Raw genomic sequence first — 56746 nt, 5'->3', positions numbered from 1 at the left:
CAGGCAGAACCGTACACCGGGCAGCGTGCGTTGCCCGGTGTACTGCTCGGTGCGGGTGAACGGCTCCAGGATGCGGCTCGGCGAGCAGTGACCACCAAGCTCGGGCTACCCGATGACGCGATTCTGGCGAGCGGACAGTTGGCAGTGTTCGACGAACCTCATCGAGACCCGCGTGGTCCGACACTGTCGGTAACCATGTGGGCCGTTATCACCTCCGAAGATGTGCCTATGGGTGACATCACTCCGGAATGGGTGAGCTGGGATAACCCGGGTGATCTTGCCTTCGATCACAACCGAATAGTGGCGGATACCCGGCCGATCCTTGCGGACTCTCTGTTGTGGCGCGATGAGGTCTTCACTCGGGCACTGACCGGTGCGTCGTTTCCGGCGTCCTATGCGTTGGCCGTCGCCGAGGAGCTTTCCGGCGCCCGTCCGGACCCTGGCAATCTCAACCGCACACTCAAATCCTTACCCGGACTGGAACGTACCGACGAGCGGGTGCGGGTCAGTACAACGGGTCGCCCGTCTGTTGTGTGGCAGTGGAGCGCGGACACCTAGAAGTTTCCGCGCATCGCCTGTTCACGCTCGATCGCCTCGAACAGTGCCTTGAAGTTGCCCAAGCCGAAACCGAGTGAGCCGTGGCGTTCGATGAGTTCGAAGAACACGGTGGGTCGGTCGCCGACCGGTTTGGTGAAAATCTGCAAGAGGTAGCCGTCCTCGTCTCGATCGACGAGGATGCCTCGTTTCTGTAGTTCGTCGATGGGGACTCGCACCTTCCCGATTCGGGCCCGCAGCTCGGGATCTTCGTAGTACGACGCCGGTGTCGACAGGAACTCGATTCCTTCGGCAACCAGTGCGTCGACGGCGGCCAGGATGTCGGCAGTGGCGAGTGCCAGATGTTGGGCGCCCGGGCCTTGGTAGAACTCCAGGTACTCGTCGATCTGTGATCGCTTCTTCGCGATGGCGGGTTCGTTGAGCGGAAACTTGACGCGATGGTCGCCGCTGGAGACCACTTTGCTCATCAGCGCGGAGTAGTCGGTTGCGATGTCCCCACCGACGAACTCCGCCATATTGGTGAAGCCCATGACGCGGCGGTAGAAGTCGACCCACTCGTCCATCTTCCCGAGTTCCACATTCCCGACCACGTGATCGAGAGCTTGGAAGATGTGCTCGGGTGCACCCTGACGGGCAACGAATGACGATGTGCGACTGACATATCCGGGCAGATACGGTCCGTGGTATCCGGACCTGTCGACAAGCGTGTGTCGCGTGTCGCCGTACGTCGCGATGGTGGCGAGGCGGACGCTGCCGTGATCATCGGCAATGTCGTGCGGTTCGGCAATGACCTGCGCGCCCTGCGTAATTGCGTGCGCTGTGGCTTTGTCGACATCGGGGACGTTCAAGGTGATGTCGCGGATACCGTCGCCGTGTACGCGATGGTGCTCGATCAATTCGCTCGCCGGGTCCACAGCTCCCTTGACGATGAATCGCACTGCGCCGCTTTCGAGTACAAACGCATGGTGGTCGCGGTTACCGGTGGATGGACCCGAGTAGGCCACCAATGTCATGCCGAAGGCGGACTGATAGAAGTGGGAAGTCTGGGTGGCGTTGCCGACGATCCACTCGAGTCCGTCCCACCCGTGGACCGGAAAGGGATCCGAAGCGTCGTCGTATTCGACCAGTCCCACCAGTTGGCGTAGTTGCTCGAGATCGAGTCCGGCCAGTCGTTCCTCGTCGGTGATGCTGTGTTCGATGGTCATCTCGTGTCCTCCCAGCGGTGTCGATGCATGTAGCTAAGTCCGGCGCGATGCAGCTAGTCAACGGGCGTGCTTCCTGCTAGCCGTTTCGACGGAATACCGCTAGATGGGTGTGGTTTTCCAGTCGCTGTGTATAGGTTGGAAGCCATGGTGGAATCGGTACGCAGTGCAGTGTCGATCGACGGTCTGGACCTGGCGCTGCTCGAAGCGATGCACACGCATCCGCGGGCGGGGGCACTCGAACTGTCGAGGGTGACCAGGGTAGCTCGGGCCACTGTGCAGGCCAGACTGCGCCGGCTCGAGGACGGCGGAATCATCGCCGGCTACGAGCCCCATATCGACCTGGCTGCAGCAGGTTTCGGCGTGCAGGCATTTGTGACCCTGGAGATTGCCCAAGGTGCGCTCGACACCGTCACGGTCAAACTCGAAGCCATACCCGGTGTGATCGAAGCGTTTGCGACCACGGGAGCCGGTGACGTTCTGTGTCGAGTCGCCGCAGCGTCGCATCAAGGTTTGCAGCAGACCCTGCTCGACCTCAATCGTTCGGGAGTGGCCACGCGCTCCACCAGCGTGATGGTTCTGTCGGTGGTTGTGCCGTTCCGGGCGTTGCCGTTGCTCGAGACCCTGGAGACTCGCAGCTCTGCCAAGGCGCCCGCGTATCGGGCGTGACTATTTCCCTGGTCAGCGCAGGTGCTCGCGGCGGGCCATCGTGCTGCGCAACCCTTCGGCGGCTGCACGCAGGACGGTTACCTGGCTTTCGGGCTTGAACCGAGTGGTGGGGCCGGTGACGCTGATAGCTGCCACCAGTTTGTCGTTGCTTCCGAATACCGGCGCGGCCACACACGTGAGGCCCGGCGCTGATTCTTCGCGTTCGAAGGCGACACCGGTTTCGAAGACCCGATCCAGCTGATTGCTCAGGATGCCTGGCGCGACGATCGTGTGCGGGGTGCGCCGGGTCATCGGTGCCGCGAGCACTTCGCGGCGAAACTCCGGATCCGAGTACGCCAGCAAAGCCTTGCCGATTGCCGTGCAGTACAGCGGAATTCGTCCACCGGTGCGCGAGGGGGAGTTGGCTTGGCGATGCCCACCGATCTTGGCGATGTACACGACGTCATGACCGTCGCGCACACCGAGATGCACAGTTTCATGGGTTCGCTCGTACAGGTCTTGCAGGAACGGCATCGCCATTTCCAGGAGGCTGCGCTCGAGCGAGGCGAGCATGCCGAGTTCGAACAGGCCGCCGCTCAGGCGGTAGCCGCCCTCGACGCGGTCGAGTAACCGGTTCGCGACCAGTTCACCGGCGAGGCGGTGCACTGTCGCCTTGTGCAATCCGGTCCGCGCGACAAGTGTCGCGAGGGGCACGGCGTGGTCGTCGGGGCGGAAGGCGCGCAAGATCGTCACGGCTTTACCGAGCACGGTGTCGAGGTTTGCGGCACCAGTCATTCGTCAATCGTATCGGTGAGTGAGACATCAGCCTGGCGTAGTGGGGTACAAGCCTGGAAAGTAGGGGTCATGAGCCAGCCCTCGAATTCCAGTACAGCGAGCGAGACCGACATCGCCGCTGCCGCGGATCGCCTCGCGACCGCCGCCGCAACCGGCGTGCCCTGCGCACCCGTGCGGGATCTGATCGGAAGTGAAGACCTCGTTGCCGCATACGCCGTGCAGCGCCGCGTCGACGAAATCCGTCGCAATGCCGGTGCCGTCGTTGTGGGCCGCAAGATCGGCCTGACCTCGGTGGCAGTCCAGCAGCAACTCGGCGTCGATCAGCCCGACCTCGGTGTTCTGTACGCCGATATGGACTTCACCGGCAGCGAGTCGATCCCGATGGACCGCCTGATCCAGCCCAAGGTCGAGGCCGAGGTTGCTTTCGTACTCGGTGCTGACCTCGTCGACGGACCGCTGGACAACGCCCAGGTTCGCGACGCGATCGAATACTCCGTCGCGGCGATCGAGATCTGCGACAGCCGCATCGAGTCCTGGGACATCAAGTTCGGTGACACCGTGGCCGATAACGCGTCGTCCGGCGTGTACGTCCTCGGCACCGAGCGTCACACCCTCGCCGAGGTTGAACCTGCTGACGTTGTCATGTCGATGAGCGTCGACGGCACCGAGGTGTCCACCGGCGTCGGAACCGCCTGCTTGGGCGATCCCATCGAGGCAGTTGTCTGGCTCGCCCGCACGGCCCGCGAACTCGGTCAGCCGTTGACTGCAGGTCAGGTCATTCTCTCCGGCGCTCTCGGCCCCATGGCGCCGGTTGTAGCGGGAAATGTCGTCACCGTGAACGTATCCGGACTCGGTTCGGTCACCACAAGTTTTTCCACTAAAGGGGACATCGCATGAGCAAGGTCAAGGTCGCGATCATCGGATCGGGCAACATCGGCACCGATCTGATGATCAAGGTGCTGCGTAATTCCGACTACCTCGAGATGGGTGCCATGGTCGGCATCGATCCCGCGTCGGACGGTTTGGCTCGCGCGGCGCGCCTGAACGTGCCGATCACCGCCGAAGGCGTCGAGGGCCTCGTCGGTCTGCCGAACTTCGACGAGATCGAGATCGTCTTCGACGCAACGTCGGCAAAGGCGCACGTCGCCAACAACGCACGCCTGGCACCGCTCGGCAAGCGCATGATCGACCTGACACCTGCCGCGATCGGCCCGTACGTCGTGCCGGCCGTCAACGCGGACGAGCACCTGGACGCACCTAACGTCAACATGGTGACGTGTGGTGGCCAGGCCACGATCCCGATGGTTGCCGCTGTTTCTCGGGTCGTCCCGGTGGCGTACGCGGAGATCGTCGCGTCCATTGCCTCCAAGTCGGCCGGTCCCGGAACGCGCGCCAACATCGACGAGTTCACCGAGACCACATCCGAGGCGATCGTGGCAGTCGGCGGCGCTCGCCGCGGCAAGGCCATCATCATCCTCAATCCGGCTGAGCCGCCGCTGATCATGCGCGACACCGTCTTCTGCCTCGTCGACGCCCCGGACCCGGCTGTTCACGAGGAGATCCGTGCGTCGATCGAGAAGATGGTCGGCGACGTCTCCGCCTACGTCCCGGGCTACCGCCTCAAGCAGGAAGTCCAGATCACCGAGATCCCGGCCGACCAGCCGGTCGAGACGTTGCTCGTCGACGGCAATCGCCCCACCCACCAGGTGTCGGTATTCCTCGAGGTCGAGGGTGCTGCACACTACCTGCCCGCGTACGCCGGCAACCTCGACATCATGACGTCCGCCGGAATGCAGATCGCGGAGCGCATCGCCCAGCAGAAGGAAGCAACCAAGTGAGCAACCGCAAGATCTTCGTCCAGGACGTCACCCTTCGTGACGGCATGCACGCTGTCCGCCACCGCATTTCGCCCACCGACGTCAAGCGGATCGTCACCGCTCTCGACGCTGCCGGCGTCGACGCGATCGAAGTTGCACACGGCGACGGTCTCGCCGGCGGCTCGCTCAACTACGGTCCCGGCTCGAACACCGACTGGGAATGGATCGAAGCAGCGGCCGAGGTGCTCGAGCACGCTCGCCTCACCACGCTGCTGCTTCCGGGTGTCGGCACGATCAGTGAACTCAAGCATGCCTACGACCTGGGCGTTCGCTCGGTTCGCGTTGCCACACACTGCACCGAGGCCGACGTCTCCGCGCAGCACATCGAGACCGCCCGCGAGATCGGCATGGACGTCTCCGGCTTCCTGATGATGAGCCACATGGCGCCTGCCGAAGAACTGGCGAAGCAGGCCAAGTTGATGGAGTCGTACGGCGCGCACTGCGTCTACGTCACCGACTCGGGTGGACGTCTGGTGATGAACGACGTCGCCGACCGTGTTCGCGCGTACCGCGACATCCTCGACGAGGGCACCGAAATCGGTATCCACGCGCATGAGAACCTGTCGCTCTCGGTTGCCAATTCCGTTGTGGCAGTGCAGAACGGCGTCACCCGCGTCGATGCATCGCTCGCCGGTCACGGTGCCGGTGCCGGTAACTGCCCCCTCGAGGCATTCATCGCCGTCGCCAACATCGAGGAGTGGGAGCACGGCTGCGACCTGTTCGCATTGCAGGATGCTGCCGACGACATCGTCCGTCCGCTGCAGGACCGGCCCGTTCGCGTCGACCGTGAAACCCTCACGCTCGGCTACGCAGGTGTCTACTCGAGCTTCCTGCGCCACGCGGAGACCGCGTCGGAGCGCTACGGCATCGACGTCCGCACGTTGCTGCTCGAAGCCGGCCAGCGTCGTCTGGTGGGCGGTCAGGAAGACATGATCGTCGACATCGCGCTCACCCTCGCTGCAGAACGTGACCGCGCATCCGCCTGACACTCACTAGCTGTCAAGCCAAAGGCGCTGCTGTCGATTCCGACGGCAGCGCCTTTGCGGTTTTCTGCCGTCCGGGTGCCCAGAATCCGAGGATGACCGCAGAGACCCAGATGATCACGGCCAAGGTCAGTGCAGCTTGGTTCATGCCTTCGATGAAGGCTTCACGGGCGAAGTCCGCCAGTTGATCGCCTTGTGAGCCCGCGCTTTCCGCGATGTGCAGGGCCGCGGCCAAGGAACCCGAGACCGGTTCCTTGGCCGGCTCGGGCAGCATATCCACAGCAGGTTGAACATGCCGAGCGTACGTCGTGGCCAGGATGCTGCCCGCAAGCGCAACACCTATCGCAGAACCGATTTCACGGGTGACGTCATTGATCGCCGACGCGACGCCCTGTTTGGCATCCGGTGTATTGGACACGATTGCAGCGGTAGCGGGTGTGGTGCACAGTCCCAACCCGATGGCCGCGACGATCAGGGGAATGCACACGTCGACGTAGCTCGATCCCAACTCCAACCGGGTCACGAGTGCGATTCCTGTGCCGAGAAGCGCAATTCCCACCGAGGTGAGAATTCGGAGTCCGACGAGCGGGATCAGCAGCGGCGACACGACGGACAGAGCCATGACGGGGACGGCCATCGGAAGAAGTGCGAGTGCTGATTGAAGTGGCGAGTAATCGAGCACGAGTTGCAGGTACTGCACAAGCATGAAGAACATTCCGAATGTGGCGAGGAACTGAAGTACGAGTGATGTTGCGCTACTACCGAATGCGCGGTTGGCAAACAGTCCGACATCGAGAAGTGGATGGGCCGAACGCAATTCCACGAAGCTGAATACAACTCCCGTGGCGATTCCGCCGATCAGAAGCGCAAGAACCACAGGGTTCAGCCACCCGCGGACGGGTGCTTCGATCATGCCGAGGACAAAAAGGCCGATCGCCGTGGCAATCAGTGCAGTGCCCAGAAAATCGAGTGGAGTTGTCTCCTCGTCCTTCGAGGACGCGATGGTGAACGAGGCCACCAGGATTAGTCCCGAGACGACGGCGAGGCTGATGAATATCGAATGCCACGACCACTTTTCGATCAGGAAACCGGATATGACAAGTCCGGCGATGGCGCCCGAGCCGGCCACGCCGGACCACACGCCGACGGCTCGACTGCGTTGGGTAGCCGGAAAACCGGCCGTGAGCAGTGAGAGTGTCGCAGGCATGACAAATGCGGCACCCACTCCGAGACGACGCGGGAGGCGATGATCCACGACGGTTCGTCGATGAAGACGGGGATCGCGCTGCCTGCTGCAAAGACGACCAACCCGAACATCAGCAGTTCGCGTCGGCCGTAGCGGTCACCGAGTGCTCCGGCGGCCAGCAGCAGGCAGGCGAGCACGAGTGTGTAGCCGTCGACGATCCAGGTGAGCTGAGTTTGGGTGGCGCCGGTGTCCCGGGCGATGTCGGGGAGTGCGGTGTTGAGTGCGGCCATGGCTGCGACCACCAATGCCACCGCGCAGCACGAGACGGTCAGCATCCAGATCTGCCGCGGCGTCCAGGTGCTCTGTTCGATCTCCGTCTTACTGGTCACGAAGCCTCCCATAGAAACGAGACCATCAGTATCGTTGGGAGAATGCTAGTTCCACAACCCCAGGTTGGGTATAACTGTGGTTGTGACAACGGTTCGCTCTGATCGGCAGGCAGCAGACGAGGATCCGCGCAAACTGCGATCCCGGACTCGATTGCTCGATGCTGCAACAACACTTCTTGCCGAAGGCGGAGTCGACGCGGTGACGATCGACGCCGTCACCAAGCTCGCGAATGTTGCTCGCGCGACGTTGTATCGGCACTTCGACAGCGGCACCGAGCTGGTGGCTGCTGCCTTTGCGCGGCTACTGCCGTCCGTACCGGCACTATCAGGAGAGGGCGATCTGCGAGCGCAGCTGCTCGAGCTTCTCACCAATCAAGCCAAGGCCATCGAGAGCGCCCCCGTGCAGGTCACAGCAATGTGCTGGCTCGGCTTGGGGCCGGATCTGACGGGCTACTCGAGCGCGGCCGCGTTGACCGAGCGCCAACCGGAGATGCGGTCGCTGCGGCAGATGATCATCGAGCAGTACCGGGACGCGTTCGACCGAGTCCTGCGCACGCCCGAGGCCATCGAGGAATTGGGGGAGTACGACTACGACGTTGCGCTCGCGCAGTTGGTCGGTCCGTTGGTGCTCACGAAGTTGGCAACCCTCACCCCGTTGGGGGAATCGGCGTGTGCGCAGATAGTCGACGATTTCCTCGCTGCCCGGCGTGCGTGAGCCGGATTGCCGTGGTTCGAGATTACGGTTCGAGATTGCGTCGTAGTACGTACTGCTCGAGGCGGTCGATGCCCCGCACGCGTCGCGGCCGGAGGTGTCGGAGCTTGAAATTGGCGTCGTCACTCACTGCGGCGGCCAATTCCGAATCGATCAGTACCGTTCCGGGGCGCGCGGAACTGGTAAGCCTGGCAGCTTTGTTGACCACCGACCCGTACAGATCGCCGAAACGCACGAGCGTGGGACCCATGGCAAGACCCACGCGCAGTTGTGGATCGTCGTGGTCGGCGAGCACGGCGCTTTGAATCTGCAAGGCGATTTCGGCAGCGTGGCGGGGGCTTTCCACAGCGAACATCACCTCGTCACCGACAGTTTTGACGACCCACCCGAAATTTCGGCCGATGATTTCGGTTGACGCGGATTCGAAGCGCTCGAGCAAATCGTTCAGCTCGGTGGGATCGAGGCCCCGAGTCAGTGAGGTGTATCCGACGATGTCGGCAAAACCGACGATCAAGATCCGGCTGGAGAATTCTTCTCCGGGATTTCCGACGTTCCGTCCCGTCGACGAAGCGATGTGCCTCTTCCATACGTAGGTCTGGAGCGATTCGACAGCGGGGATGATCTCGGCGCCGAGTCGCAGAATTTGCTTCCGGATCGCCTCGGGATCGTCATCCGCGGACTCCGTCAATTGATCGACGATGTGAGTGCCGATGATCGACACCTGCCATTCGGCGAGACGCGACATCGATTGGCCCAGCGCGCGCGCCGCAGCGACTTCGCTACTGCGCGAGATGATTCCACGATCGACCATGGTGATGATGCCCTGCAACGCATCGGCGTCCTGTTGGGTGAACATGACGGCGTCCGGGTCGTCGTCGACGGCAAATCCCATCGCGACCCACAGACGATCTGCGCGCTCGCGGGAAACACCCGCGAATTCGGCGATCTGAGACTGTGTGTAACAACGAGGACCGCCGAGGAGGAACTCTTCGACGTCGGACTGAATGCGACTGAAGGTAGGGGCGTCGAACCCACTTCGCGACAGTGACGCGGATGGTTCGGTGCCCTCGTCGATCGGTGCTGACTCCGAACTGCTCACTGTGCTCCTTGCGTCCCATGTGCTGTGTTGTCGACACTATCTTTCACGTGCTGCCTGCCGAACAGTACTGAATTCGGCGAACCTGAGCGGCGCTGCGCGGGAACACGTCGGTGGCCTGTGCAAGAGTTGCCCCGAGAAAAGCTCTACCGACACTCTCGAAAGGATTTGCGCATGCCACCCCGTAGACGTTCCGGCGCTACCGCATCAACGCCGGATCACCTCACTGCGGAAAATTTGGCAGCTCTCGCCACGGCAGTCGCCGAAGGCAAACGCGCCACCGTATACCTGCGCGAGGCAACTCCCAGCCTCGGCATCGACGCAGGCACTTCCGCGAAGGTGGTGTCGGTGGACGGAAATACCGTGCTGATCCGCCCCAAGGGCGTGAACGACGAATTGCCCTTCGAGGCAGAGGAATTGCGAATCAATCGCGTCGCGTCGACGCCCCCCAAGCCGGCGCCCCGCCCTAAACCAGTTGTGGAGTCCGAACCGCTCATGGAACCACTCGTCGAAACTCGGCCGAAGCCCCGAACCGTACCGGCAGCAGCCGCTCCGGCCCCTGCGCCCGTTGCGGCTCCCGCGCCTCGTCCGGCGGTCAAGCGTGCCAAGAAACTACCGCCAGGAGTCAGCGTCACCATCCATGCCGGCGCCGACAACGACTGGAGCGTCACCGTCACTTTGGGAGCCAAGCGGCCGGGCAAAGCGGTCCCGGTGGCACCCGATGCAGTTGAGCGCGCAATCCGCGAACTGGGTGAACCGACGGCCATCGAAGCTGTCGAATCGATCATCGTGGAGGCGCGCGACGCAGCGGCCGCCAGAGTGGACGAGCTCAGCCGTCAACTCGAAGAAGCACGCAAGATGCTCGAAGCGCTGGGGACCAACGAGTAACTCTCCTGCGTAGGTGCCGAGTATCCGGGGTATGCGATTTGTGCAGCGGGGACTATCTCGGCGGGGAGTGTGTGATGTTGCAGAGAATCATTTCCGTTTTGGCGGCGGTCGTAATTGCACTGGGACTCGGGTTGGTGGTCACAGGGACGGCCGTTGCCGCGGCAACACCCCTCGGCGGGGGCAGCGGCATCATCATCAGCGACGAGACGATATGTACGTTGACAACGATCGGGCGTGACAACGGCGGTCGGCTGGTGGGGATCACTGCAGGTCACTGTGGCGGACCTGGTTCGACGGTTGTTCCGGAGGATGACGAGGGAGCCGGGGTCGTCGGCACCTTCGTCGAGTCCAATTCGGAGCTCGACTACGCCATCATCGAGTTCAATCCGGCAAAAGTGACGCCCGTGCGGACCGTTGACAGTGCCACCATCACGTCAATCGGCCAGCCGGCGAGCTTCCCGGCCATCGCCTGCAAAGAAGGTCGGACAACGGGGCAGACGTGCGGCGTCGTGTGGGGAAATCTGAGCGCCGACGCCCAAACCTGGACGCAGGTGTGTGTTGATCACGGCGATTCCGGAGCCCCTGTCACCGTCGGAACCACATTGGTGGCGATGGTGAACGCCTACCTGTACGTGCCGTGTCTGGGGCCGGAACTCGGCACCAACATGTCCTCGATCATCGCGGATATCAATTCCGATGGAGGCGTCGGTGCCGGGTTCCAGCCGATCTAGATCGGTGCGCTGTCTGGCATCAGCGCGCTATCTGTTCGGGTTCAGCCGCACACTGCTCCGCCTGACGCTGATCCCACCAGCTTGGTGTACTTCGCCAGCACACCGCGTGTGTAGCGCGGAGGAAGTGGCTCCCAACCTTCTTTGCGGGCAAGCAGTTCCGAGTCGTCGACAAGCAGTTCCAACAGTCCGGTACTGACATCGAGCCGGATCTGATCGCCGTCACGAACAAACGCGATGGGACCGCCGTCCACCGCCTCGGGCGCGACGTGCCCGACGCACAGGCCGGTCGTTCCGCCGGAGAATCGTCCGTCGGTCAGCAGCAGGACGTCTTTGCCCAGGCCGGCGCCCTTGATAGCGCCCGTAATGGCCAGCATCTCGCGCATTCCGGGGCCGCCCTTGGGACCTTCGTACCGGATCACCACAACATCGCCGGCAGTAATTGTGCCGTCCTCGAGAGCGTCCATAGCGGCGCGTTCGCGTTCGAAAACTCGTGCAGTACCGGTGAATACGTCGGATTCGAAGCCGGCTGACTTGACGACTGCGCCGCCGGGAGCCAACGAGCCCTTGAGGATCGTGATACCGCCGGTCGGATGAATGGGCTTGTTCATCGCCCGTAGAACCTTGCCGTCCGGATCAGGCGGGGTGATGTGCGCCAGATTCTCCGCCACGGTCTTGCCGGTAACGGTCAGGCAATCGCCGTGCATGAGACCGGCGTCGAGCAACGCCTTCATGATGACGGGAACTCCGCCGATGCGGTCGACGTCGGTCATGACGTGTTTTCCGAAAGGCTTCACGTCGGCGAGGTGCGGAACCTTGGCTCCGACACGAGCAAAATCGTCGAGTGTCAGAGGGACATACGCTTCGTGAGCGATCGCGAGGAGATGGAGCACCGCATTGGTGGAACCACCAAATGCCATGACAACCGCTATCGCGTTCTCGAATGCTTCCTTGGTGAGGATGTCGCGGGTGGTGATTCCCCGACGGAGGAGTTCGACGACGGCTTTGCCGCTCTCGCGGGCGAATCCGTCGCGTCGCCGGTCGGGCGCAGGCGGCGACGCGCTGCCGGGAAGGGACATGCCCATGGCCTCCGCAGCACTGGCCATGGTGTTTGCCGTGTACATACCGCCGCACGCACCCTCGCCGGGGCAGATGGCGCGCTCGATGGTGTCGACGTCTTCGCGGCTCATCAGCCCGCGGGCACACGCTCCCACGGCTTCGAAGGCGTCGATGACGGTGACTTCGCGTTCAGTGCCGTCGGACAGCTTTGCGACGCCAGGCAACGTGGAACCGGCGTAGAGGAACACGCTGGCGAGGTCGAGGCGAGCGGCCGCCATCAACATGCCGGGCAGTGATTTGTCGCAGCCGGCGAGGAGGACGGAACCGTCGAGGCGCTCGGCCTGCATGACCGTTTCCACGCTGTCCGCGATGACTTCACGGGAGACGAGGGAGAAGTGCATACCCTCGTGACCCATCGAAATGCCGTCGGACACGGAGATTGTGCCGAATTCGAGGGGGAACCCACCGCCCTCCCGGACACCTTCCTTGACGGCTTTGGCAAGGCGGTCGAGGGACAGGTTGCACGGGGTGATCTCGTTCCAGGAGGACGCGACGCCGATCTGGGACTTGACCCAGTCGTCGTCACCCATTCCTACTGCTCGCAACATGCCTCGCGCTGCGGTCTTTTCCAGTCCGTCGGTGACGTCACGACTTCTGGGCTTGATGTCGGGTTCGGTCATTTGCCAAGCATAGGCTCCACCTGTGCGCCTTTCTGGTAGCCGGCACTACCGAAAAGGCGCACAGGCGAAGCCTGGGTGAACATTCCGAAGCTCTCTTGAACATCTGTTCAGATGCAGATTCACTCCTAGCGTGCACACGAATGCCTTTGATCGAATAACCAGACGTGGCCTCCTGCAGAGTTCGGCAGCACTTGCCGGTGCGGTGGGCCTCGGTGTCGCCTCGGCGAACCGTGCGAGTGCCGCGGTGCCTGCCGGCTTCAACCACGGCGTTGCGTCCGGGGACCCACTGCCGGACGCCGTCATCATCTGGACGCGCATCACGCCAACGGCCGACGCGACCCCGGGTTCGGGGATCGGGCCGGCAGTGACGCTGAACTGGCACGTCGCGACCGATGAGGGGTTCGCGACTGTCGTGGCGTCGGGAAGTGTTGTGGCTTCGGCAGGTTCGGATCACACTGCCAAAGTTGATGTGACGGGACTCGATTCCTCCACGACGTACTGGTACCGATTCACCACCGGTTCGGTAGTTTCGCCCGTCGGCCGCACACGCACCGCTCCGTCGAATTCGGCAGATCTCGAACGGATGCGCTTCGGTGTTGTCTCCTGTTCCAACTGGGAGGCCGGGTATTTCGGTGCCTACCGCCATCTCGGGTTCCGGGAGGATCTCGATGCGATCATCCACTTGGGCGATTACATCTACGAATACGGTCAGGGGGAATACGGGTCGAGAAATGGATCGGTACGGCTGCACGAACCGGCACACGAGATCATTTCCCTGGCCGACTACCGAATCCGGCACGCGCAGTACAAGACCGACCCGGACCTTGCGGCTCTGCATCTGAAACTGCCGTTCATCACCACGTGGGACGATCACGAATCGGCGGACAATGCGTTCCGGGACGGCGCCGAAAACCACACTTCCGGTGTCGAAGGCGATTGGGCGGATCGAAAGGCCAACTCGGCCAAGGCCTATTTCGAGTGGATGCCGGTTCGGCCCTCTGGCAGTGGTTCGAGCGTTCAACTGTACCGGCGGTTCCGCTTCGGGAACCTGGCAGAAATCTCGATGCTGGATTTGCGCACGTACCGCGACGAGCAGCCCACATTGCGTCAGGTCGACGACCCGAATCGCACCATTACCGGACGCGCGCAAATGGATTGGCTCACCAGCGGCATCGTCAGCTCGCCGGCGCAATGGAAGATCGTCGGCAATCCCGTCATGATCACCCCATGTGTGTTTCCGCCGCTCGAACCGGCTACTACCGCGGCGCTGACCGAACTGGTGGGAATCCCGCTGGCCGGGTTCCCGTACAACACCGATCAGTGGGACGGCTACACCGCCGACCGCACACGACTGTTCGACGCCATCACGTCGAACAACGTTGACAACACAGTCTTTATCACCGGTGACATTCACACGTCGTGGGCGTGTGACCTGCCCACTAACGCCGCCAACTATCCGGGTGGACCGACCGTCGGAGCTGAGTTCGTTGTTCCGTCGGTGACCTCTCCCAACATCGACGACATGTTGAAAGTGCCGCCGCGCACCGCATCCGTTGCGGCAGAAGAAGCGTTCAAGGCGGTCAATCGCCACGTTCGGTACGTCGAATTGGATTCGCACGGATACGGCGTATTCGACATCGCCCGCGACGGTACCCAGATGGATTGGTATTTCGTCGACAACGTCACCGATCCACAGAGCAACGCCCACTACGCAACCAGCTACCGCCTGCCTGCCGGTGCCGGTGCCAGGGTAGCTCCGTCCTTCAGTCCGCTCGACCCGAACTCGTACCGACCAGGAGTCAACCAGTGAGCCTCGAACTCTCCCGCCGCAACGTCTTGATCGGCGGAAGTGTGCTTGCCGGAACAGCTTTGCTCGGTGCGCCCGCGCACGCGGGTGTGCCTACCGGTGGCGGTCTGCCCGATGTCGACGTCTACGTCGTCGTTGTCGACGGTATGCGCCCGGACGAACTGCGAGCAGATCTCACTCCGATGCTGACAGGTCTGGCTGCCGGCGGCGTTCACTACCCGAATGCCAGCGCGATCAACATCGCGGAGACGCTTCCCAACCACACGGCGATGATGACGGGTGTGTACCCCGTGCGTTCGGGTGTGCCGGCCAATTCCGTCTACGACCCGGCGATCGGCAAGAAGCGCGACCTCGATCAGGCATCGGATCTGCAGACGTCGACGGTCCTCGACCGCGTGCGCACCGAACTCGGATTGACCACTGCGAGTGTGCTGTCCAAGCAATACCTGCACGGGCTGTTCGGTGATCGCGCATCCGTCGTCTGGGATCCGCAACCGCTGCTTCCCGGCACCGAGCACGCCCCGGACAACTTCACGATCGACGCGTTGATCCGGATCGTCGGCGAGAACTCACCGCGCTTGTCGTTCACCAACCTCGGCGACGTGGACCGTGTTGGTCACCTTGATCTTTCGGGACCGTCGATTCGGATCGCGCGTACCGCCGCACTGCAGAACACCGACAATCAGGTACGACGCTTTGTCGATTTCCTTCACAGCACCGGACGGTGGAATCGGAGCGTCCTCATCGTGCTGGCCGATCACTCGATGGACTGGTCGGAGCCAACGCGCCTTATCGGGCTGGATCGTCCGCTCAACGCAGATCCGTTGTTGGCCGGGAAGATCCGCATCGCGCAGAACGGTGGCGCCGATTTGATCTACTTCGTAGGACCGGATCAGGAACGTGCAGAGGCTGTTCGACGTATTCAGGAAATTGTCTCCGCCGTCGACGGCGTCGAATCGAGCCATCTGCCGGCGGAATTCAATCTCGGTGACAATGCCGGCGATGTTGTTGCGTTCTGCGCACAGGGGTGGCGGTTCAGTGATCCGACACCGCTGTCCAACCCGATCCCTGGCAATCACGGCCACTCCGTGACACTGCCGATTCCGTTCTTCCTCAGTGGTGGGCATCCTGGCCTCGACGGCGGCCGCCGCGTCGACACCTCCGTGCGCACGATCGACGTGGCGCCGACAGTGGCGGCACTCCTGGGTCTTCCGGCACCGGCTGGCGGGTGGGACGGTGCCGCTCGCACGGCGGGTGTCGCGGTAGGTGTCTAGCGGCGGTCAGTAGCATGACGAGGTGACGATCAACCGCAGTCGCAAAGCCCGATACGCGCGCAAACGCAAGCGCCGGATGGACAGCACGACACACGACCTCAGCACCGAGCAGTGGGCCGCGCTCAGATCCTCGTGGGGTGGGTGCGCCTACTGCGGCGCGCAAGACGTACCGCTGCAACGTGATTGTGTTCTCGCGATCTCGCGCGGTGGCCGTTACACGCTCGACAACATTGCGCCGGCCTGCGCGTCGTGCAACGCCAGCAAATGCAACAGCGAAGTCACACTCTGGTTGCGTCGCAAAGGGTACGACGAGAAGTCGTTCCTACTCCGTCACGCCGAGATCGGTATCGATCTGAGAGGGCGTTTCTCGGAGGCAGATCTCCTTTAGCGCGTCTCCTTCAGCGCGGATCACGGCCGGTCAGTGCCATCAACTTGTCCTGCAGAGGCGAGTCCTCGGGAATCTCGACCGGGGCGGCAAACAAACCGCTTTCGGCCAGCATGTCGCGTTGACCGTCGAGATCGGACCAGACGGCTTCGACGAGCGTCGGGTCCAATCGGTCGTCCGCACCAACTGCCCGTGCCAGATCCCACGCGTGAATGGTGACGTCAGACGTCTGCTGACGCAGATACGGCTCCATGTTCACCGTGCCGTAGGACAGATGAACCTGCGTATCGAGATTTGTCGATTTCCAGGCGTTGATCGCGGCTTCGGAGTACTTCTGCCATTCGGTCCACAGGTCGTCACCAACCGGAACGATGTCCGGCGTCGCTTCGCCCACGGTGAGCCCGGACAGCAGCGGAGGCACCCACTGTTGTTCCTCGATCACATGACGAACCAGGTGTTCCACCTGCCAGTCGGAATCGGGGGTAGGCACATTCCAGTCCTCGACCTGAGCGAGTCGCGAACCGAATTCGCGGTGGGCAGTGAGCACGAGTTCGAGCCAGTCAAATTCCACACTGGAGGGTAACCCGATCTTGGCGGGCTCAATCGTTGTTTTCGATCTCAATCGTTGTTTTCGATTTTGCTGTCGGAGGTGATGGCTAGTCTTCACGAGTATGAGCGAAGTAGTGTCTCCGGCCGCGGCGCGTCGCATCGCGCTTGCAGCTCAAGGGTTTGGAAAAGCGCATCCTGCAGCCGTGACACGACGCAATCTGATCGGGGTGATGGACCGCTTGCAGGTGCTCCAGATCGATTCGGTCAACGTATTCGAGCGCAGTCATTATCTGCCGATCTATGCACGAATGGGTGCGTACGACAAGTCGAGACTCGACCAGCTCGCCTTTGCACCAGGATCGGGATACCTCGAATACTGGGGCCACGAGGCGACATTCCTGCCCGTCGACATGTGGCCGCTGTTCCGTTGGCGAATGGATCAGTTTCGGGCCAAGGCCCTCGCAGACAAGAACGGATGGGCGTCCGATCGGCTCGACTTTCTCGAGTGGTTGCGCAGCGAATTGCGGGACAACGGGCCGATGGCGGCGAGCGAGGTCGAGCACGACGCGAACACGCGGCGCGGACCCTGGTGGGGGTGGTCCGACGTGAAGGTCGGCCTGGAGACCCTGTTCCGGTGGGGCGAGGTGGTATCGGCAGGTCGAGCGGGGTTCGAACGTCGCTACGCACTCGCCGAGAACATACTGCCGCCGGCGATACTCGACGCCAGGGTGGAGCGGCCGGACGCGATCCGTGAGCTTGTGCTGCGCGGAGTGCGGGCACACGGACTGGGCACTCTCGACGATATCGCCGACTACTTTCGACTCCCCAGCGCCGAGACACGAGTTGCACTGCGAGAGCTCGAAGACGCCGGCAGCGTGCGCCCCGCCTCCGTCGAAGGTTGGGAGCGTCGAGGAAAGCCGCGAGAGGTATGGATCGATCCTCAGGCTAAACGGCCAAGGGCAATTCGGGCCGACGCTCTGTTGTCTCCCTTCGATCCGGTCGTATGGGCGCGTGATCGAGCGTTGCGGCTCTTCGACTTTCACTACCGGATCGAGATCTACACTCCCGCCCACAAGCGGGTCCACGGTTACTATGTCCTGCCGGTGCTGATCGACGACAAGATTTGTGCGCGAGTCGATCTCAAGAATGACCGTCAGAACCGTCAACTGCTCGTGCGCTCCGCCTGGGCAGAACCCGACGCCGACGCAGATACTGCACCGCGCCTGGCGGCGCTGCTCCGGCGAACCGCACTCTGGCAGGGCTGCGAGACCGTCGTGGTGGAGAACAAGGGAACGATGGCGGCGGAGTTGGCGGACGCGATGAGAGCTGTGCCGGACGCAGCCTTAACGCACTGAGTGCGCCTCCCCTGATATCGGGGGAGACGCACTCGGTGATTGCTACGTGATTCAGCGAAGAGCAGCCAGCGCGTCGATCCGCTTGACGGCGTCTTCCATGATGCTGTCGATCAGTTCCTTGCAGCTCGGCAGATCGTTGATCATGCCGACAACCTGACCCGACGCCAGCACACCGGCTTCGGTGTTACCTTCCACCAGACCGGCTTTGAGCAACATCGGGGTGTTGGCAGCCATGATGATCTGCATGATGGTGCGGTCGCCGGATCGCTTCATCGCGATTCCGTCCTTGGCGAGGGTTGACCACTTCATGCCGGTCATAGCCTTGAACTTCATGGCGTTCTTGGCGGCAGCGATCAAACCGGTTGCGTAGCTGGAACCTTCGAGGCTGTTGACCAGGTCGGTGTTGAGCACACGGTGCGGCATGCCGTCGACCTTGCGTGAAACGGTCGTATCCGTCAGTCCGCGCTTGAGGTATTCCTGCTTGACGGAATCCGGTACCGAGGAATCGCTCGTAAGCAGGAAACGGGTGCCCATCGCCACGCCGGCAGCGCCGTACGCGAGTGCAGCCGTCAGGCCGCGGCCGTCGAAGAAACCACCACCGGCGATAACCGGAATGTCGACGGCGTCGAGGACCGAGGGGAGCAGAAGGGTTGTTGCCACACCGCCGGTGTGACCGCCACCCTCGCCGCCCTGGACGACGACGGCGTCCGCGCCCCAGGACGCAACCTTCACGGCATGCTTTGCAGCACCGATGGACGGAACGACAACAATGCCGTTGTCCTTGAGCTTGGAGATCAGATCCTTCTTGGGAGCCAAGGCAAAAGACGCAACCTTGACACCTTCGCGGATGAGCAGATCGATACGCTGCTTCGCGTCGGTGGCGTCGGCGCGCATGTTGACGCCGAAGGGCTTGTTCGTGAGCTGCTTCGTCTTCTTGATCGCGTGCTCGAGCTCGTCGTACGTCATCGTGGCCGAAGCCAGGATGCCCAGACCACCGGCGTTAGCCGTCGCCGACGTGAGAGCGGGACCGGAAACCCAGCCCATGCCTGTCTGCACGATCGGGTAGTCCACGCCGACCAGTTCGGTCAGCGCAGTCTTGAGGGTGGGGGTCATGCCGAGACCTCACGGTCCCGCAGGTTGCGCGGGTCGAGGGTCTCGCGAATGAGGTGGAGCTCTTCTACTGTGGGTTCGCGGGTGACGCCTGCCTCGGCGAGTCCGGCAACCTCGAACGAGGTGTTCTCGGCAACCTCTTCGGCCGTGACGCCGGGGTGAAGGCTCAACGCGCGGAAGGTGTTTCCCGGTCCACCGAAGTCGAAGACACCGAGATTGGTGACAACGCGGGGGATGTTGAGGTACTTGTATGCCGGGTTCTCGGGATCGATCTGGTCGTAGCCGACGCCGCACACCACGTCGACCTTGTCGACGAACACTCGCTTGGAGTGCTTGGGGACGAAGTAGCTCGTGGCGTGGTTGATCGTGTTACCCGGAGCGCCGCGCACACCGAACATCTGACGCGACGGCTGCTGAAGCGGGCCGAAAGCGGAGAGGTTCTGGTTACCGTGGCGGTCGAGCTGGTTTGCGCCCATGACCACGTGGCGACGACCGGAAGCGACCACGTCGAACACCTTGCGGAACGGCATCCATCCTTCGATGGGGCCCTTCGTTCCCACTGCCGGGGTGTCCTCGAGGATGAGGGCTTCGCCGTCGGTGATCAGGAGATCGGGTTCGGTGGTCAGGCGGGCAAGGCGAGCGCCGATGGTCGATGACGTCGACATCGGGCTGGCCATGATTTCACCTGCGCCGGAGAAGATTTCGGCGCAAGCCAGGACTACGTACTCTGCGCGGGTGACGGTGGATTCGCTCATGACGCCTGCTCCTCTGCAAACTTCTTTACTGCGGCCTGGTAATCCTCTTCGCTGCCGGAGAGGAAGGTGTCGACAAATGCCTGCCACGACTCGGGGGTCTTTGCGGCTTCGGCGTAGTGACGCTGGAACTTCTCGTCGCGGCCGTAGCTCTCGCCGGCAAGGGTGAAGTGCGCGCCGTTCGGGGCCTCGACGACACCGTCGACCATCATGCGGTTGATCAGAAGATTCTGCAGCGGAACGGATTTGACCAGTTCCTCGGTTTCGACGATGCGTTCCACCGAGACGTAACGCTTCTCCGCTGCCATGCAGTACAGGTCGTCGAAGTACGGGTCGACGCCGTTGTACGCGGCATTGCCGTGCTTGTCACCGAGGTTGAGGTGAACGAACGACGCGTCGAGGTTGAGCGCGGGCATCGCGATCAGGGTCTCGGAGCGGCCGTCGGCCTCGGGGTACGGGGAGGTGACGGTCTTGAGTTCGTCGCCCCAGAAGTTACGGACATCGGATCCCAGGCCTGCGCGGATCGGCAGGAAGGGGAGACGGGCAGCTGCAGCTTCGAGGCCGCACTTGACCATTCCCTCGTCCATTTCGCGGGACTCGATCTCACCGTTGGTGCGTGCCTTGGCAAACCACGGGTCGTAGAACGGAGCCGAGTCCAGGGACACGAAGCCGTAGTACGCCTTCTTGACCTTGCCGGCCGAGCACAGCAGGCCGAGATCCGGTCCGCCGTACGTGACGACCGTGAGGTCTTTGATGTCCGAACGCAGGATCGCGCGAACAAAAGCCATCGGCTTACGGCGAGATCCCCAGCCGCCCAATCCGATGGTCATTCCGGAGCGAAGCTCGCCGACAACCTCGTCGAGCGACATTGTCTTGTCACGCTTAGCCATGATGTCTCAGCCTTCCTTCTGGGTTGCGTTCTCACGCGGCTTGCCGGTTGCGACGAACTCGTCGCGATGCTCGTCGGACACACCGAGCAGGTTGAGCTCGAAGGTGTATCCCTGCTCGAGGCGGTAGCTGGTCTTGACGTCGACGGGGTCGATGCCGTTGATGGCTTCCTTCGCGCACCGGATGATGCGGGTGTCCTTGGCGGCGATCTTGGCGGCGATCTCGCGGGCGCAATCGTCGAGCTTCTCGCGCGGGACGACGTCGTAGACGCTGCCGAACTGCTTGAGTGTGTGGGCGTCGACGCTCTGCGCCGTGTAGTACAGCGTGCGCATCATGTGCTGCGGTACCAGGCGGGCGAGGTGGGTGGCTGCGCCGAGTGCGCCGCGGTCGACCTCAGGGAGGGAGAAGATCGCGTCGTCGGACGCGACGATGACGTCAGCGTTGCCGACCAGACCGATGCCGCCGCCGACGCAGAATCCGTTGACTGCCACTACGACCGGAACGGCGCAGTCGTACACCGCGGCAAAAGCAGCAGCGCAACCGCGGTTGGCAGCAACCAGAGCGTCGTAGCCGTCGGTGGCCTGCATCTCCTTGATGTCGACGCCGGCGTTGAATCCGCGGCCTTCGGCTCGCAGGATCACGACGTGGGTATTGAGGTCCTTACCTGCGGCGAGGATCGCGTCGGCGAGATCGAACCAACCCTGCGAGGGGATTGCATTGACCGGTGCGTAGTCGATGGTGACCGTGGTGATGCCGGTCCCGTCGGAGGAGGTGCTGATGCCCATAGCGGGTTTCCTTACGTCTGTGTACCAAACCAAGCGATTGCTTGGTAAGTTAGCACACAAGCGGAGCCGACAAGCCCGAGCAGAGTGCAATAGGAGATAAAAATGAGTGGATTGGTCGATGGACGCGTAGTCATCATCACCGGGGCAGGTCGCGGTATCGGACGCGCGCACGCACTGGCATTCGCGGCAGAGGGCGCCAAGGTTGTCGTCAACGACATCGGCGCAGGCGCGGACGGCTCCGCAACCGGCGAGAGCCCGGCCGAGCAGGTAGTCGCCGAAATCATCGCAGCCGGCGGCGAGGCCGTCGTCAACGGTGACGACGTCGCAGACTGGGCGGGTGCGGAAAACCTCATCAAGACCGCCATCGACAACTTCGGTCGCCTCGACGTGCTCGTCAACAACGCCGGCTTCCTGCGTGATCGCATGCTCGTCGGCATGAGCGAAGCCGAATGGGACGCCGTCACCCGCGTCCACCTCAAGGGTCACTTCGCGCCCCTGCGCCACGCCGCTGCCTACTGGCGCGCCGAGGCCAAGGCAGGCAACCCGATCGACGCACGCATCATCAACACCAGTTCGGGCGCCGGACTGCAGGGCTCCATCGGCCAGGGCAACTACGCCGCAGCCAAGGCCGGCATCGCCGAGATGACCATCCAGGCAGCAGCAGAGTTCAAGAATTACGGCGTCAGCGTCAACGCAATCGCGCCGTCCGCGCGTACCCGCATGACGGTCGGTGCCGGCGGCGCCATGGCCGAGATGATGGCAGCTCCGGAAGAGGGCTTCGACGCCATGGCTCCGGAGAACGTCTCACCGCTCGTCGTGTGGCTCGGTAGCGCAGAGTCCAAGGACGTCACGGGACGCGTCTTCGAGATCGAGGGCGGCAAGATCACCGTCGCAGAAGGATGGCGTCACGGACCGAGCGAAGACAAGGGTGATCGCTGGGATCCGAAGGAAATCGGACCCGTTGTGGCATCGCTGTTGGAGAAGGCCGAGACCCCGACGCCGGTGTACGGAGCTTGATCACATACTGATTCTGAAGGATTTCGCTCGCTCGGCGAGCGAAATCCTTCAGGATCGGGTCACCAGATCTTTACGCGCTTTTCGGGCTCCAAATACAGTGCATCACCGGGCTTGACGTCGAACTCCTCGTGAAAGACATCGAGGTTGCGGACGACGCCGTTGCAGCGGAACTCCGGCGGTGAATGCGGGTCGACGGCGAGTCGACGCAGTGCCTCGGCCTCGCGCGCCTTGGTCCGCCACACCTGAGCCCAGCCGAAGAATACGCGCTGCAAACCGGTGAGACCGTCGATAACGGGCGGTTCGGTGCCTTCGGTCGCGATCTTGTACGCCGCGATCGCGATGGACAGCCCACCCAGATCGCCGATGTTCTCGCCGATCGTGAACTCGCCGTTGACATGATGACCCGGCAGTTCCTTGGGTTCGAATTCGTTGTACTGCTCGATCAAAGCTTTTGTGCGCTTGCCGAATTCGGTGCGATCGTCGTCGGTCCACCAGTCGACCATGTTGCCGTCGCCGTCGTACTTGGCGCCCTGATCGTCGAAACCGTGCCCGATCTCGTGACCGATAACAGCACCGATTCCGCCGTAGTTGGCGGCGTCGTCAGCGGCGGCGTCGAAGAACGGCGGCTGCAAAATAGCTGCGGGGAAAACGATTTCGTTCATACCCGGGTTGTAGTACGCGTTAACCGTCTGAGGGGTCATGAACCACTCGTCGCGGTCGACGGGGCCGCCCAGCTTTGCGAGGTCGCGGTCGTATTCCGCGGCGTATCCGCGGCGGTAGTTGCCGACGACGTCGGTGGCCGAGATCTCGAGACCCGAGTAGTCACGCCACTTGTCGGGGTAGCCGATCTTGGGAGTGAACTTGTCCAGCTTGGCCAGTGCGGCCTTGCGAGTATCCGGGCTCATCCACTCGAGTTCGGAGATGTTGCGGCGGTAGGCTTCCTGCAGATTGCCGACCAGCTCCAGCATGCGTACTTTGGCTTCGGCCGGGAAATGGCGCTCCACGTACAGCTTGCCGACGGCCTCGCCGAGCAGGTCTTGGACCAGGCCGACGCCACGCTTCCAGCGCTCACGGTTCTCCTCGGTGCCCGAGAGTGCGGTGCCGTAGAACGCGAAGTTCTCGTCCACCAACGAGGAATGCAGGTACGGAGCGCGCGCATGGATGACTTTCCAGGCAGCCCATGCCTTCCAGTCGTCGAGTTCTTCCGACGCCCACAGTGCGGTGAAGGTGTGCAGGAATCCGGGCTGGCGAACCACGATTTCCGAGAACTTCTCGGACGTCGTTCCCAAGCCGGACAGCCAAGCAGCCCAATCCAATCCGGGGTTCTGCTCGGTGAGCTCCTCGAATTCGACGAGGTTGTAGCTCAACTCGGCGTCACGACGCTTCACGACGTCCCAGTGCCCGGCCGCGATCTTCTTCTCGAGGTCGAATACCCGCTGCGCCTCGTAGCCGAGTCCGGCGAGGTTGAACATCTTCTCGACGTGGGCGACGAACTTGTCGCGAATTTCGGCGTAGTTGTCTTCGCGGTAGTACGACTCGTCGGGAAGGCTGATACCCGACTGACTGAAGTGAATGAGGTAGCGCTCGGAGTTCTTGGCATCGGTGTCGACGTAGTGCGCGATGGCGCCGCCGACACCCGTGCGCTGATGGCGTCCGATCACGGTAGCCAGCGAAGAACGATCGGCCGCGTCCGCAATTGCGTCGAGTTCGTCGTCGATCGGGGTGAGACCGGCAGCTTCGATAGCGTCGGCATCCATGAAACTCGAGTACAGATCGCCGATGCGTTGGGCATCGGTACCGGACTCCGGTGACGACGCGGAAGCCTCGGTGATGATGGTCTGCACATCTTCCTCGGCCTTGTCGTACAGCGTGCGGAAAGCGCCGTCGACTGCGCGGTCTGCGGGAATCTCGTATTCGGCGAGCCATTTCCCGTTGACATGGACGAACAGGTCGTCCTGCGCGCGGGTCTCGCTGTCTAGGTGGGTGAGGTCGATGCCTGAGCGATGAGCCGTGGTCATTTCTCCATCCTTACACGATCACCACAATCCGCTCAGTCGTTATCGTGAGCCGTTCAGTGCCCGAGCGATCTGCGTCACCACAAGTTCGGGTGTGAGCGTCAGTTGATGCCAACTGAACCGCCCGCTTCCGGTGATCGGGGTCAGGCGTCGATACCCAGATTGATGACGGCGAGGTATGACCCGTCCGACTGCTTTTCGACGGTCATCATGCCGGTGTCGGAGAAGATGCTGTCGTTGGAATTGTTGGTGTTGTTCTCACGGCCCGTGTGCTCGCTGTACGGGCTGACGGAATACACCTCGTCGAGAAGGGTCTCCTCGAAGAAGGTCTGCGTGGTGAGGACAGTCTTCTTGTCGATGTGAACCTTGACGTGGATGTGCGTGGTGCGGCCCATGTACCAGCCCGGGAAAATGGTGGTGAACTGCGCGATGCCGTTTGCGTCCGTGGTCTGGGCGCCGCGCAGGTAGGTGCCGTCGTCGGTGGTGGTGGCTTCGCTGTCACCGACGCTGTACGAGCCGTCGGAAGTTTCGCCCGATCCGCCCATCGAACCCATGCCTCCGCCCATACCGCCGCCGGGTGCGCCCGACGGCGGCTGACCCATTCCGCCTGCCGGGGGTTCGCCCATGCCACCGGACGGAGGAGTTCCACCGCCGCCGCCACCGTTTGCGCTCAGTGAGCCGGACTCGAAGCCGGAGTACACGCCGCCTGCGTCGCAGTGCCAGATTTCGACGACGGCGTTGCTGACGGCGCCGATGGTGCCGTCGGCGTTGCAAATGCTGTTGTCCTGCACCCGCAGTGCGACCTGGAGGGTTGTGCCTGGTCGATCTTCGCGGATGTCACTGCGGATGGAGTCGACGTCGAACCAGTACGGGCCCTGAGTTTCTTCCTCGCTCATGACGCACTGTGGTGCCTTGGCGAGCAGCGCGGTGACAGCGTCGCCGGAGGTAGCCGAGGCAGCAGCGGCGCCGGTGCCGGCGGTGGTCGTGGAGGCCGCAGCGGTGGACGTCGTGGTCGAGCTGCCGCTGTTGCCGGAACATGCGGCGATGAGTCCGCCGAGGCTGATGGTGCCGCCGAGTGCCAGTGCTCGCCTGCGACTCACTCGTTGCCGACTGGCTTCGATGTCTTTGTTCACGCGTCTACCTCCATTGATCTGGGCTGTTGAATCAATGGTGGACGAGCGGTCTGGCGCGGGGCTGGTTATCAGCTGTGAACTTGCTGGGAGATCATCTGGACGCTCGAGGTGGCGCGGATGTAGACCTGACCGGTGTTGTCCACGATGCGCGATTCGATGAGTGCGAGCCTACGTCCGGCGCGGATCACGCTGGCTTCGGCGCGCATGACGGGACCACCGATGGCCGGTGAGCGCAGGAAGTCGATCTTGTGGTCGAGGACGCGGTAATCCTGTTCGGCGGTAGTCAGGGTTTGCGCGGCGAGCCCGGTGATGGCGTCGGTGGCGGAGATGAGTACACCGCCCTGTACTGCGCCGAGTGGGTTGGCCATCCATTCGACCGGCGCGAGTTCGCCGACGACAGCGCCTGGCGTCACCTCGGTCAGCGTGAGGTCGAGGAGTCCGGCGAGCGGTCCACGCTTGATAGTTCCGGCCAGGATTCCTTCGACGACGTCGGAACCGCTCAGTCCACTCAGGTCACTGATTTCTTCGGGAACCGGCACATCGAGGGCAGGGCCGGCGATGTAGTCGTCGGGTGCAACGACGGGTGGCCGCGAGACAATCATGGCGCGCCCGGCCATCACTGCCAGAAGTGTGCTGTCGTCACTGCGTAGTTGTCCGGACGCCAGTCCGACTCCGTCGTCGAGGTGCACGAGTGCACCGGTGGCTCCGACTGTTCCCGTCGACGGGATATCGGCGGCCGCACTGACCGTGACCTGTGCGAGCACCGACTGGTGACCCGAAGTGAGCCCCGAGTACACAGCCCCACCCATGGCGCCGTCGATCATGACGCCGAGCGATCCGAGCACTGTGCGTCCGCGGTGGTCGTGGAAGCGGTCCCCGATTGTCTGCGCGAAGCTGAGATCGCCAGGAGTGATCGCTACTGCGCGTACATCCATCAAGGTGTTGAGGGGATCAAGTTTGACGGTGGGCGCGGAGTTGTCGATGCTCATGTATCGAGTATCGCCCGTACCGGAGATGGGACCGGTCGCCGGGTCTCAGCCACCGATACGTGCGTGCATTTCCCAGACCAGCACTTCGGCACCGGTTTCGGAGGTGACGAGTTGTCCGCCGGAGTCGCTCATGCGGACGGCATCACCTTCGTAGAGGGTGCCGGTGCCCTCCATGTCTGCGGTTCCTTCGGCCACGAAAACGTGGAGGAACGGGGCGTTCGGCAGGGTCACACTTGTGCCGGGGAGAATCCGCGCCACATGCAGTGCCGCGTACTTGTTGTTGATGCGGATGGCCGAATGATCTTTGTAGCGATCCATTCCGGAGGCGACGGGTATGAGTCCGCCGCGTAGGAGTTCGTCGTCGATTTCGAGTTGTTCGTATCCGGGAGTCAGTCCACCCTCGTCGGGCGCAACCCACATCTGGATGAAGTGCACCGGATCGGAGTGCTGTTGGCCGCCCAGACGCCACGAGTCGTTCTTCTCGCTGTGCATGATCCCGGTGCCTGCGCTCATCCGTTGCGCGAGTCCGGGATAGATGACACCGGAGTGCCCGATGGAGTCTTGGTGAACGAGCGAACCGCGCAACACCCAGGTAACGATTTCCATGTCCTTGTGCGGATGGGTGTCGAATCCGGTACCCGCGAGCACGGTGTCGTCGTTGTTGACGAGGAGCAGGCCGTGGTGGGTGTTGTCGGGGTCGTAGTGCTGCCCGAACGAGAAGGAATGCTTCGAATCAAGCCAGGAGATGCGGGATTTCAGGCGATCACCGCTGCGGTGGACGTCGATGTGCGGGGTTGTGAGCGCCGACATGGCGTTCCTCCTTTGGGGCCGAATGCCTTCAGCGTACGAGATGGGGCCGCAGTCCGGCGTGCATCTCCCAGATCAGAACTTCTGCGGGTGCCACGGCGGTGACTCGATGTCCGCCGGTTTCTTTGAGTCGCAACGAATCTCCGGTCGAGAGAGTGTCGACGCCCTCGACTGTGACGGAGCCCTGCGGGATGTAGGCGTGAACATACGGGGCGTCCGGCAGGGTTATCGTCTGGCCGATGTCGAGGCGTGCAACGTGCAGCGCCGCAAACTTGTTGTGAAGCGTGATCGCGCTGTGATCGCGATGCGCGGGCATTCCCGACGCCAAGGTGATCAGGCCACCGGCGTCGAGTTCGGTATTGACGTCGAGTTCCTGATAGCTCGGAGTGATCCCGGATTCGTCTGGCGGAATCCACATTTGGACGACGTGGACCGGTTCTGTGTGGCGGGTACCGTCGGCGCGCCGGGTGTCGTTGCGCTCGGAATGCAGTATCCCGGTTCCGGCGCTCATTCGTTGCGCGAGGCCGCGATGAATTTCGCCGGTGTGCCCAGCTGAATCCTGGTGGACCAGGGAACCGCTGAGCACCCACGTCACGATTTCGGTGTCGAGGTGTTGATGGGTGTCGAAACCGGAGCCGGCTTCGACGATGTCGTCGTTGTTGACCAGAAGTAGTCCGTGCGCGTAAGCGGCGTGGTCGAAGTTTCCGGCGAAGGGGAAGCTGTGACGCGACGTGAGCCAGCCGTAGTTCAGGTGCGCACGTTCATGCGCACGCTGAACTACTACCGATGTCATGTCAGCTCAGAGTTTCGTGGGCTGCCGGGATGGAACCGAGGCGTCCGGCCTGGAAGTCCTCGAACGCCTGCATGACCTCGGACTTCGTGTTCATGACAAACGGTCCGGCCATGGCGATGGGCTCGCGGATCGGCTTGCCGCCGAGGATGAAGACCTCGAGGGATTCGGTCCGTGAATCCTGGCGATCGGATGCGGCGATGGTGATGGAGTCGCCGCGTCCGTACACGGCGGTCTGGCCTGCGCGGATCGGCCGACGCTCTGCGCCGACGGTTCCCTCACCGGCAAGAACATAGGCGATGGCGTTGAACTCGGGGTTCCACGGCAAGGTGACGCTGGCGCCAGGTGCGATGGTCGTGTGGGACAACGCGATGGGCGTGTACGTCGATCCCGGTCCGGCGTGGCCGGCGATCTCGCCTGCGATGACGCGTACCAATGCGCCGCCGTCGTGCGACGAGAGCAGAGCGACCTTGTTTCCGGTGATGTCCTGGTACCGCGGCGCTGCCATCTTGTTGTCTCGGGGGAGGTTCACCCACAGTTGGACGCCGTGGAAGAGGCCGCCGCTGACAACGAGGTGCTCCGGGGGAGTCTCGATGTGGAGGATGCCGCCACCTGCGGTCATCCACTGGGTGTCACCGCCGCCGATAATGCCGCCGCCGCCGTTGGAGTCCTGGTGCTCCATGATGCCGTCGATCATGTAGGTGACGGTTTCGAAGCCGCGGTGCGGGTGCCAGGGCGTGCCCTTGGGTTCTCCGGGGGCGTAGTTGACCTCACCCATCTGGTCCATGTGGATGAACGGGTCGAGTGCGGAGAGATCGATGCCCGCGAATGCGCGGTGTACGGGGAAGCCTTCGCCTTCGTAGCCGACGGGAGCGGTGGTGATGCTCTTGACGGGACGGCTGACTGCGGACGCTGCAGGCTCGTCGAGCCGGGGCAGGGCCAAAATGTTCTCGACTGTCACAGCAGGCATGTCGTAACTCCTTGCACTCAGGTAGTTGATTGTTCAACTATCTCATGCTGACTCAACAATGTCGAGCCTGCGATATTCCCGAGGCTCGACATTGTGGCGATCAGCGCAACAAGCTTCCCAGTTTTTGTGCGGCGGCGATAACCTCCGCGCCGAGTGCGTCTTGGTCCTCGGCGTGGAAAGCGGAGATTCCGATACTGGTGATGGCGTCGCCGCGGCGTCCGGGAACTGCCGCCGAAATGCCGTGGACGGAAGGGGTGATCTCGCCGATCGTCGACGCGTAACCGCGCGCACGGGCAATGCGCACTTCGTCTCGTTCACCGTCGACGGGTGGGAGTGAGGCCAGCATGGACAGGCCGGCGGAGCCGCGGTCGATCGGATCGACCTGGCCGGGACGGAAGGCGACGTGCATTCGGGCGCTGCGTGGCTCGACGACCATCAGTGCGCGAACTTCGGTCTCGCTCTCGCGGACCACGAGGTGGGCCGTGGCTTCGGTGGCGTCGGCAAGTTCTTCGAGGATCGGGCGGGCGAGGGTTCGTAAATCCTGCTCCACCGGTTCGGCGAGGGTGACCAGTCCTGCGCCGAGTGTGACGCGTTTGAAAGTGTCCTTGCGGCACAAGTGATGTGCCTCGAGAGTCCGGATGAGTCGGTGCGCGACCGTGCGGTGAACTCCGATGCCGTCGGCGATGTCTGTGACCGACAACCCGTGCGGATAGGAGGTGAGGAGCTCCAGAATCTCGAGTCCGTGATGGAGAGTTTTCGACATGCCGGAGTCCACTTGAACTGGACTTATTCGGGGTCGATGGTCATCACTGAGTTCGCGCATCGAGTTCGCTCCTTGACGTTTGTGAGGTGGGCCACCTACGCTTTGTTCATATCGCACGGCCTGTGCGATTATCGCACACATTCGACAGGTGGGCAACCCTTCAGGGGAGTCCAGCGCAGTGTTTTCCGGAGAGAACATCCTCATGACTGACTACCGCGGAGTGGCGGCCGGCGACGTTGCCGCAATCCACCAGTTGTATGCATTGCAGAGTCATCTCATCGACTCCGGGCGTCAACGGGATTGGGCGGCAACATTTACGACTGACGGTGAGTTCCATTCGCCCAGCTATCCGGAACCGGTAGTCGGTTCTTCGGATCTCGAAGCTTTTGCCGGCCGGTTCTACTCCGGAGCCGAAGCGGCGGACGAGGTTCATCGGCACGTGATCACCAACTTGTTGGTGGAAACGGCAGTCGAAGCCGAGTTGACGGTGCGCGGCTATCTGCAGATCGTCGCGACCAAGCGCGGTGGGGACACGCGATTGGTTCGGATGACAACGATCACGGATCGAGTGATTCGAGTCGGTGACGAGTGGAAGATCGCCCGCCGCATCGTGTCCCGCGACGACGCGCCACGCAATCCCTAACCGTCTTTCACGTTTGTGCACAACAGAATTCAGTAGGAGACCAAATATCATGACCTTTAACGCCGATCAGACGAACCCGGGCCGCACCGTTGCCACGCAAATGTCGGCGGTGTACCCGGAGTTGGCAGGCAAGGTTGCCGTAGTGACCGGCGCTGCCCAGGGAATGGGTGCGACGTTCGCGGAAGGTCTGGCGTCACGCGGAGTCAACGTAGTCGGTGCAGACATCAACGAAGAGCAGATGCTGGAAACTGCCCTGACAATCAATGCTGCACTGAGCGCAAACTCCTTGGCGGACAAGCCCGGCCGTGTGATCGGTGCCCGCGTCGACGTCACCAAGCCCGACGATCACGAGACGCTGGCCAAGCTGGCACTCGCGGAGTTCGGACAGGTCGACTTCTGGATCAACAACGCCGGTATCTTCCCGTTTGCGCTGGCCGAGGAGATCACACCCGAGCAGATCGGTGCGACGTTGAGCGTCAACGTCGAAGGCGTCCTGTACGGCGCTCAGGCCGCCGCTCGCCACATGAAGCCCGGTGGTGCCATCGTGAACATGTCCTCGGTGTCCGCTCTGCGCGTCCGTAAGGGCCGTGGTGCGTATTGCACGTCGAAGGCAGCCGTCGCGCACCTCACCGAATCTCTCGCAGTCGAATTCGGCGACAAGGGACTTCGTGTCAACTCCATAGCGCCCGGGTACATCGACACCGCCATGACCAAATGGGTCCAGGAAGATCCGGCCGCACTGGCCAAGGCTCTCGACGCTGTTCCGCTGCACCGGTTGGGTTCCCCGGAAGAGGTCTTCGGCCCGGTGCTGTTCCTGCTCTCGGACAGCGCGCGTTACGTCACCGGTCACAGCATTGCCGTCGACGGCGGTTCGCGACATGTCTGATCGCACGAATTATCCTGGTGTCGTTCTGGTTACGGGTGGTGCCGGGGGTATGGGAGCACACCACTCGCGCACGCTGGCGGCTCGTGGTTCCCACGTGTGCATCGCGGATGTGGCGGATTCCTCCGCTCTGGTCGAGGAGATCATCTCAGGCGGAGGTTCGGCGTCCGCGCATTCGCTCGATGTCACCGACCCCTCCGCGTGGGCGCGAGTTGTCGACGAAATCCGCTCTGCGCACGGTGAACTGGGCGGGCTGATCAATAATGCCGGTATCTCTCGGCGGCTCGAATTCATGGACACCCCTGATGACATCTGGGAACTGACCATGAAGATCAACCTCTTCGGGCCGTTTTACGGCATGAAGGCGGTGGCTCCGTTGATGCAGGAGAGCGGAGGCGGATCCATCGTCAACATCTCGTCCATCGCCGGTCAGGTCGGATACTTCTCACCGGCCTACTCCTCGAGCAAATGGGGCCTGACCGGGCTGTCGAAATCAGCGGCAGGCAACTTTGCGCAGTGGGGAATTCGTGTCAACTCGGTGCACCCGGGTCTGGTCGGTACGGACCTGCTCGGTGGAGCAAGCGATTTTGTTGCCGCGTCACTGAAGTCGGTTCCCTTCGGGCGCATGGCAACTCTGGACGAGATCACCGAGGCCGTTCTGTTCCTGCTGTCCGACAAGTCGACCTACACGAGTGGAACCGAAATCACTGTGGACGGCGGACTGGTCTCGAACGGCTTGTACCACCGCATCATTGCGGAGACTGGAGAACTTTCGTGAGTGATCACTGGGATGTTGTTGTCATCGGCGGCGGCGGAGCGGGACTCGCAGCTGCGGTATCGGCAGCCGAAGAGGGCGCTTCCGTGCTGCTGTTCGAATCCGAGACCGAACTTGGCGGCTCCACAGCACTTTCCGCCGGCATCTTCACGGCCGCTGGCACCAGCGTGCAGTCAGGCCTGGGTATCGACGACACCGCGGAGAAGTTCTTCCAGCACTACATGGATCTCAACCAGTGGGTGCTTGCACCCGGATTGATTCGTGCGTTCTGCGAGAACGCCGCCCCGACGCTCGAGTGGCTCATCGGCCTCGGCGTCGAGATCCCGGCCGCGATCTCGGGTAACGCCCATCAGCCGGGGCTGGCACAGGCCGGAGTCGAAGATGTCTGGCGTGGCCACGTTCCGAAAGACCAGGGATACGGTCTGATTCAGGTACTGGACAAGGCTCGGCGCAAGCACGGCATCGAAGTTATCTTCGGCACGCGGGTGCAGAAGCTGATCGAGGAAGACGGTCGGGTTGTCGGCGTAGTTGCCGACGACATCGAGGTTCCTGCAGGTGCCGTCGTCGTTGCTTCCGGTGGTTTCGCTCAGGATCCGGCTCTGGTCGATCGCTATTTCCCCGACGCCAACAAAGCTGAAGAATCGTTGTTCGTCGTTGCTGCCGACGGCAGCCGCGGCGACCACCTGCGGTTCGCTCAGGATCTCGGCGCGTCGGTTGCCGGTGACGGCTGGGGCCTCATCATGCCGACCGTCTACTTCCAGCGGTTCCATCACTGGCAGTCAGGGTTTCCGCCGAAGTCCCGCGTCAACGTCAATCAGAACGGTCGGCGTTTTATGGACGAGGACGCGTCGTACGCGGTCTCGACGGGCATCATCGACCAGCAGGGCGGCTACGGCTGGATGATCTTCGACGAGGACGCCCGAGTGAATCAGACTCCCGGTTATGCAGACTGGAACCCCGAGCGCGTCGCCGAAGAAGCTGCTGCCGGTCGCACACTTCGAGCCGACACGGTCGAGGAACTCGCCGAACTGATCGGCGTTCCGGCGCAGACATTGACGGCAACGGTAGATCGTTGGAACGAGCAATTGCCCAACGGATACGACGACGACTTCCTGCGTCACCGCACGTTGCGAAACAAAGGTGCGGTCGGCAATCCGGACCGGATCGGCACCGCACCGTTCTATGCGGCAAAGATCCTTCCCGCGGAACTGGTGTGTACACACGCCGGTCTGGAAATCAACAGCAGTGCAGCAGTTCTCGGAAAAACCGGTGTTCCGATCGAGGGACTTTACGCCGCCGGCGAGGCCGGTGCCGGCATTCTGGGACTGCGCTACGTGGGCGGTGGCAACGCGGTTGCAAACGCTCTGACCATGGGTCGTATTGCGGGACGCAATGCGGCGAGTTTCACGAAGACCGACGCCGCGGGCGTACCGGTCAATTCCATTGCGCACGCCTGACGTCTATCGTTTGCGCTGCACGACTTCAGTCAGTAGGGACCAACATGTCAGAGAATGAGACCATGGCGCGCGCCGACGGCGGCGTCGAAGACAGTGGCACTCCAGCCGAACGCCAGTCCACCGTCAAGGTGATTCGCGCGGCCATCGTCGGTACCGTCGTCGAGTACTACGACTTCGGTATCTACGGATACATGGCAACCACCATCGCCGCGCTGTTCTTCGTGTCCTCCGATCCGAATGCAGCGCTGCTCGGTACTTTCGCGGCGTTTGCCGTGGCCTTCTTCCTCCGTGTTCCCGGCGGAATCTTCTTCGGTCATATCGGCGACCGGTACGGCCGTAAGAACGCGCTGTCGTGGACCATCTTGCTGATGGTTATCGCCACCGCCGGTATGGGTCTGCTACCGACCTATGCCACGTTGGGCATGTGGGCGACATCGATCCTGGTGTTGGCTCGTTGCCTTCAAGGCTTCGCAGCCGGCGGTGAGCTCGGCGGTGCCAACGCATTTGTCTCCGAGTCCGCTCCGGCGCGGTGGCGTGCGACCCAGACGTCGATGGTCAACACCGGAACCTACCTGGGCTCTCTCGCGGCTTCGCTGATCGCACTCGGCCTCACGTCGGTGTTCTCCGAAGAACAGGTCCTCGAATGGGCATGGCGTCTGCCGTTCCTGCTCAGCCTGCTGATCGGTGGTATCGGTATCTGGATCCGTAGCCAGATGGAAGACACCCCGCAGTTCGAGGAGCTCCAGGAAAAGGGTGAGACCGAGTCCCTCCCGATCAAGGAACTGCTGCGCAGTTCAGGTGGCAGCGTCGTCAAGATCATCCTTCTCGGAGCGCTCATCACCGGCGGCTACTACATCGCTTCGGTGTACGCCGCGACGTACCTCCAGACTGCCGGCGGACACTCCAAGCAGGTTGCATTCCTGTCCACGTCGCTCGCCCTGGTGCTCGGCGTGATCACACTCCCCATCGCGGGTTACATGGCCGACAAGTACGGACGTCGTCCGGTGCTGTTTGCCGGTAGTGCCGCGTCGGTGGTCCTGGGCGTCCCGATGTTCATGCTGATGGCGAGTTCGGGCACGTGGGCTGCAGTGGCCGGTCAGTCGGTTCTGTTCATCTGCGTCTCCGTAGTCAACGGTGCGTCGTACGTGACGTACGTCGAGATGCTCAAGGCGTCAGTGCGATACAGCGGCCTCGCCCTGGGTAACAACGTCACCAACATGCTTCTCGGTGGTACCGCACCGTTCATCGCGACGTACCTGATCAGCGTGACCGACAACAATCTGGCGCCGGCCGGCTACTTCGTGTTCTGCGCCCTGATCACATTTGTCACGGTGTTCTTCGTGAAGGAAACCAAGGGCGTCGCGCTGCAGATCGACTGAGCCCTGCTGTGCGCCTTTGTTAACCGCGGGCGGTTGACAAAGGCGCACAGTGCGTTACAGCTTTACACTCACCACGCGGGTTTCCAGGAAATCGTGGACACCGGCTTCGCCACCTTCCCGGCCGAAGCCACTGCTCTTCACTCCGCCGAAGGGAAGTTCGACTTCGAGGGCGTTGTGGGTATTGACCCACACCTGACCGGCATCGATCTGTTCGGCCACCTCGACTGCGGCGGCTTGTTCTCCCCAGACAGATGCACCGAGTCCGAACTCCTGACTGTTCAGGAGGGAGACAATGTCGTCGACATTGGTGTAGGCCACGACGGGGAATGCCAAACCGAACTGCTCGAACTTGACGATGTCGCTGGAGTCGTCCACACCGCGGACCAAAGCGGGTTCCATGAAATACCCGGGCAGAGTGGTGATTCGATTTCCGCCGGTGATGTCTGCGCCGTCAGCTCTGGCCTTGTCGAGCAGGCCCTGCACGTACTCGAGTTGCGCAGAATTGTGCAGGGGACCGACCGTGGTGCCCGCTGCGGCCCCGTCGCCCACCACCATTGTCGACATGACCGCTTCGAACGTGGCGCAGAAGGCGTCGACCTTGTCGGCGGGCACGTACGCGCGCTTGGGGGCGATGCACATCTGCCCGCTGTTGAAGAAGGCGGAGTGCGCCAAAAATCCTGCGGCGTAATTGATATCTGCGCTGTCGAGGAGGATCGCGGGATCGTTGCCACCAAGCTCGAGGGTGACCGGCGTGATCGTTTCGGCGGCCTGCTTCATGATCGCCTTGCCAACCCCCGTTGAACCGGTGAACGAGACCTTGCGCACGGCAGCGTGTTCGATCAACGCCTTGCCGGTATCCGGTCCGCCGTAGACGATGTCGAGTACGCCCTCGGGAAGAATGCTTTGCAGGATGCGGACAACCTCACCGACTACCAGCGACACCGACTCGGCAGGTTTGACCAGGACTGTGTTTCCTGCGGCCAGTGCGGGCGCAATCTTGGCCATCATGAGGAAGATCGGGAAGTTCCACGGCACGATAGCCGCAACGACGCCCAACGGGCGGTGCTGAATTCGAGCGTCGCGTATCGGCGATGCCGGGGCTTGCGATTCGTCCGCCCAGTCGAGGCGGGCGAAGTGTGCGAGGCAGCGGGCCGAGATCCAGACTTCGCCGCTCGAATCGGTGAGTGACTTACCCTGTTCCGCGGTGAGTAGGGCGGAGATCGCCGGGGACTGCCGCATCAATTCGTAGGAACAAGCAGCGAGTAGACCCTGCCGGGTGCTCCGCGACGTTCGCCAGGACTGGAAGGCGGACTGGGCGGCAACAGCTTTCGCATCGAGTTCGGCCGGCGTGGTGACGGCGGTGCGCCCCACTTCCTCGAGAGTCGCCGGATTGATCGAGATCAGTTCGTTGTCGGTGCTCATAGTGGTTCTCCTGACTAGGCGCTGGTCGCCATCGCGGCCATGGCCGGCGCGATGTACGAACGGAAGATCATGGCGCTGAATCCGCCGTCGATCGGGATGTCTGCTCCGCTGATCCAGGCCGCGTCTGTGGAGGCGAGGAAGATGATGGCGTCGGCGATCTCGCCTGGCTGGGCATGACGGCCCGCCCAGGTGACGGCACCGGAGATGGCGGCGTCACCCATGGTGGCCGTGAAGTCCTTCAGGAGCGGCGTGCCGACTGTGCCGGGGGAGACAGAGTTGGAACGTAGTCCGATGTGCTTGCCGTCGACGGCCAGGTTGCCCGCATTGATGATGGCGGCTTCCTTGGAGAGGTTGTAGCAGACCTCCTCGATACCGGGGAAGTCTGCGAGAGATTCGAGGGCGTCGTCCCAATTATCTATGGCGAGAAAGGCATTGAGCCGGGCAAAGTTCTGCTGCCACAGAAAACCTGCCTGTGACGCGGTCGTGACTACCGCCGGGTCGACGGCAAATTTCGGCAGGAGAAGGCGAGTGAGATCGCGCGGGGCGAGCGCGTTGATCGACATGACGGTTCGCCACGGCAGTGTTGCCGCGACGCCGGCGTTGTTGATCAGCACATCGACGGGGCCGTCGATCTGCGCGGCGATGGCAGCGACACCCGACTGGGTGGAGAGGTCGCCGACAATCATCTGGGCGATCGAGTTGTCGGTCGAGGCAACTCGGTCGACACCGATCACGCGGGCGCCGAGAGCGGCAAGTTTGGTGGCGGCCTCGGCTCCGATTCCGGACGAACATCCGGTGAGGACAACGGTTTTGCCGGTGAAACTGATCATGATTGATGCTCCTGACGTAAGGGGTGGCTACCAGGTGACGGGAAGTGAGAAGACTCCGTTGATCCCGGACCACACTTTGAACTGCAGTTCTTCGGGCGGAGCGGCCAGTTTCAGCGTCGGCACCCGGCGGGCCAGGGTTTCGAAGATGATCTGTAGTTCGAGACGAGCCAGGGCCTGACCGATGCATTGATGAACGCCGTAGCCGAAAGCGAAGTGGTCACGTGCTTTTCGATGGATGTCGAGTGCGTCTGCACCGGGGAAGTGGGCGTCGTCGCGGTTGGCCGACAGGTTGAGCGGGATGATGGCTTCGCCCGCGGGAATGGTGACGCCACCGATTTCGATGTCCTCGGTCGAGGATCGGAGGATGACAAGATGGACGACGGTCAGGTAGCGCAGTAGTTCTTCGACGGCATTGCGAACCAGCGCCGGGTTCTCCTGCATCTGCGCCCACTGCTCAGGGTGCTGCAGCAAGGTGTACATGCCAAGGGCGGTCATGTTGGTGGTGGTGTCATGCCCGGCGATGATGAGGAGGAATCCGGAGTTCTCGACGTCCATCATCGTGATGGTGCCTGCCCGTTCGGCGGCCACGAGCTGACCGATGATGTCGTCACCCGGATCATCAAGTGCTGCTCGTTCGTTCGCGATCTTGCGGATATATCCGCGTAGATCGTTCATGGCTGCAATGGCTCGGCCCATCGCGTCGGGGTTCGTGAGGTCATTGGCCATCAGAGCCTCGTCGGCGGCCTTGTTGAAGAATGCGCGGTCCTCGGCGTGCACGCCCAGAATCCAGCTCAGAACCGTGCTGGGGATGGGGAGCGCAACGGCCTTCACGAAGTCGGTCTGGCCTTCGGGAGTGGCCAGCATCGCGTCGATGGTGGTGTCGACGAGTTCTTGCAGCGCCGGACGGATCTTCTTCATCGCGGTGAGCGTGAAGTTCTTGGCCAGCAGGTTGCGGAAGATCTCGTGCTCGGCGCCGTCCATCCGCAAGAAAAGTCGCTGGTCTTCGGGTTCGGGTGGTGCGCCGAATCGGGGATATCCGGGATTGCGGCTGTCGGCGCTGACTCGCGGATCGGACAGGATCGAGCGTACGTCGTCGTAACGGGTTACGAGCCAGGCATATTCGCCGCCGAAGATCTCGACTCGCGTGACGGGGGCGTTCTCACGCAACCACTGGTACTCGGCCGGCGGGTCGATCGGAGGGCGAGGCCAGGGGAAGGGCGCGCTCGGGTGTTCGGTGACGGACGGGACGGTACTCGTCATGGTGAATCCTTTGTCTGGGTGAGATTTGTGCGCCACTTGAAAGGCAGTGGGGGATGAAATCACCAGGTGCACTGCAGGATTGCAGGTCTGTGATTGCGAATGATGGAGAGGCAACAGGATTTGACGTGGGTGCGATAACGCCGGTCCCGGTGAGTGGGACTGAGCCTGTCCGGTGCTTGAATGCGCTGGGCTCGGCACTATTGACACGTGTCAAAAACTTCCATACGATGTGGTTCGGCTCACAAACTGATCGACGTGAAGGTGGATTGTGGAATCGGCTGTGCGAGACGGTGTTGATGCCGGAAGGTCGGATAAAGGTGAACTTCGGCGTGAGTCGATTCTGCGTGCCTTGGAAAACCTTTTGGAGACAACAACTCTCCATGAACTGAATGTCCGCGATATTTCCAAGGCTGCCGGGGTAACCCGTTCGGCCTTCTACTTCTATTTCGACAACAAAGCTGCGGCAGTCAGCGAACTCAGCAAAGCGGTGGACGAAGAGGTTGCAGCAGCGTCGGCAATCTATTCGGGTGGGACTGATGATCCCGCGGGGCAAGTCGGGCAGATGATCGGTGCGGTTCGTGACACGTGGATGCGCCACCCGCATTTGTTCCGGGCGATGCGTGACGCCAGATCATCGGATCCTGGGGTGGACGACCTGTGGAACCGTGGGTTGGAAGGGTTTGTCGAACCTGTTGCGGCAGTGATCGATTCGGAGCGGGAATCCGGCCGCGCGCCTGTCGGTGCCGACAGTCGGATGCTTGCGCTTGTTCTGTTGGAAAGCATTGCCCGCATGGGCGATCGCTACTGGATCGGTGATCAAAAGGCTGCTGATGTGGCTGCGGCAACGCAGGCACTGTGCGCGGTCTGGATGGGGTCGATTTATGGACGTGTATAGCAAGTCAACTGGCATCGACGCTGGAGAAGCGCTGTCCCGATACGCGCCGGAAGTATCAGAAGTGCTGTACCGCATGATCTTCAGCAGTAGCGGTGTGCTCGACGCGCAGGTGCGCTCGACCTGCGCCGAGGCTTTGTCGCTGTCTGCCTTGCCGTTGCCGCCGTCGACTGACTTCGCCCAGGGATCGGTAGCGCACGATTTTGCCGAGCAGTTCAGCGTCGACGTCTCGAATGTCGACAGCAGTCTGCGCGGCGCGTTGTTGAAAGAACTGGGCTCGCAGGCAAAGGAATTCGTGTTTGCGGTGTATGTGGCGGACTGGTTTCCGCGGCTACTGCATGCATTGGATCTGCTGTTCGGGTCGTCGACAATGCAGTGGCCGACACCGCCGGACTGGCGCGAAACAGAACTGTCGGTGGACAGTGCAGAATTGTCGCGCAGCGTGGCGCGGTTGCGGGTTCTCGATCCGGTCACGACTGAACTGGTGCGTTTGCGCCAAGCTCGTCAACACAATTGTCGATTGTGTAAGTCCCTGCGAATGAGTTCTGCGCTGGAGGCCGGTGCCGACGAAGCCCTCTTCGACGAGGTCGACAACTACCAGGACAGCGGGCTGTCGGATCGCCACAAGGCGGCTTTGGCGCTGGCTGACGCGATGGTGTGGCAACCCGGCTACATCCCGGCTCACGTGATCAGTGAAGTGCACGAACACTTCTCGCCGGCTGAGGCCGTGGAACTGGTTCTGGATATGACCAGAAACGCAAGCTCGAAAGTGGCTGTCGCGTTCGGTTCGGACGCCCCACACGTGGATGAAGGCGTGGAAATCTACGAGGTGGACGAGGACGGGCAGGTCACGTTCGGGTTGGGCTTCCGCGCCTAGATCCGACGACCCTTCGTCATACCTACATTCGACTGATTCCGGCGCAGAGAAGTTCGACCAGGCGCCGATAAACGCGGTCGGGATCCGTGCCGGCTGGGTGGCCTTCTTGGGACTCCAACACGCAGAAGCCGTGCAGTGCGCTTCGCAACGACCACGCTGCCTGCTCCGAGTCGTCTTCACCGAGGCCGTATCCGGCAATGACGCGGTTGATGACGTCGACAACTTCTCCGACCGCAGCGACGAGGTCAGCGTGTGGAGCGGTGGGGTAGCGGTCGGTGATTGCGTACAGCCCGGGGTGGATGCGAACAAATTCTCGCCACGCGTCGGCGAGTGCCACGACGGCGTCGTCGCGGGAGAGGCCGACTGCGGCGTCGCGGAGGTGCTGGGCGAGCAGTTTCCGGGCGAGGAGGCTGAGCTGGTGTTGGACGTCGTCGACGCCGTCAACGTGCTTGTAGAGTGCTGATTGCCGCACGTCGAGGGTGTCGGCGAGTTGGCTGAGAACCAGTGCGTCCGGGCCATTGCTGTCCACAAGTTCGGCTGCGGCGGAGATGACGCGTTCGCGGGTGACCGGGGTTCTCATGGCTCCATCTTCCCTTGTGGGGCAGATCTCACTGTCGGTGATACATTATCACTATGAGTGATGATGTATCTTCGGGACTCGCCTCGGCGCGGACCGGCGACGAGCAACGCCGTCGAGATCTGCGAGTGGTTGTCTCTGGTGCATGCATTCTCGGCCTCACGTCGATCCTGTACGACCTGTCCGGGGTGTCGCCCGCGACCGGCGCGTTCTTCCGGTGCGTCTACGCCTTGATTCCGCTCGGGATCCTCGTCTGGGTTCAACGACGCCGCCAACCGGGAAAGACCTCGACGAGGCCGTGGATAGTCAAGGCTGTTCTTGCTGGAGTGTTCCTGGGCGTCGACCTCGTTCTGTGGCACGAGGCGATTCACTCGATTGGCGCCGGTTTGTCGACGGTGCTCTTGAATCTGCAGGTGCTCTTTGTGGCTGTCCTGGGCTACATAGTGCTACGCCAGCGCATTACGAAGGAACTGGTGACGAGCCTGCCACTTCTCCTGGTGGGTGTTGCGTTGGTTGCGGGAATGAGTACGACGCTCACCGGGGCCAACCCTGCTGTCGGTGTGACGTTCGCGGTGATCGCTGCCGGCGCGTATGCCGTGTATATCTTCCTGATGGGATTGGCGACGCGAGCTGCGGGCCGGACTGCATTGCCGGTGCTGGTTTCCACGATCGCTACCGGACTTACATCCGGCCTGATCGGAATTGTCACCGGAACTCTTGATCTTGCACCAGCTTTACCTGCTCAAGGGTGGCTCATCCTGCTGGCCTTGGTATCTCAAGTGGTGGGGTGGCTATTGGTGGCAAGTGCTAGCCAGCGGTTGCCAGCTGGTTCCGTTGCCGCCAGCTTGGTGCTGCAATCGGCGTCGGCGTTATTGTTCGGTGCCTTTCTGCTTTCTCAGATCCCCAGCGTCGTGCAGATTGTCGGTGCGGCGCTGATTCTTGCCGGAGTGGTTGTCGCGACGCGGCAGCCTGCAGCGAAAACGCCGACAGCCGTTGTCGGTGAACGAATGGAGACACGAGCATGACCGTGACGGCCGACCGCATCTACATCAACGGCGACATCAAGACCATGGACGGATCGGGCTCAGTTGCGCCGACGGCTATGGCAAGCAAGGACGGCAGATTTGTGGCCGTCGGATCCGATGCCGAGATCACGGTGCTGGCCGGACCTGACGTGGAGATCGTGGATCTGGATGGAGCGGTGGTAGTTCCCGGATTCATCGAGACCCATCTGCATCCGATGATGTGGGGACTGATGCTCGGTGACGTCGAGGCCACGACGGGTGCGTGCCCCACAATCGACGCGGTTGTTGCTGCGTTGGCCGCGCGTGCGGAGACGACGCCGCCTGGTGAGGCTATCCAGGCGTGGGGATTCGACGACAGTCTTGTGGCCGAGGATCGGGGATTGACGACGGCAGATCTCGACCGCGCGTCGACGCAGCATCCGATTTTGGTGCGTCACCTGTCTGCTCACGGGATCTACGTCAACTCGCTTGCACTCGAAATGGCTGGGATCACGCAGGCTACCGTCGATCCCGAGGGTGGCGTCATCGTCCGCGATGCCGACGGCACACCTACCGGTGAGCTGTGCGAGATTCCGGCAATGTCGTTGGTGCACAATCTGGCTCCGGCAATGGACCCGGGTGCCTCCAAGCTGGCGCTACTGCGAGCGCAAGATGTGATGGCATCCGTAGGCGTGACCAGCTTCCACGACATGTACGTCACCTCGGAGATGTACGACGCCTACCGCGAGCTTGACGACGAGGGCGAACTGCGCCTACGTGCGCGGCTGTACCTGGGTCATGGTGTGCACGATCAGTTGGGCGAACTAGCTGATTCGACCAGCCATGTAGCGGTTGGCGGCGTGAAACTGATTTCGGACGGTTCCATTCAGCTGCACACTGCGGCGCTGAGCGAGCCGTATCACGATTTGGGTGGATGTCATTGTGGTGGAATGGCAATCCCGTCGGGTGCGCTCGATGCTCTGGTGAGCGAGCATCACGGCGCGGGACGGCAGGTAGCGATTCACACCAACGGCGATAAGGCTATCGACCATGCGCTCGACGCCATTGCCCTCGCCAAGGCCGCGTACCCTGACATCGACATTGCGCACCGGCTCGAGCACGTGCAGACGCTTCGCGAGGATCAAATTCGGCGAATGGTCGAAGTAGGTGTTGTTGCATCGATTTTCGTCAATCACGTCTACTACTGGGGTGATCGTCACCGCGATCGTTTTCTCGGTCCCGGCCGAGGCGAACGAATCAGCCCGGTAGCGTCGGTGGTGGCTGCCGGACTTCCCTACGGTTTGCATTGTGATTGCCCGGTCACTCCGGTGAATCCGCTCTTCACCATGAATACCGCTGTCCATCGGCTGACACGCGAAGGTCATGTTCTCGGTGCGCAGCAACGTGTGAGTACGCGCGATGCGTTGTCCGGCTACACACATGCCGCCGCACGCATCACCGGCGAAGAGGTGGACAAGGGCAGAATCGCAGTAGGTCTGCTGGCGGATTTTGTTGTCCTTGACGGAGATCCGCTTGTAGATGACACTGTCGATCTGGCGGCACTTCGGGTACTGCGGACTGTTGTGGGCGGAGAAACGATCTTCACGGTGTGACGGTCAGGAGCAGACTCTGATGGCGCCTCACGAACAGACTCGGCACCCATTCGGGAGGCGCACCGTCTGTCAGGCTCACGTGTTGGCTCTTCTCGAGCAGCATTGTGAGTGCGATCTTTGCTTCCAGTCGAGCAAGAGCGGCGCCGACGCAGAAGTGGGCTCCCTTGCCGAAAGCCAAATGCGAGCGAAGATTTGGCCGTCCGATGTTCGGGCTGTCCGGATCCGGGAAGGTGGCCGGATCGCGATTGGCGGAGCCCCACAAGAGGATGAGATGGCTTCCCGCCGAAAGTGGGACGCCGCCTAGCGTCGTATCGCGGGTGACATGGCGATGGTGTCCGCGGAACGGGGACTCGAGTCGTAGGGATTCTTCGAGGAACGGTGGAATCAATTCGTGATTCTCTCGAAGTTCTTGCTGTAGTGAGGGATTATCGGCCAGTATCCGAGCGGAATTAGCGATCAAACCTGCGGTGGACTCGCCTCCAGCGCCGACAAGTTGGACGAGAATCAATACTGCGACGGTTGTATCGATATCGCCGTTGGTGTTGGCGCGCACCAGATCGCCGAGTAGGTTCTCGCCTGGTGCGGCCTGGGCGGCTTCCAGTTTGTTGTACAGGTACCCGGCGAGTTGGGTGGCTGCGTTCACGACTTCGGGCAGGCGTTCAGCGCTCACCAACCCGCTGAGCAACTCAGTGCTGTCGTAAGACCACGTCAGTAGTTGCGGCACATCCGCTTCGGGTAGTCCGATCAGATGGGCGACCATCTGCAATGGTAGTCGATCGGCGAGCGCAGAAACCCACTCGATGTGCCGTCCATCGAAGTGGTTGTTCCACAACCGTTCTGCGTAGTCGGCGATGGCAGGTTCCATGGTGCGGATTCGTTTGGCGACCAGTGTGGGTAGAACCAGTTTGCGATGTCTTTGATGGCTGGGATCGTCAGCGGTGGCAAGGACGTGAATCGCTTGCCCATTGTCATCCATGTCGAACGTGACCGGTGGACCTTCTGCCGGGTGGACCAGAACACCGGTGAGATGGGACGAGAAGTCTTCGGCCCGGGTGAGTGCCTCGGTGACAAGTTTCCAACTCGAGACGAGGTAGAAGTTGGTACCGGGAACCCGGTACGCCGGGCACTTTTGTCGCAGTGACGCATACAGCGGGTACGGATTTTCGATGTTTGTGATGGCAAATGGGTTGATGTCGGTCGAGGCGGTCATCGGCCTAAGAATTCTCCGCTCGCACAGGCATTGTCAACACCGAAAAATAGGAGTTGACCAGGGAGTTTCATAAATTCTCACCCGATTCGTCGTTCTCGCATTCGATGCTGGTCACAGCAGTGGAATGGGTCCGAAGATGAGAACCTTTGGCTATCTTTGTCTCATGGTGAGACATATTGAACCGAGAGGCGCAGACTGGCTGGCCGGCGGTAATCGTCATGAGTTGGCGGTGGAACGCATCTATGCGGCCGCCGCCGAACTCATTCTCGAGCGCGGATTCCAACGAATCAGCGTCGACGAGGTGGCTGAGCGCGCGGGGTGCTCGCGGGCAACGCTGTACCGCTACGTCGGCGGGAAGAAGGCGATCCAAGACGGAGTGATCTCCCGTGCGGTTGAAGCGGTAGCGCTCGAGGTGTCAGCTGCCGTCGAACCATTGGATGGGGAGCAGCGGGTAGTCGAAGCCGTGCTTGCTTCGGTGCGTGCGATCCGGGCGAACGCTGCAGTCAGTGCAGGATTCGCGTCTGCCCGGGGCAAGGGAATGGACGAGTACCTCATGTCGTCGCCGCTGCTGGGTGAGTCGGCGAAGCATCTTGCGGGGCTGGGCGCCGGCGACGAAACCTCACAGTGGGTGGTCAGGATAGTTCTCACGCTACTTGCCTGGCCGTTGGCTGATGAAGAATCAGAACGACGCATGGTCGAATCTTTTATCGGGAGGTGATTGCCCCTTCTGCCTCCGCAGCGATGCGTAGATCGCGCTTGAGGACCTTACCGGCAGCAGAGAGGGGCAGAGCGTCGACGAACTGCATCGAGCGGGGTGCCTTGTACGCGGAGACAAGCGATTTCACGTGATCGCGAAGTTCCTCGAACTCGACGTGAACGCCGGGATGCAGAACCACCACGGCATGTACTCGCTCGCCCCACTTCGGATCGCGCACTCCCACAACAGAACACGCAGCGACAGCAGAATGCCTGGCCAGCGCGTTCTCCACCTCCGTGGAATAGACGTTCTCACCTCCGGTGATGATCATGTCCTTGATCCGGTCGACGATGAACAGATAACCGCGTTCGTCGAGGTATCCAGCGTCGCCGGTGTGCATCCAGCCGCCGGCGAGAGCCTCGGCCGTCTCGGCGGGAAGATTCCGGTATCCGAGCATCAGATGGTCACCGCGAGTAACTATTTCGCCGACGGTTCCGGTTGGTGCCTCGTTTCCGGCGGGATCGACGATCCGCACTTCGCAATGCGGAAGTGCGCGACCGGCAGAGCGAAGCAATTCGCCGCCTTTCAGGTGATCTGCAGCGCTCAGGACGGTGATGTGCGCTGTTTCGGTCATCCCGTAACCCTGAGTGAAACCGCTATGCGGAAACACCTCCATGGCGCGTTCGAGCAGAGCCGGCGAAATGGGGGAGGCGCCGTACCTGACGACTTGCACACTCGAACGGTCGTATGAATCGAGATCGTCTGCGGCAACCAACATGTGAAGCATTGTCGGTACGACGCCCACCGTGGTGGGCCGATGTCGGTCGATCGCCTCGAGCATGGCCCTGGCCGAGAACACCGGCAGGAATACCTGCGTGCCGCCCATGAGGTTCTGCGCCATCCAGCTCGCGATGCCGGCGATGTGGAACAGTGGATTCGCAAGCAGATTCACGCCGTCGGCGATGGCGGGTTTGCCGGCAGCCAGCGTTCCGAACGTCGACGTCATCAGGCCTTTGTGGCTGACCATCACCCCTTTGGAACGGCCAGTCGTTCCACCTGTGTAGAGCAGAAGCGCAACGGCGTCGTCGCCGATCCGTAGGTCGGGGACAGGTTCCGATTCGGCGATGAGACGGTCGTAGTCGATCATGCCCGTGGGGACAGCCCCCGAGCCGGCGTACACGACGCGGTCCAGGGTGGGGCAGAGTTCGCGGAGTTCGGGAACCAGTGGGGCGGAATTCTCGTCGACGATCAGAATCGTGGATCCGGAATCCTCGAGGGCAAAGGCGATTTCCGGCGCGGTCCACCGTGAGTTGAGCGGGCTGACCGTTGCGCCTGACCACCAACCAGCCAAGATCGTCTCGTGACATCGATCCGAATTGAGCGACAGGAGTGAGACGCAATCGCCCGTACCGGTGCCCAGTCCATTCGCGAGTCGCGCCACGCGATCAGCAGATTCGGTGGTGCTGAAGGTTCGATCGCCGAACACAGTCATGGGGCGTCCCGGCGATTCGCGCAGGGACCGATGAATGAACTGGGTCAAAAACATGACTGTCCTCCGGCGGCAGTGAATCAACGACTCCGAAATCATCGCATCAGGCCTCTACCGGGTGATTTTTCGGACTATTCCGACTGGTTTCGAATAGCTGTTCTATTCGAACGGGATTTCGATTATGGTTGGGGAATGTTCGATTCGGGGGTGGGAAGTTTCGGTATCTCAGCACAGCTGAGTGGTACCGAAACCGATTGCGCCCTCGTTGATTTGATGGCCCAGTTGCATTCATGTGAAGCGATGTTGGTCGAGCGGAAACTGGCGGTGGTGGCGGAGTTCTTCACCCGCCGCAGCGCTGAGCATGTCGAGGGCGGTACGTGGACGTCGTCGGCGCACGAGCTCGCCGAATCCGAGGTCGGCGCGGTCCTGACGATGGGGCGCGCTGCTGCCGGGAAGCTCATCGGTTTGGGTTTTGCGTTGAAGACGCGGTTGCATCGCACTCGTGCGGCTATGGCCCGCGGTGAACTCGATTTCTACCGGGTGGGGTTGATCGAGTCCGCAACCGCGAATGTCGGTGACGAGTTGATCGACGAGGTCGAACGCTTGTTGCTCGAGCAGGTGTTGGCTCCACCGGTGGACGGCGGTATCGGTTTGACGGGTCGGCGGTTGACGGCAGCGATCGACCGGATCGTGGCCCGCGTCGATCCGGAAGGCATGCGGGAACGCCGCCGCCGAGCCCTCGCCGACAGGTTTGTCGGAGTCAGCGCCGCCGAAGACGGGATGGCCCGCATCCTCGGCAGCATCCCGGCCGAACAAGCCCGCGCCTTCGATGGCAGGTTGCGGGAATTAGCGATGTCGGTGTGCCGCCACGATTCCCGTACGTATGAGCAGCGCCGAGCCGATGCCTTGGGCGCCCTGGTGAGCGGTTCGACGGTGTTGGTGTGCGACTGCGACCGCGGTGATTGCCCGCAGGACCGCAGTGGTTTGGTGATCATGCGCCGGCCGTTGGTACATGTCGTAGTACACGATTCCACCCTGAGCCCAGGATCGAACGAACCTGCACATCTCGACGGCTTTGGCGTCATCAGCGCAGAGCATGCCCGCGACATCGCGAAAGACGCAGACGTTCGGGAAGTGCGAGTCCCGGCAGATGCTGAACCTGAACCGACACCTGAGCCGGCATCGGCGTTGGTGTACCGCCCCGGCGCGGCACTCGACATGTGGCTGCGGGTCATCTCGGGCAGCTGCCAGTGGCCGCACTGCGATGTCCCCGCCTGGAACTGCGACCTCGACCACAACGATCCGTTCAACCACACCGACCCCGCCCAGGGTGGCAAGACGGTTGCGTCGAATCTGAGCGCGTTCTGCCGCAACCATCACCGCCTCAAGCACTCCGGGAAGTGGCAGCTCAATCCGAACCCGGATCGGAGCATCACCTTGACCTCGCAGACAGGTCATTGCTACCGCACCAGAGATGCCGGACTACTCGCCGGTCAACAGGAACCGCCGCCACCGGAAGGCGGAACCCGGCGACGGACACGACTCGAAAACAAAGCTGCCCACATCCGAAGCGAACGAAAACACCGTCGCGTCAAGATTCAACACCGGGCGGCACAACATGCCGAACGGAAACGCCGCCAAACCTTCCCGATTTCCACACCCCGCAAGCCCATGCCCCGAGAAACCGTCGACTACGGCAACGACCCACCCCCATTCTGAGGTGTCACAGCCTCCACGAATTTGCCACGACAGGCACAATGGGCACATGCGCAGTGTTACGTGGAACCCCGAAATCTACGGTCGATACGCCGACGAACGCTCACGCCCCTATATCGACTTGACTTCGCGGATAGCGGCGCAGGCGCCGGCGCGAGTCGCGGACCTCGGATGCGGATCAGGGTCACTGACCGGGATACTCGGTGAGCGTTGGCCGGATGCTCGTGTGGTGGGGACTGATTCGTCGCCCGAGATGGTGGCACAGGCGCCCACCGATCTGCCAGGCAACGTCACCATCACGCTGCAGGACATCAATGAGTTCGATGCCACAGGCTACGACGTCATTGTGAGTAATGCTGCATTGCAATGGGTTCCGAACCATCGTGAGCTGATCGACGGATGGGCCGAGACCATGGCGCCCGGAGCGTGGATTGCGTGGCAGGTTCCCGGTAACTTCGACGCCCCGTCGCACGCTTTGATGCGTGAACTTGCCGAGTCGTCCACATGGCGTGATCGTGTGGGTGGAGTTTTGCGTGGCCCTGAGGGTGTTGACGACCCGGCGCACTACGCAGCCAGACTGCAGGCTCACGGGTTCGACGTCGATGCCTGGGAAACCACGTACATCCATGTGCTGACTGGCGAAGACCCTGTGCTGGGCTGGGTTCGGGGGACAGGCCTGCGTCCGGTGCTTGATGTGCTCAGTGAAGCCGACTCGCTCGAATTCGAGCAGGAGTACTCCGCAAGGCTCCGCGAGGCCTATCCCTCCACGGCCGCAGGCACACTGTTCCCGTTCCGAAGAGTCTTCTGCGTGGGGCGAAAAATGAGTGACTAGTCCGCTGTCACAAACCCTTCCGACACCATCCAATCTCGGGCAACCTCTGCGGGTTCCTTGCCTTCGACATCCACTTGGCGATTCAGTTCGGTCATCACCTCGTCGGTGAGACGAGCCGAAATCGGCGCCATGACCTCAGCTACCTGCGGATGATCCTCGGCAAAGCTCGCACGCATGACAAGGGCTGGATTGTATTTGGGGAAGAAGGACAGATCGTCCTCGAGGAGTTCGAGGTCGAGGGCGATGATGCGTCCGTCGGTGGTGAACACCTCGCCGAACTTGCACTGATCACCGTCGGCTGTCGCCTGGTAGATGATGCCGGTCTGCAATATCTGGCGCTGGGCACGCGAAGCGTCGAATCCGTATTTTTCTGCGAGACCGGGGTATCCGTCTTGACGGACGTTGAACTCGGTCTCGACGCATGTCACCGCAGCACCGGGATCGGATTCGACCAACTTCGCGTAGTCGGAGACGGTCTTGACTCCGGTCTTCTCGGCCGTCTCCTTGCTCATCGCCAAGGCATACGTATTGTTCATCGGCGCCGGATCGGTCCACACCATGTCGTTTGCAGCCAGATCCGCATCGCGGACTGCCTCGAACTGAGCCTGCGAATTGGGAAGCGGGGTCTCGTTACCGAGGTAGTTGATCCATCCGGTGCCCGTGTACTCGTAGGCAAGATCGATCTGCCCGTTGAGTTGCGCGTCGCGGGTGCTGTTGGAGCCCTGGATGTTGGTGAGGTCGCGAACTTCGGCGCCGGCCGCAGACATCGCGAATTCGATGATGTATCCGAGGATTATCTGTTCGGTGAAGTCTTTGGACCCGACGGTGATCTTCACGCCTTCGAGTTCCGGAACGGGCTGGATACTTCCCGGCCCAACTGCGAGGGGTAGTGCGCCGCCGGATTCCAAACCACACGACGCCACAAGGGCAAACCCGAGTGCGGCTGCAGTAATTTTCCAACCGCGTGTGCGTCGTCGATTCATCGCAATCCCTTTGGCCCGAGGAACTGTTCGGCGAGTGCGCCCAACCAGTCGATGAGCAAAGCGAGCGATACCGCAAGCACCGCGCCTACTACCAGCGTCACGTTGTCGCGCAGTTTGTACCCGGTGTCGATCATGATCCCCAGTCCGCCGGCACTGACCAGGAAACACAGCGTTGCTGTTCCTACGGCAAGAACCAATGAAGTACGAAGACCGGCAAGGATATAGGGCACTGCCATCGGGAATTCGAGCTGTCGCAAAATGGTGAACGTTGACATGCCTTGGCCGCGCCCGGCGTCGATCAGTGTCTCGTCCACCTGCTGATAGCCGAGAATCGTGTTGCGCAGCACCGGAAGCAGTGAATAGAACGCGATGGGGAATACACCGATCCAGAATCCGGTGGTGCGGGTGGCGAGATAGAACAGGACCAGTAGGCCGATGGCCGGTGCAGCCGCGCCGATGTTGGCTATTCCCACGAAGAACGGCGCCAGACGGGTGAATCTCGGTCTGGTCAGCAGAGTGCCGAGCGGCACGGCCACCGCGACGACGATGATGACCACCGCGGCTGTGAGCAAGATGTGCTGCCAGGTGAGCGTCGTAATGTTGTCGACGTTGATACTGGCTTTCTGCGTTGCGTTGAGATCGCGGCTGAAGGCCCAGACCAGTACTCCGACTACAAGTATCAGGACGACAACCGGCTGAACCAGTAGCCGGATCCTTTCTGCTCTACGTGTGGCGGCATTTTCGGCGGCACCGAGATCCGCGCCGCCATCAATATCTGCGGCTCCAGCAGCGGGCGGCGCTGCCAGGTCCTCCGTCGACGCGCTCACTCCGGAACATCCTCGTCATGATCGTGTGCGTGTTCCTCACGCATCTCCGAAAGATGGCTGACCAGTGTGTCGATGGTGATGAGACCGACGTATTCGCCGCGCCGACCGGTTACTACCGTCGACGCATTGCTTTCGGCAAGCAGCGCTTCGAGTGCATCTTGCAGTGTCGACTGAACGGACACGGCTTCCCCGATTTCGTTCCCAACGCCACGCAGCGACGACGCGTGCGCCAGATGTGACGGTGAGACCCAGCGGAGGGGGCGTCCTCGCTGATCGAGAACGAGGGCCCACTTCCACTTACGGGCTGCGAGTGAACTTCTCAGCTCGTCCACCGAGTCGGTCTCCCGCACGGTGAGGCATTGCTTGAGTTTGATCTGCCGCACCCGCGTCAACGTCAGCTGTTTGAGGGAGGCGTCGGCGCCGACGAAGCCCGCGACCATGTCATTGGCCGGATTGGCGAGGATAGCTTCGGGAGTGTCGTACTGCATGATCGTGGATTGATTGCCCAGCACGGCAATTCGATCGCCGAGTTTGACTGCTTCGTTGAAATCGTGGGTGACGAATACGATCGTCTTCCCGAGTTCCGTTTGCAGACGCATCAACTCGTCCTGCAGTAGTCCGCGCGTGATGGGGTCGACAGCACCGAAGGGCTCGTCCATCAACAGGACTGGGGGATCAGCGGCAAGTGCCCTCGCGACCCCGACACGCTGCTGCTGACCACCGGACAGCTGCCGGGGATAGCGGTCTCGATACGTATCCGGATCCAGCCCCACGAGATCCAGCATCTCGTCGGTGCGGGCAGCAATCCGCTTCTTGTCCCAACCGATCAATCCCGGCACCGTCGCCACGTTCTTGGCAATCGTGAAGTGTGGAAACAGGCCGGCCTGTTGGATCGAGTAGCCGATGCCGCGTCGCAGCTTGTCCGGGTCGATCGACAAGGCATCTTTGCCGTCGATGGTGATCTTTCCGGACGTGGGTTCGATGAGACGATTGATCATGCGCATCGTGGTGGTCTTGCCGCAGCCGGACGGGCCTACGAAGACAACGATCTCACCTGCAGGAACAGTGAGGGACACGTTGTCGACTGCCGCGTCTTTCTGTCCTGGGTATCGCTTGGTCACGGATTCCAGAACGATCTCGACTCCGGAAACCGTGGGATCGCTGGTGACGTCATGGGGGATGGTTTCAGTCACTGGAGACCCTTCGAGGTAGTGAGCCGACCGATGACGACGTAGATGGCGTCGAGTATCAGAGCCAGAATGACGATGAGTACCGTGCCGGTCAGTGCTTGAGGAACAGCTGTTGGGCTGCCGACGCGAGATAGTCCGGAGAAGATCAAGTTGCCCAGACCTGGGCCTTTTGCGTACGCCGCGATAGCCAGAATGCCCATGAGCATCTGAGTGCTGACCCGCATACCGGTCAGGATCGACGGCCACGCGAGAGGCAGTTCGATGCGGCCGAGTACACGCAGTCGATTCATACCGACACCGCGTGCAGCATCGGTGATGGCCGGATTCACCGAGTCGAGACCGATGATGGTGTTTCTGATGATCGGAAGTAGTGCATAGAGAATCAGTGCGGTGATGGTCGGCGCGACACCCAGACCGAGAATCGGAATGAGAAGTCCGAGAAGAGCGAACGATGGAACAGTCAAGATCGTGCTGGCCAGCGCTGTTGCCACTGATGAACCAATAGGACTGCGATACACGAGAATTCCGATGGCAACCGCGGCAATGGTTGCAATAATCACCGACTGAATGACGGCCGAAACATGGAGATACGAATCGGTCAATAGCTGTTGTCGTCGTTCGACGACAAATTCCCACAGTGCGCCCATTTTCCGAACCGACCCTCTTTCGGACTGTTGCTGACTCGAACGTGTACCCATCCCGCAGTTCGGATACACAGGCGTCGTTCGAGTCGTGAAGTGTTTACGTCGACCCTCGTCCAAAAAGTTCAGTACTGCAACTATTTCGGATAGCTGCGTGTCGGATGTTGCTCAACAGACGAAAAGCCGGCGTCACCCGCAGGTATATGCGGTGTGACGCCGGCTGTTCGGCAATCGTAGGTTCGGGTCAGATTTGTCGCTCTGGATAAATGACGGACTACGGGCTGGAAGTTCCTACTGCAACTGGCTCATCCGCTACTTCGCTGGAGGTGGCCTTGGCTCGTCTGAGGTTGTCCAAAGCAGCAGCGCCCGGCCCGATGAAGACCAGCAGGAGCAAGGACCAGCAGAACAGGACAACCGAGTCTCCCTCGTTCTGGATGGGTAGCAAGCCGTCGGGCTGATGCTTCCAGAAGTAGGCAACGGCCATGGAACCCGAGGCAATGAAAGCTGCTGCGCGAGTGCCGAGTCCGATGATTATCAACGTGCCGGCCACCAGCTCGATCGTTGCTGCCCAGCCGCCGGGCCAGTCCGTCCACGACGATGTGTTTCCGCCCCATGGAGCTACCGGCCATCCGGTCAGTGTCGACAGGCCATGGCAGAGAAACAGGAAACCGACAACGATGCGGAATGCTGCGATGCCCCATGGCGCCGCCGTGCTGGATATGTTTTTCACCGGAGGAGCATTACACACTCGAGTATGGTTTGCCTACCCTAATAACTGGACGGGTGTCCGAGGTCCTTCCATGTGGGTTTACATCCCAAATGTGCGGCAAGGTAACTGAGGCAAGGGCGTCGGAGATTTTGCTGCGAGTTCAAAGAATGCGGCCTAGGGTAAATCCACCAATCCGCCCTTATGGGAGTGTGACATGGACAAGCCGAATACGGAGACCACACCCGAGCCCGACAAGTCTGCAGTCAAGAACAAGTGGGCCGCCCTGATCGTACTGGTCGGCGGTCTGGCGATGATCGTCATCGACGGCACCATCGTCGGAGTAGCGCTCCCGGTTCTGATCGACGATCTGAAGTTGAATTTCGACGACGCGCAATGGGTCAACAGTCTCTATTCGGTGATCTTTGCTGCGCTTCTGCTCACTGCAGGTCGGTTAGGCGACAGATTGGGCCGCAGACGTCTGTACGTCGTCGGTATCGCGATATTCGTGGTCGGTAGCTTGTTGGCCTCTACCGCGGACGGCGCAACCAGCCTGATTGTGGCCAGAGCGATTCAAGGCGTCGGTGGTGCGTGCGTACTGCCCGCCACGCTGTCCTCGATGAACTCGATCTTCAGAGACAAGGACAGGGCGGTGGCGTTCGGCGTGTGGGGTGCCGTCATCGCCGGCGTTGCTGCGATAGGTCCGCTACTCGGTGGCTGGATCACCACGTACTTCACCTGGCCGTGGATTTTTGTCATCAACGTGCCGATCGGCATCGCCCTGATGATCGCGACATACATGGTGGTTCCCGAAACCCGAGCCGGGGTCGTCGAACCGGGGCTCGATGTTCTGGGACTGTTCTTGAGCGCCTTCGGTTTCGGTGCGTTGATCTTTGCACTTATCGAGGGCGGCACACTCGGTTGGTGGACTCAGAAGGCGGATCTGCATCTCTTCGGTATCACGTGGTCCGCCGACGCACCACTATCCGTGGTTCCGACGATCGGCACGATCGGTATCCTCCTGCTGCTGGGATTTGTGTTGTGGGAGAGGCATCGTGGACGAATTCACCGATCTGCGATTCTGGACATGAATTTGTTCTTCACGCCCACCTTCAGCTGGGGCAACGTGACTGCCATGACGGTCGCGATCGCCGAATTCGGCTTGTTGTTCGTACTGCCGCTCTATCTCGTCAACGCATTGGGCCTGAGTACGATGGGCGCAGGCTTCGTGCTTGCCGCGATGGCCGGTGGCGCTTTCATATCCGGTTCGCTCGCAAGGCATCTCACTGCGCTGATCGGCGCACCCCGAACAGTGATTCTGGGATTGCTCCTGGAAGTTGTCGGTGTTGTCGTAGTTGCTGTTTTTGTCAGTTCGACTGTCGCGCCGTGGCTTCTGGCGCTGCTTCTGGTGGTCTACGGAACCGGCCTCGGATTGGCCTCCGCGCAGCTCACCGGAATTACCCTGGCAGACATACCCACCGAAGAATCCGGTCAGGGATCAGCGACGCAGAGCACGGTTCGCCAGCTGGGCTCGGCCATCGGAAGTGCCGTCGTCGGCGCAGTATTGGCGTTCGGGTTGTCGAGAAACATGCCAGGCACACTCGAATCAGGGGGAGTGCCGTCGTCCGAAGCAATCCAACTGTCAGACGCGACACGAGAATCCGCAGGCAGTTCTATCGGAGTCCTGCGGGAGCAGGGGACGCACGGACAACTGGGCGAAGCCGGCCCAGATGTCGTGCGTCTGCTCTCCGACGGATTTGCGGAAGCGACGCGCTACTCGCTTTACGTGTCGGCGGCGTTCCTCGTCCTGGGTCTGATCGGAGCGTTTCGAGTGCAGGCGAGCGCCAGACTCAGGCCCAGCTGAGGGCGTCTTCGTTGGACAGGCGCGGCAGGCGGTCGAACCACGGGTTCTCGCCGGGATGGCCGATGTTGACCACGAGGGTGGTCTTGAAACGGCCGTCGGCGAAGAACTCGCCGTCGATGCCCGCAGCGTCGAATCCGGCCATCGGGCCGGCGACCAGGCCCTGTGCGCGGATCGCGAGAATCACGTAGCCGGCCTGCAGGGCGGCGTTGAACCGACTGGTCGACGTGGCAGCAGCCTCGTCGGACGCGAAGTGGTCCTTCATTTCCGGGCGGATCGGGAAGAGTGCCGGGATGTGCTCGTAGAACTTGGTGTCGACAGCGAGGACCGCGACTGCCGGCGCGGAAGCAGTCTTGGCTTTGTTGCCGTCGGCCATGTGCTCTACAAGGCGCGCTTTGCCCTCCTCTGTCCGTACGAACAGCACGCGAAGCGGGTTGGTGTTGGCTGCGGTCGGCGCCCACTTCGCGAGTTCCCAGATCGCGGTGAGTTCGTCGTCGGTCACTGGTTCGTTGGAGAAAGAGTTGGCCGTGCGAGCTTCGGTGAAGAGAAGTTCGCGGCTGGCGGTGTCGAGCTGCTTTGCGGTAAATGGGGTGGCTGCGTCGATTGACATCGGTGGTTCCGTTCCGTGATGGCTTGCCAGGCATCTCCGGCAAGACGAGTTGCTAGTAAAAACAAAGTGACTATGAGTACGTTAGCACTGACGCTAGGATGGTGAAGTGGAGAGTAAGAGTGGAACTGATCATCAACCCCGCGTCTGTGATGCGGCGTTGGCACGGGCTTTCCGCTTTCTCGGCA

General features: G+C 61.8%; 55 protein-coding genes and 1 pseudogene (2 of these 56 cut by a window edge). 27 read left to right on the top strand and 29 right to left on the bottom strand.

Annotation, left to right across the window (positions count from 1 at the left end; translation table 11 throughout):
- Window positions 1-558 carry the 3' portion of an NUDIX domain-containing protein gene (locus tag R4P64_RS23430; RefSeq protein WP_317822871.1) on the top strand. 102 nt of this gene lie to the left of the window's left edge, so the window shows 558 of its 660 coding nt (coding positions 103-660); the start codon falls outside the window, past its left edge; its stop codon occupies window positions 556-558.
- Here R4P64_RS23430 and hppD read toward each other — a convergent pair.
- Entirely contained in the window at window positions 555-1760 is a 1206-nt protein-coding gene (gene hppD / locus R4P64_RS23425; RefSeq protein ID WP_317822869.1) for a 4-hydroxyphenylpyruvate dioxygenase, read from the bottom strand. The two genes, R4P64_RS23430 and hppD, sit on opposite strands and share 4 nt — an antisense overlap.
- 144 nt (window positions 1761-1904) lie before the next feature.
- On the opposite strand from hppD, the gene R4P64_RS23420 reads away from it, so the two are divergent.
- A complete protein-coding gene (locus R4P64_RS23420) occupies window positions 1905-2426 on the top strand; it encodes an Lrp/AsnC family transcriptional regulator (protein ID WP_033236642.1) in 522 nt (173 codons plus the stop codon).
- 12 nt (window positions 2427-2438) lie between these two features.
- On the opposite strand, the gene R4P64_RS23415 is transcribed toward R4P64_RS23420, so the two are convergent.
- A complete protein-coding gene (locus R4P64_RS23415; RefSeq protein WP_033236643.1) occupies window positions 2439-3200 on the bottom strand; it encodes an IclR family transcriptional regulator in 762 nt (253 codons plus the stop codon).
- A 69-nt stretch (window positions 3201-3269) separates the two neighbouring features.
- On the opposite strand from R4P64_RS23415, the gene R4P64_RS23410 reads away from it, so the two are divergent.
- From R4P64_RS23410 to dmpG, 3 genes are read left to right on the top strand one after another with little or no spacing between them, the layout of a single operon-like run.
- A complete protein-coding gene (locus tag R4P64_RS23410; RefSeq protein ID WP_033236644.1) occupies window positions 3270-4097 on the top strand; it encodes a 2-keto-4-pentenoate hydratase in 828 nt (275 codons plus the stop codon).
- Entirely contained in the window at window positions 4094-5038 is a 945-nt protein-coding gene (locus R4P64_RS23405) for an acetaldehyde dehydrogenase (acetylating) (RefSeq protein ID WP_033236645.1), read from the top strand. The genes R4P64_RS23410 and R4P64_RS23405 overlap by 4 nt, the downstream gene beginning before the upstream one ends.
- The gene (gene dmpG / locus R4P64_RS23400) at window positions 5035-6063 is read left to right on the top strand and encodes a 4-hydroxy-2-oxovalerate aldolase (protein ID WP_033236646.1); all 1029 of its coding nucleotides are present in this window, start codon (window positions 5035-5037) and stop codon (window positions 6061-6063) included. Before R4P64_RS23405 ends, dmpG begins: the two co-directional genes overlap by 4 nt.
- Window positions 6064-6076: 13 nt before the next feature.
- Here the strand turns inward: dmpG and R4P64_RS23395 are convergent.
- Window positions 6077-7647, bottom strand: a pseudogene (locus tag R4P64_RS23395) (MFS transporter).
- A 70-nt stretch (window positions 7648-7717) separates the two neighbouring features.
- On the opposite strand from R4P64_RS23395, the gene R4P64_RS23390 reads away from it, so the two are divergent.
- Window positions 7718-8350, top strand: a complete 633-nt coding sequence (locus R4P64_RS23390; RefSeq protein ID WP_033236691.1) for a TetR/AcrR family transcriptional regulator — start codon at window positions 7718-7720, stop codon at window positions 8348-8350.
- Window positions 8351-8372: 22 nt separating this feature from the next.
- Here R4P64_RS23390 and R4P64_RS23385 read toward each other — a convergent pair whose 3' ends face one another.
- On the bottom strand, window positions 8373-9422 hold the full coding sequence (locus R4P64_RS23385) for an adenylate/guanylate cyclase domain-containing protein (protein ID WP_371851348.1): 1050 nt from the start codon (window positions 9420-9422) through the stop codon (window positions 8373-8375).
- Between the two features lie 195 nt (window positions 9423-9617).
- Here R4P64_RS23385 and R4P64_RS23380 point away from each other — a divergent pair, with 195 nt between their 5' ends.
- Both R4P64_RS23380 and R4P64_RS23375 read left to right on the top strand, forming a co-directional pair.
- On the top strand, window positions 9618-10331 hold the full coding sequence (locus tag R4P64_RS23380) for a DUF6319 family protein (RefSeq protein WP_033236649.1): 714 nt from the start codon (window positions 9618-9620) through the stop codon (window positions 10329-10331).
- Between the two features lie 74 nt (window positions 10332-10405).
- Window positions 10406-11062, top strand: a complete 657-nt coding sequence (locus R4P64_RS23375; RefSeq protein WP_045064893.1) for a serine protease — start codon at window positions 10406-10408, stop codon at window positions 11060-11062.
- Window positions 11063-11103: 41 nt separating this feature from the next.
- Here the strand turns inward: R4P64_RS23375 and ilvD are convergent, their stop codons facing one another.
- Window positions 11104-12798 carry a dihydroxy-acid dehydratase gene (ilvD, locus tag R4P64_RS23370; RefSeq protein WP_033236651.1) on the bottom strand — a complete coding sequence of 565 codons (1695 nt, stop codon included), beginning with the start codon at window positions 12796-12798 and terminating at the stop codon, window positions 11104-11106.
- 130 nt (window positions 12799-12928) lie between these two features.
- Between ilvD and R4P64_RS23365 the strand changes: the two genes are divergently transcribed.
- Genes R4P64_RS23365 through R4P64_RS23355 form a run of 3 tightly spaced genes read left to right on the top strand, consistent with a single transcriptional unit; the run spans window position 12929 to window position 16267 of the window.
- Entirely contained in the window at window positions 12929-14608 is a 1680-nt protein-coding gene (locus R4P64_RS23365; protein WP_317822867.1) for an alkaline phosphatase D family protein, read from the top strand.
- A complete protein-coding gene (locus R4P64_RS23360) occupies window positions 14605-15879 on the top strand; it encodes an alkaline phosphatase family protein (protein ID WP_317822866.1) in 1275 nt (424 codons plus the stop codon). The genes R4P64_RS23365 and R4P64_RS23360 overlap by 4 nt, the downstream gene beginning before the upstream one ends.
- A 22-nt stretch (window positions 15880-15901) precedes the next feature.
- Entirely contained in the window at window positions 15902-16267 is a 366-nt protein-coding gene (locus tag R4P64_RS23355) for an HNH endonuclease (protein WP_233366212.1), read from the top strand.
- A gap of 10 nt (window positions 16268-16277) precedes the next feature.
- Here the strand turns inward: R4P64_RS23355 and R4P64_RS23350 are convergent, their stop codons facing one another.
- Entirely contained in the window at window positions 16278-16835 is a 558-nt protein-coding gene (locus R4P64_RS23350) for a TIGR03086 family metal-binding protein (RefSeq protein ID WP_141485129.1), read from the bottom strand.
- A gap of 100 nt (window positions 16836-16935) precedes the next feature.
- Here R4P64_RS23350 and R4P64_RS23345 point away from each other — a divergent pair, with 100 nt between their 5' ends.
- Entirely contained in the window at window positions 16936-18168 is a 1233-nt protein-coding gene (locus R4P64_RS23345) for a winged helix-turn-helix domain-containing protein (RefSeq protein ID WP_317822865.1), read from the top strand.
- 51 nt (window positions 18169-18219) lie between these two features.
- On the opposite strand, the gene R4P64_RS23340 is transcribed toward R4P64_RS23345, so the two are convergent.
- Genes R4P64_RS23340 through echA20 form a run of 4 tightly spaced genes read right to left on the bottom strand, consistent with a single transcriptional unit; the run spans window position 18220 to window position 21703 of the window.
- Window positions 18220-19281 carry an NAD(P)H-dependent flavin oxidoreductase gene (locus tag R4P64_RS23340; RefSeq protein WP_033236657.1) on the bottom strand — a complete coding sequence of 354 codons (1062 nt, stop codon included), beginning with the start codon at window positions 19279-19281 and terminating at the stop codon, window positions 18220-18222.
- Complete coding sequence (locus tag R4P64_RS23335; RefSeq protein ID WP_033236658.1) at window positions 19278-20033, bottom strand: CoA-transferase subunit beta; 756 nt, start codon at window positions 20031-20033, stop codon at window positions 19278-19280. The genes R4P64_RS23340 and R4P64_RS23335 overlap by 4 nt, the downstream gene beginning before the upstream one ends.
- Window positions 20030-20923, bottom strand: a complete 894-nt coding sequence (ipdA, locus tag R4P64_RS23330) for a cholesterol ring-cleaving hydrolase subunit IpdA (protein ID WP_411742700.1) — start codon at window positions 20921-20923, stop codon at window positions 20030-20032. The genes R4P64_RS23335 and ipdA overlap by 4 nt, the downstream gene beginning before the upstream one ends.
- A gap of 3 nt (window positions 20924-20926) precedes the next feature.
- Entirely contained in the window at window positions 20927-21703 is a 777-nt protein-coding gene (echA20, locus tag R4P64_RS23325) for a (7aS)-7a-methyl-1,5-dioxo-2,3,5,6,7,7a-hexahydro-1H-indene-carboxyl-CoA hydrolase (RefSeq protein WP_317822863.1), read from the bottom strand.
- Between the two features lie 102 nt (window positions 21704-21805).
- Here echA20 and R4P64_RS23320 point away from each other — a divergent pair, with 102 nt between their 5' ends.
- Window positions 21806-22720, top strand: coding sequence for an SDR family oxidoreductase (locus tag R4P64_RS23320; protein WP_033236661.1), 915 nt, complete (start codon window positions 21806-21808; stop codon window positions 22718-22720).
- Between the two features lie 59 nt (window positions 22721-22779).
- Here the strand turns inward: R4P64_RS23320 and R4P64_RS23315 are convergent, their stop codons facing one another.
- The 7 genes from R4P64_RS23315 to R4P64_RS23285 form a co-directional block, all read right to left on the bottom strand.
- Window positions 22780-24738 carry a M13 family metallopeptidase gene (locus R4P64_RS23315; RefSeq protein ID WP_045064883.1) on the bottom strand — a complete coding sequence of 653 codons (1959 nt, stop codon included), beginning with the start codon at window positions 24736-24738 and terminating at the stop codon, window positions 22780-22782.
- Window positions 24739-24878: 140 nt separating this feature from the next.
- Entirely contained in the window at window positions 24879-25868 is a 990-nt protein-coding gene (locus tag R4P64_RS23310; RefSeq protein WP_317822862.1) for a protocatechuate dioxygenase, read from the bottom strand.
- 68 nt (window positions 25869-25936) lie between these two features.
- On the bottom strand, window positions 25937-26857 hold the full coding sequence (locus tag R4P64_RS23305; protein ID WP_233366214.1) for a PaaI family thioesterase: 921 nt from the start codon (window positions 26855-26857) through the stop codon (window positions 25937-25939).
- A 45-nt stretch (window positions 26858-26902) separates the two neighbouring features.
- A complete protein-coding gene (locus tag R4P64_RS23300) occupies window positions 26903-27667 on the bottom strand; it encodes a pirin family protein (RefSeq protein WP_033236665.1) in 765 nt (254 codons plus the stop codon).
- A 28-nt stretch (window positions 27668-27695) separates the two neighbouring features.
- Window positions 27696-28457 (bottom strand): pirin family protein, encoded by a 762-nt coding sequence (locus R4P64_RS23295; protein ID WP_317822861.1) that lies wholly within the window; start codon window positions 28455-28457, stop codon window positions 27696-27698.
- Window position 28458: 1 nt separating this feature from the next.
- Window positions 28459-29424, bottom strand: a complete 966-nt coding sequence (locus tag R4P64_RS23290; RefSeq protein ID WP_033236667.1) for a pirin family protein — start codon at window positions 29422-29424, stop codon at window positions 28459-28461.
- A gap of 100 nt (window positions 29425-29524) precedes the next feature.
- Window positions 29525-30247: an IclR family transcriptional regulator gene (locus R4P64_RS23285; protein WP_033236668.1), complete on the bottom strand. Its 723-nt coding sequence runs from the start codon at window positions 30245-30247 to the stop codon at window positions 29525-29527.
- Window positions 30248-30389: 142 nt separating this feature from the next.
- Here R4P64_RS23285 and R4P64_RS23280 point away from each other — a divergent pair, with 142 nt between their 5' ends.
- The 5 genes from R4P64_RS23280 to R4P64_RS23260 are packed head-to-tail and all read left to right on the top strand — an operon-like array spanning window position 30390 to window position 35324.
- Window positions 30390-30830 carry a nuclear transport factor 2 family protein gene (locus R4P64_RS23280; RefSeq protein ID WP_045064870.1) on the top strand — a complete coding sequence of 147 codons (441 nt, stop codon included), beginning with the start codon at window positions 30390-30392 and terminating at the stop codon, window positions 30828-30830.
- Window positions 30831-30879: 49 nt separating this feature from the next.
- The gene (locus R4P64_RS23275) at window positions 30880-31716 is read left to right on the top strand and encodes an SDR family oxidoreductase (RefSeq protein ID WP_317822860.1); all 837 of its coding nucleotides are present in this window, start codon (window positions 30880-30882) and stop codon (window positions 31714-31716) included.
- Window positions 31709-32491: an SDR family NAD(P)-dependent oxidoreductase gene (locus R4P64_RS23270; RefSeq protein ID WP_033236670.1), complete on the top strand. Its 783-nt coding sequence runs from the start codon at window positions 31709-31711 to the stop codon at window positions 32489-32491. Before R4P64_RS23275 ends, R4P64_RS23270 begins: the two co-directional genes overlap by 8 nt.
- Window positions 32488-33945, top strand: a complete 1458-nt coding sequence (locus R4P64_RS23265; RefSeq protein WP_095887094.1) for an FAD-dependent oxidoreductase — start codon at window positions 32488-32490, stop codon at window positions 33943-33945. Before R4P64_RS23270 ends, R4P64_RS23265 begins: the two co-directional genes overlap by 4 nt.
- Window positions 33946-33989: 44 nt before the next feature.
- A complete protein-coding gene (locus R4P64_RS23260; RefSeq protein ID WP_411742699.1) occupies window positions 33990-35324 on the top strand; it encodes an MFS transporter in 1335 nt (444 codons plus the stop codon).
- 54 nt (window positions 35325-35378) lie between these two features.
- On the opposite strand, the gene R4P64_RS23255 is transcribed toward R4P64_RS23260, so the two are convergent.
- The 3 genes from R4P64_RS23255 to R4P64_RS23245 are packed head-to-tail and all read right to left on the bottom strand — an operon-like array spanning window position 35379 to window position 38836.
- Entirely contained in the window at window positions 35379-36746 is a 1368-nt protein-coding gene (locus R4P64_RS23255; RefSeq protein WP_317822859.1) for an aldehyde dehydrogenase family protein, read from the bottom strand.
- 14 nt (window positions 36747-36760) lie between these two features.
- Window positions 36761-37576: an SDR family oxidoreductase gene (locus R4P64_RS23250; protein WP_317822857.1), complete on the bottom strand. Its 816-nt coding sequence runs from the start codon at window positions 37574-37576 to the stop codon at window positions 36761-36763.
- 27 nt (window positions 37577-37603) lie between these two features.
- Window positions 37604-38836 (bottom strand): cytochrome P450, encoded by a 1233-nt coding sequence (locus tag R4P64_RS23245; protein ID WP_045064860.1) that lies wholly within the window; start codon window positions 38834-38836, stop codon window positions 37604-37606.
- A gap of 268 nt (window positions 38837-39104) precedes the next feature.
- Here R4P64_RS23245 and R4P64_RS23240 point away from each other — a divergent pair, with 268 nt between their 5' ends.
- Together R4P64_RS23240 and R4P64_RS23235 are read left to right on the top strand one after the other, a co-directional pair.
- Complete coding sequence (locus tag R4P64_RS23240) at window positions 39105-39731, top strand: TetR/AcrR family transcriptional regulator (protein WP_245006133.1); 627 nt, start codon at window positions 39105-39107, stop codon at window positions 39729-39731.
- Window positions 39718-40605, top strand: coding sequence for a carboxymuconolactone decarboxylase family protein (locus R4P64_RS23235; RefSeq protein WP_317822856.1), 888 nt, complete (start codon window positions 39718-39720; stop codon window positions 40603-40605). Before R4P64_RS23240 ends, R4P64_RS23235 begins: the two co-directional genes overlap by 14 nt.
- A 22-nt stretch (window positions 40606-40627) precedes the next feature.
- On the opposite strand, the gene R4P64_RS23230 is transcribed toward R4P64_RS23235, so the two are convergent.
- A complete protein-coding gene (locus tag R4P64_RS23230) occupies window positions 40628-41185 on the bottom strand; it encodes a TetR/AcrR family transcriptional regulator (protein WP_095887090.1) in 558 nt (185 codons plus the stop codon).
- Between the two features lie 53 nt (window positions 41186-41238).
- On the opposite strand from R4P64_RS23230, the gene R4P64_RS23225 reads away from it, so the two are divergent.
- A complete protein-coding gene (locus R4P64_RS23225; protein ID WP_095887089.1) occupies window positions 41239-42207 on the top strand; it encodes a DMT family transporter in 969 nt (322 codons plus the stop codon).
- Window positions 42204-43799 carry an amidohydrolase gene (locus R4P64_RS23220; protein WP_317822855.1) on the top strand — a complete coding sequence of 532 codons (1596 nt, stop codon included), beginning with the start codon at window positions 42204-42206 and terminating at the stop codon, window positions 43797-43799. Before R4P64_RS23225 ends, R4P64_RS23220 begins: the two co-directional genes overlap by 4 nt.
- On the opposite strand, the gene R4P64_RS23215 is transcribed toward R4P64_RS23220, so the two are convergent.
- The gene (locus R4P64_RS23215; RefSeq protein ID WP_317822854.1) at window positions 43789-45009 is read right to left on the bottom strand and encodes a cytochrome P450; all 1221 of its coding nucleotides are present in this window, start codon (window positions 45007-45009) and stop codon (window positions 43789-43791) included. The genes R4P64_RS23220 and R4P64_RS23215 overlap by 11 nt on opposite strands.
- A 163-nt stretch (window positions 45010-45172) precedes the next feature.
- Here R4P64_RS23215 and R4P64_RS23210 point away from each other — a divergent pair, with 163 nt between their 5' ends.
- A complete protein-coding gene (locus R4P64_RS23210) occupies window positions 45173-45727 on the top strand; it encodes a TetR/AcrR family transcriptional regulator (protein ID WP_317822853.1) in 555 nt (184 codons plus the stop codon).
- Here the strand turns inward: R4P64_RS23210 and R4P64_RS23205 are convergent.
- Window positions 45714-47252: an AMP-binding protein gene (locus R4P64_RS23205; RefSeq protein WP_317822852.1), complete on the bottom strand. Its 1539-nt coding sequence runs from the start codon at window positions 47250-47252 to the stop codon at window positions 45714-45716. The two genes, R4P64_RS23210 and R4P64_RS23205, sit on opposite strands and share 14 nt — an antisense overlap.
- A gap of 135 nt (window positions 47253-47387) precedes the next feature.
- Between R4P64_RS23205 and R4P64_RS23200 the strand changes: the two genes are divergently transcribed.
- Entirely contained in the window at window positions 47388-48914 is a 1527-nt protein-coding gene (locus R4P64_RS23200; RefSeq protein WP_317822851.1) for an HNH endonuclease signature motif containing protein, read from the top strand.
- A 46-nt stretch (window positions 48915-48960) separates the two neighbouring features.
- Window positions 48961-49743 carry a trans-aconitate 2-methyltransferase gene (locus tag R4P64_RS23195; RefSeq protein WP_033237345.1) on the top strand — a complete coding sequence of 261 codons (783 nt, stop codon included), beginning with the start codon at window positions 48961-48963 and terminating at the stop codon, window positions 49741-49743.
- Here the strand turns inward: R4P64_RS23195 and R4P64_RS23190 are convergent.
- The 5 genes from R4P64_RS23190 to R4P64_RS23170 all read right to left on the bottom strand — a co-directional run bounded on the left by R4P64_RS23190 (window position 49740) and on the right by R4P64_RS23170 (window position 54114).
- On the bottom strand, window positions 49740-50726 hold the full coding sequence (locus R4P64_RS23190) for a glycine betaine ABC transporter substrate-binding protein (protein ID WP_095887084.1): 987 nt from the start codon (window positions 50724-50726) through the stop codon (window positions 49740-49742). The two genes, R4P64_RS23195 and R4P64_RS23190, sit on opposite strands and share 4 nt — an antisense overlap.
- Window positions 50723-51499: an ABC transporter permease gene (locus tag R4P64_RS23185; protein WP_045066702.1), complete on the bottom strand. Its 777-nt coding sequence runs from the start codon at window positions 51497-51499 to the stop codon at window positions 50723-50725. The genes R4P64_RS23190 and R4P64_RS23185 overlap by 4 nt, the downstream gene beginning before the upstream one ends.
- A 50-nt stretch (window positions 51500-51549) precedes the next feature.
- A complete protein-coding gene (locus R4P64_RS23180; protein WP_092803665.1) occupies window positions 51550-52746 on the bottom strand; it encodes an ATP-binding cassette domain-containing protein in 1197 nt (398 codons plus the stop codon).
- On the bottom strand, window positions 52743-53390 hold the full coding sequence (locus R4P64_RS23175) for an ABC transporter permease (RefSeq protein ID WP_033237349.1): 648 nt from the start codon (window positions 53388-53390) through the stop codon (window positions 52743-52745). Before R4P64_RS23175 ends, R4P64_RS23180 begins: the two co-directional genes overlap by 4 nt.
- Before the next feature lie 268 nt (window positions 53391-53658).
- Window positions 53659-54114 carry a DoxX family protein gene (locus R4P64_RS23170; protein ID WP_033237350.1) on the bottom strand — a complete coding sequence of 152 codons (456 nt, stop codon included), beginning with the start codon at window positions 54112-54114 and terminating at the stop codon, window positions 53659-53661.
- A 193-nt stretch (window positions 54115-54307) separates the two neighbouring features.
- On the opposite strand from R4P64_RS23170, the gene R4P64_RS23165 reads away from it, so the two are divergent.
- Window positions 54308-55954: an MFS transporter gene (locus tag R4P64_RS23165; RefSeq protein WP_317822850.1), complete on the top strand. Its 1647-nt coding sequence runs from the start codon at window positions 54308-54310 to the stop codon at window positions 55952-55954.
- On the opposite strand, the gene R4P64_RS23160 is transcribed toward R4P64_RS23165, so the two are convergent.
- Entirely contained in the window at window positions 55941-56561 is a 621-nt protein-coding gene (locus R4P64_RS23160; RefSeq protein WP_033237352.1) for a malonic semialdehyde reductase, read from the bottom strand. The genes R4P64_RS23165 and R4P64_RS23160 overlap by 14 nt on opposite strands.
- Window positions 56562-56667: 106 nt before the next feature.
- Here R4P64_RS23160 and R4P64_RS23155 point away from each other — a divergent pair, with 106 nt between their 5' ends.
- On the top strand, window positions 56668-56746 hold the start of the coding sequence (locus tag R4P64_RS23155; protein WP_033237353.1) for a winged helix-turn-helix transcriptional regulator. It continues 275 nt past the right edge of the window; only the first 79 of its 354 coding nucleotides appear in the window; the start codon lies at window positions 56668-56670; its stop codon lies off the right edge, out of view.

This window comes from Rhodococcus sp. IEGM 1366 (assembly GCF_033142425.1).
Lineage (GTDB): Bacteria > Actinomycetota > Actinomycetes > Mycobacteriales > Mycobacteriaceae > Rhodococcus_F > Rhodococcus_F globerula.
Note: the sequence above shows the minus strand (reverse complement) of the source record. Positions and strands in the feature narration are given on the sequence as shown.

Bases quoted from the DNA above. Each gene is read 5' to 3' on its own strand.
- hppD (WP_317822869.1), bottom strand. From the start codon at position 1,760: ATGACCATCGAACACAGCATCACCGACGAGGAACGACTGGCCGGACTC.
- R4P64_RS23420 (WP_033236642.1), top strand. From the start codon at position 1,905: ATGGTGGAATCGGTACGCAGTGCAGTGTCGATCGACGGTCTGGACCTG.
- R4P64_RS23415 (WP_033236643.1), bottom strand. From the start codon at position 3,200: ATGACTGGTGCCGCAAACCTCGACACCGTGCTCGGTAAAGCCGTGACG.
- R4P64_RS23410 (WP_033236644.1), top strand. From the start codon at position 3,270: ATGAGCCAGCCCTCGAATTCCAGTACAGCGAGCGAGACCGACATCGCC.
- R4P64_RS23405 (WP_033236645.1), top strand. From the start codon at position 4,094: ATGAGCAAGGTCAAGGTCGCGATCATCGGATCGGGCAACATCGGCACC.
- R4P64_RS23380 (WP_033236649.1), top strand. From the start codon at position 9,618: ATGCCACCCCGTAGACGTTCCGGCGCTACCGCATCAACGCCGGATCAC.
- R4P64_RS23375 (WP_045064893.1), top strand. From the start codon at position 10,406: ATGTTGCAGAGAATCATTTCCGTTTTGGCGGCGGTCGTAATTGCACTG.
- ilvD (WP_033236651.1), bottom strand. From the start codon at position 12,798: ATGACCGAACCCGACATCAAGCCCAGAAGTCGTGACGTCACCGACGGA.
- R4P64_RS23345 (WP_317822865.1), top strand. From the start codon at position 16,936: ATGAGCGAAGTAGTGTCTCCGGCCGCGGCGCGTCGCATCGCGCTTGCA.
- R4P64_RS23340 (WP_033236657.1), bottom strand. From the start codon at position 19,281: ATGACCCCCACCCTCAAGACTGCGCTGACCGAACTGGTCGGCGTGGAC.
- R4P64_RS23335 (WP_033236658.1), bottom strand. From the start codon at position 20,033: ATGAGCGAATCCACCGTCACCCGCGCAGAGTACGTAGTCCTGGCTTGC.
- echA20 (WP_317822863.1), bottom strand. From the start codon at position 21,703: ATGGGCATCAGCACCTCCTCCGACGGGACCGGCATCACCACGGTCACC.
- R4P64_RS23320 (WP_033236661.1), top strand. From the start codon at position 21,806: ATGAGTGGATTGGTCGATGGACGCGTAGTCATCATCACCGGGGCAGGT.
- R4P64_RS23315 (WP_045064883.1), bottom strand. From the start codon at position 24,738: ATGACCACGGCTCATCGCTCAGGCATCGACCTCACCCACCTAGACAGC.
- R4P64_RS23305 (WP_233366214.1), bottom strand. From the start codon at position 26,857: ATGAGCATCGACAACTCCGCGCCCACCGTCAAACTTGATCCCCTCAAC.
- R4P64_RS23300 (WP_033236665.1), bottom strand. From the start codon at position 27,667: ATGTCGGCGCTCACAACCCCGCACATCGACGTCCACCGCAGCGGTGAT.
- R4P64_RS23295 (WP_317822861.1), bottom strand. From the start codon at position 28,457: ATGACATCGGTAGTAGTTCAGCGTGCGCATGAACGTGCGCACCTGAAC.
- R4P64_RS23290 (WP_033236667.1), bottom strand. From the start codon at position 29,424: ATGCCTGCTGTGACAGTCGAGAACATTTTGGCCCTGCCCCGGCTCGAC.
- R4P64_RS23285 (WP_033236668.1), bottom strand. From the start codon at position 30,247: ATGCGCGAACTCAGTGATGACCATCGACCCCGAATAAGTCCAGTTCAA.
- R4P64_RS23280 (WP_045064870.1), top strand. From the start codon at position 30,390: ATGACTGACTACCGCGGAGTGGCGGCCGGCGACGTTGCCGCAATCCAC.
- R4P64_RS23275 (WP_317822860.1), top strand. From the start codon at position 30,880: ATGACCTTTAACGCCGATCAGACGAACCCGGGCCGCACCGTTGCCACG.
- R4P64_RS23270 (WP_033236670.1), top strand. From the start codon at position 31,709: ATGTCTGATCGCACGAATTATCCTGGTGTCGTTCTGGTTACGGGTGGT.
- R4P64_RS23260 (WP_411742699.1), top strand. From the start codon at position 33,990: ATGTCAGAGAATGAGACCATGGCGCGCGCCGACGGCGGCGTCGAAGAC.
- R4P64_RS23255 (WP_317822859.1), bottom strand. From the start codon at position 36,746: ATGAGCACCGACAACGAACTGATCTCGATCAATCCGGCGACTCTCGAG.
- R4P64_RS23250 (WP_317822857.1), bottom strand. From the start codon at position 37,576: ATGATCAGTTTCACCGGCAAAACCGTTGTCCTCACCGGATGTTCGTCC.
- R4P64_RS23245 (WP_045064860.1), bottom strand. From the start codon at position 38,836: ATGACGAGTACCGTCCCGTCCGTCACCGAACACCCGAGCGCGCCCTTC.
- R4P64_RS23235 (WP_317822856.1), top strand. From the start codon at position 39,718: ATGGACGTGTATAGCAAGTCAACTGGCATCGACGCTGGAGAAGCGCTG.
- R4P64_RS23230 (WP_095887090.1), bottom strand. From the start codon at position 41,185: ATGAGAACCCCGGTCACCCGCGAACGCGTCATCTCCGCCGCAGCCGAA.
- R4P64_RS23225 (WP_095887089.1), top strand. From the start codon at position 41,239: ATGAGTGATGATGTATCTTCGGGACTCGCCTCGGCGCGGACCGGCGAC.
- R4P64_RS23220 (WP_317822855.1), top strand. From the start codon at position 42,204: ATGACCGTGACGGCCGACCGCATCTACATCAACGGCGACATCAAGACC.
- R4P64_RS23215 (WP_317822854.1), bottom strand. From the start codon at position 45,009: ATGACCGCCTCGACCGACATCAACCCATTTGCCATCACAAACATCGAA.
- R4P64_RS23210 (WP_317822853.1), top strand. From the start codon at position 45,173: ATGGTGAGACATATTGAACCGAGAGGCGCAGACTGGCTGGCCGGCGGT.
- R4P64_RS23205 (WP_317822852.1), bottom strand. From the start codon at position 47,252: ATGTTTTTGACCCAGTTCATTCATCGGTCCCTGCGCGAATCGCCGGGA.
- R4P64_RS23200 (WP_317822851.1), top strand. From the start codon at position 47,388: ATGTTCGATTCGGGGGTGGGAAGTTTCGGTATCTCAGCACAGCTGAGT.
- R4P64_RS23195 (WP_033237345.1), top strand. From the start codon at position 48,961: ATGCGCAGTGTTACGTGGAACCCCGAAATCTACGGTCGATACGCCGAC.
- R4P64_RS23190 (WP_095887084.1), bottom strand. From the start codon at position 50,726: ATGAATCGACGACGCACACGCGGTTGGAAAATTACTGCAGCCGCACTC.
- R4P64_RS23175 (WP_033237349.1), bottom strand. From the start codon at position 53,390: ATGGGCGCACTGTGGGAATTTGTCGTCGAACGACGACAACAGCTATTG.
- R4P64_RS23165 (WP_317822850.1), top strand. From the start codon at position 54,308: ATGGACAAGCCGAATACGGAGACCACACCCGAGCCCGACAAGTCTGCA.
- R4P64_RS23160 (WP_033237352.1), bottom strand. From the start codon at position 56,561: ATGTCAATCGACGCAGCCACCCCATTTACCGCAAAGCAGCTCGACACC.